The 56773-nt window shown below is 65.0% G+C and carries 53 protein-coding genes and 2 pseudogenes (2 of these 55 running past the window's edge); 19 read left to right on the top strand and 36 right to left on the bottom strand.

The genetic code is table 11. From position 1 onward, the window contains the following. Window positions 1-993 carry the 5' portion of a PLP-dependent aminotransferase family protein gene (locus HDG33_RS09975; protein ID WP_184025005.1) on the bottom strand. Its footprint begins 423 nt before the window's first position, so 993 of the gene's 1416 nt are visible here — the first part of the coding sequence; it begins with the start codon at window positions 991-993; its stop codon lies beyond the left edge, outside the window. 185 nt (window positions 994-1178) lie between these two features. Here HDG33_RS09975 and HDG33_RS09970 point away from each other — a divergent pair, with 185 nt between their 5' ends. Further along, window positions 1179-2507, top strand: coding sequence for an aspartate aminotransferase family protein (locus tag HDG33_RS09970; RefSeq protein WP_184025003.1), 1329 nt, complete (start codon window positions 1179-1181; stop codon window positions 2505-2507). 100 nt (window positions 2508-2607) lie between these two features. On the opposite strand, the gene HDG33_RS09965 is transcribed toward HDG33_RS09970, so the two are convergent. Further along, window positions 2608-3132 carry a DUF6496 domain-containing protein gene (locus HDG33_RS09965; protein ID WP_090807227.1) on the bottom strand — a complete coding sequence of 175 codons (525 nt, stop codon included), beginning with the start codon at window positions 3130-3132 and terminating at the stop codon, window positions 2608-2610. Window positions 3133-3327: 195 nt separating this feature from the next. Between HDG33_RS09965 and HDG33_RS09960 the strand changes: the two genes are divergently transcribed. Next, on the top strand, window positions 3328-3579 hold the full coding sequence (locus tag HDG33_RS09960; RefSeq protein ID WP_184024999.1) for a hypothetical protein: 252 nt from the start codon (window positions 3328-3330) through the stop codon (window positions 3577-3579). 128 nt (window positions 3580-3707) lie between these two features. Here the strand turns inward: HDG33_RS09960 and HDG33_RS09955 are convergent, their stop codons facing one another. The 11 genes from HDG33_RS09955 to HDG33_RS09905 form a co-directional block, all read right to left on the bottom strand. Next, entirely contained in the window at window positions 3708-4916 is a 1209-nt protein-coding gene (locus tag HDG33_RS09955; protein WP_184024996.1) for an ABC transporter substrate-binding protein, read from the bottom strand. Window positions 4917-5019: 103 nt separating this feature from the next. Next, window positions 5020-8664, bottom strand: coding sequence for a molybdopterin cofactor-binding domain-containing protein (locus HDG33_RS09950; protein ID WP_184024993.1), 3645 nt, complete (start codon window positions 8662-8664; stop codon window positions 5020-5022). Continuing rightward, entirely contained in the window at window positions 8661-9167 is a 507-nt protein-coding gene (locus HDG33_RS09945; protein WP_090807233.1) for a (2Fe-2S)-binding protein, read from the bottom strand. Before HDG33_RS09945 ends, HDG33_RS09950 begins: the two co-directional genes overlap by 4 nt. A 31-nt stretch (window positions 9168-9198) precedes the next feature. Then, window positions 9199-10398: an amidohydrolase family protein gene (locus HDG33_RS09940; protein ID WP_090807235.1), complete on the bottom strand. Its 1200-nt coding sequence runs from the start codon at window positions 10396-10398 to the stop codon at window positions 9199-9201. A 34-nt stretch (window positions 10399-10432) separates the two neighbouring features. Beyond that, entirely contained in the window at window positions 10433-11146 is a 714-nt protein-coding gene (locus tag HDG33_RS09935) for an ABC transporter ATP-binding protein (RefSeq protein ID WP_184024990.1), read from the bottom strand. After that, window positions 11143-11952: an ABC transporter ATP-binding protein gene (locus HDG33_RS09930; RefSeq protein WP_184024987.1), complete on the bottom strand. Its 810-nt coding sequence runs from the start codon at window positions 11950-11952 to the stop codon at window positions 11143-11145. Before HDG33_RS09930 ends, HDG33_RS09935 begins: the two co-directional genes overlap by 4 nt. Further along, complete coding sequence (locus HDG33_RS09925) at window positions 11949-13901, bottom strand: ABC transporter permease (protein WP_184024984.1); 1953 nt, start codon at window positions 13899-13901, stop codon at window positions 11949-11951. The genes HDG33_RS09930 and HDG33_RS09925 overlap by 4 nt, the downstream gene beginning before the upstream one ends. 173 nt (window positions 13902-14074) lie before the next feature. Continuing rightward, window positions 14075-14659: an amino acid synthesis family protein gene (locus HDG33_RS09920; RefSeq protein ID WP_184024981.1), complete on the bottom strand. Its 585-nt coding sequence runs from the start codon at window positions 14657-14659 to the stop codon at window positions 14075-14077. Window positions 14660-14709: 50 nt separating this feature from the next. Further along, a complete protein-coding gene (locus tag HDG33_RS09915) occupies window positions 14710-15300 on the bottom strand; it encodes an amino acid synthesis family protein (RefSeq protein ID WP_184024978.1) in 591 nt (196 codons plus the stop codon). After that, a complete protein-coding gene (locus HDG33_RS09910; RefSeq protein WP_184024975.1) occupies window positions 15276-16214 on the bottom strand; it encodes a UPF0280 family protein in 939 nt (312 codons plus the stop codon). The genes HDG33_RS09915 and HDG33_RS09910 overlap by 25 nt, the downstream gene beginning before the upstream one ends. Window positions 16215-16238: 24 nt before the next feature. Beyond that, window positions 16239-17828: a 6-hydroxynicotinate reductase gene (locus HDG33_RS09905; protein WP_184024972.1), complete on the bottom strand. Its 1590-nt coding sequence runs from the start codon at window positions 17826-17828 to the stop codon at window positions 16239-16241. A gap of 289 nt (window positions 17829-18117) precedes the next feature. On the opposite strand from HDG33_RS09905, the gene HDG33_RS09900 reads away from it, so the two are divergent. The 4 genes from HDG33_RS09900 (at window position 18118) to HDG33_RS09885 (ending at window position 20346) form a co-directional block, all read left to right on the top strand. Further along, a complete protein-coding gene (locus tag HDG33_RS09900; RefSeq protein ID WP_184024969.1) occupies window positions 18118-18810 on the top strand; it encodes a TetR/AcrR family transcriptional regulator in 693 nt (230 codons plus the stop codon). Window positions 18811-19181: 371 nt separating this feature from the next. Continuing rightward, a complete protein-coding gene (locus HDG33_RS09895; protein WP_184024966.1) occupies window positions 19182-19553 on the top strand; it encodes a tlde1 domain-containing protein in 372 nt (123 codons plus the stop codon). Beyond that, a complete protein-coding gene (locus HDG33_RS09890; protein ID WP_184024963.1) occupies window positions 19550-19939 on the top strand; it encodes a hypothetical protein in 390 nt (129 codons plus the stop codon). The genes HDG33_RS09895 and HDG33_RS09890 overlap by 4 nt, the downstream gene beginning before the upstream one ends. A 14-nt stretch (window positions 19940-19953) precedes the next feature. After that, complete coding sequence (locus HDG33_RS09885) at window positions 19954-20346, top strand: hypothetical protein (RefSeq protein ID WP_184024960.1); 393 nt, start codon at window positions 19954-19956, stop codon at window positions 20344-20346. 201 nt (window positions 20347-20547) lie between these two features. Here HDG33_RS09885 and pcaC read toward each other — a convergent pair whose 3' ends face one another. The 5 genes from pcaC to HDG33_RS09860 all read right to left on the bottom strand — a co-directional run bounded on the left by pcaC (window position 20548) and on the right by HDG33_RS09860 (window position 24787). Beyond that, window positions 20548-20949 (bottom strand): 4-carboxymuconolactone decarboxylase, encoded by a 402-nt coding sequence (pcaC, locus tag HDG33_RS09880; RefSeq protein WP_018423567.1) that lies wholly within the window; start codon window positions 20947-20949, stop codon window positions 20548-20550. Next, window positions 20946-21737, bottom strand: a complete 792-nt coding sequence (pcaD, locus tag HDG33_RS09875) for a 3-oxoadipate enol-lactonase (RefSeq protein WP_184024957.1) — start codon at window positions 21735-21737, stop codon at window positions 20946-20948. The genes pcaC and pcaD overlap by 4 nt, the downstream gene beginning before the upstream one ends. A 5-nt stretch (window positions 21738-21742) precedes the next feature. Further along, a complete protein-coding gene (locus tag HDG33_RS09870) occupies window positions 21743-23122 on the bottom strand; it encodes a 3-carboxy-cis,cis-muconate cycloisomerase (RefSeq protein WP_184024954.1) in 1380 nt (459 codons plus the stop codon). Window positions 23123-23406: 284 nt separating this feature from the next. After that, window positions 23407-24066 carry a 3-oxoacid CoA-transferase subunit B gene (locus tag HDG33_RS09865; protein ID WP_184024952.1) on the bottom strand — a complete coding sequence of 220 codons (660 nt, stop codon included), beginning with the start codon at window positions 24064-24066 and terminating at the stop codon, window positions 23407-23409. 13 nt (window positions 24067-24079) lie between these two features. Further along, window positions 24080-24787 (bottom strand): 3-oxoacid CoA-transferase subunit A, encoded by a 708-nt coding sequence (locus HDG33_RS09860; RefSeq protein WP_062131411.1) that lies wholly within the window; start codon window positions 24785-24787, stop codon window positions 24080-24082. A 419-nt stretch (window positions 24788-25206) separates the two neighbouring features. On the opposite strand from HDG33_RS09860, the gene HDG33_RS09855 reads away from it, so the two are divergent. The 3 genes from HDG33_RS09855 to HDG33_RS09845 all read left to right on the top strand — a co-directional run bounded on the left by HDG33_RS09855 (window position 25207) and on the right by HDG33_RS09845 (window position 28239). Continuing rightward, window positions 25207-26136, top strand: a complete 930-nt coding sequence (locus HDG33_RS09855) for a LysR family transcriptional regulator (protein WP_184024949.1) — start codon at window positions 25207-25209, stop codon at window positions 26134-26136. A gap of 136 nt (window positions 26137-26272) precedes the next feature. Then, on the top strand, window positions 26273-26911 hold the full coding sequence (gene folE, locus HDG33_RS09850) for a GTP cyclohydrolase I FolE (protein WP_184024946.1): 639 nt from the start codon (window positions 26273-26275) through the stop codon (window positions 26909-26911). Between the two features lie 215 nt (window positions 26912-27126). After that, window positions 27127-28239: a VTT domain-containing protein gene (locus HDG33_RS09845; RefSeq protein ID WP_184024943.1), complete on the top strand. Its 1113-nt coding sequence runs from the start codon at window positions 27127-27129 to the stop codon at window positions 28237-28239. Between the two features lie 66 nt (window positions 28240-28305). Here HDG33_RS09845 and HDG33_RS09840 read toward each other — a convergent pair. Together HDG33_RS09840 and HDG33_RS09835 are read right to left on the bottom strand one after the other, a co-directional pair. Next, window positions 28306-29871: pseudogene (locus HDG33_RS09840) on the bottom strand (diguanylate cyclase). A gap of 103 nt (window positions 29872-29974) precedes the next feature. Then, window positions 29975-30820, bottom strand: coding sequence for a CHAD domain-containing protein (locus HDG33_RS09835; protein ID WP_184024940.1), 846 nt, complete (start codon window positions 30818-30820; stop codon window positions 29975-29977). Between the two features lie 222 nt (window positions 30821-31042). Between HDG33_RS09835 and HDG33_RS09830 the strand changes: the two genes are divergently transcribed. After that, the gene (locus HDG33_RS09830) at window positions 31043-31636 is read left to right on the top strand and encodes a short chain dehydrogenase (RefSeq protein WP_184024937.1); all 594 of its coding nucleotides are present in this window, start codon (window positions 31043-31045) and stop codon (window positions 31634-31636) included. A gap of 235 nt (window positions 31637-31871) precedes the next feature. After that, on the top strand, window positions 31872-33458 hold the full coding sequence (locus HDG33_RS09825) for an inorganic phosphate transporter (RefSeq protein ID WP_184024934.1): 1587 nt from the start codon (window positions 31872-31874) through the stop codon (window positions 33456-33458). A gap of 98 nt (window positions 33459-33556) precedes the next feature. On the opposite strand, the gene ppk2 is transcribed toward HDG33_RS09825, so the two are convergent. Together ppk2 and HDG33_RS09815 are read right to left on the bottom strand one after the other, a co-directional pair. Next, window positions 33557-34483 carry a polyphosphate kinase 2 gene (gene ppk2 / locus HDG33_RS09820; protein ID WP_184024931.1) on the bottom strand — a complete coding sequence of 309 codons (927 nt, stop codon included), beginning with the start codon at window positions 34481-34483 and terminating at the stop codon, window positions 33557-33559. 162 nt (window positions 34484-34645) lie between these two features. Then, complete coding sequence (locus tag HDG33_RS09815) at window positions 34646-35044, bottom strand: VOC family protein (RefSeq protein WP_184024912.1); 399 nt, start codon at window positions 35042-35044, stop codon at window positions 34646-34648. Window positions 35045-35221: 177 nt separating this feature from the next. On the opposite strand from HDG33_RS09815, the gene HDG33_RS09810 reads away from it, so the two are divergent. Together HDG33_RS09810 and HDG33_RS09805 are read left to right on the top strand one after the other, a co-directional pair. Further along, on the top strand, window positions 35222-36271 hold the full coding sequence (locus tag HDG33_RS09810; protein ID WP_184024899.1) for a S1C family serine protease: 1050 nt from the start codon (window positions 35222-35224) through the stop codon (window positions 36269-36271). Window positions 36272-36480: 209 nt separating this feature from the next. Then, the gene (locus HDG33_RS09805) at window positions 36481-37635 is read left to right on the top strand and encodes a Fic family protein (RefSeq protein WP_260330385.1); all 1155 of its coding nucleotides are present in this window, start codon (window positions 36481-36483) and stop codon (window positions 37633-37635) included. Between the two features lie 40 nt (window positions 37636-37675). On the opposite strand, the gene ggt is transcribed toward HDG33_RS09805, so the two are convergent. From ggt to HDG33_RS09775, 6 genes are all read right to left on the bottom strand, one after another. Next, window positions 37676-39421 (bottom strand): gamma-glutamyltransferase, encoded by a 1746-nt coding sequence (gene ggt, locus HDG33_RS09800; protein WP_184024864.1) that lies wholly within the window; start codon window positions 39419-39421, stop codon window positions 37676-37678. 38 nt (window positions 39422-39459) lie between these two features. Further along, a complete protein-coding gene (locus HDG33_RS09795; protein ID WP_184025626.1) occupies window positions 39460-40863 on the bottom strand; it encodes an MFS transporter in 1404 nt (467 codons plus the stop codon). A gap of 139 nt (window positions 40864-41002) precedes the next feature. Next, entirely contained in the window at window positions 41003-41767 is a 765-nt protein-coding gene (locus tag HDG33_RS09790; RefSeq protein ID WP_184024855.1) for an NTP transferase domain-containing protein, read from the bottom strand. Window positions 41768-41795: 28 nt separating this feature from the next. Further along, entirely contained in the window at window positions 41796-42872 is a 1077-nt protein-coding gene (locus HDG33_RS09785; protein WP_184024852.1) for a lysylphosphatidylglycerol synthase domain-containing protein, read from the bottom strand. Further along, complete coding sequence (locus HDG33_RS09780) at window positions 42869-43684, bottom strand: 2OG-Fe(II) oxygenase (RefSeq protein WP_184024837.1); 816 nt, start codon at window positions 43682-43684, stop codon at window positions 42869-42871. The genes HDG33_RS09785 and HDG33_RS09780 overlap by 4 nt, the downstream gene beginning before the upstream one ends. Then, window positions 43681-44382, bottom strand: coding sequence for a CDP-alcohol phosphatidyltransferase family protein (locus tag HDG33_RS09775; protein ID WP_184024834.1), 702 nt, complete (start codon window positions 44380-44382; stop codon window positions 43681-43683). Before HDG33_RS09775 ends, HDG33_RS09780 begins: the two co-directional genes overlap by 4 nt. Window positions 44383-44622: 240 nt before the next feature. Here HDG33_RS09775 and HDG33_RS09770 point away from each other — a divergent pair, with 240 nt between their 5' ends. Beyond that, complete coding sequence (locus HDG33_RS09770; RefSeq protein WP_184024831.1) at window positions 44623-45054, top strand: hypothetical protein; 432 nt, start codon at window positions 44623-44625, stop codon at window positions 45052-45054. A gap of 176 nt (window positions 45055-45230) precedes the next feature. Here the strand turns inward: HDG33_RS09770 and HDG33_RS09765 are convergent, their stop codons facing one another. Further along, window positions 45231-45752 carry a hypothetical protein gene (locus HDG33_RS09765; protein ID WP_184024828.1) on the bottom strand — a complete coding sequence of 174 codons (522 nt, stop codon included), beginning with the start codon at window positions 45750-45752 and terminating at the stop codon, window positions 45231-45233. Between the two features lie 586 nt (window positions 45753-46338). Between HDG33_RS09765 and HDG33_RS09760 the strand changes: the two are divergent. The 3 genes and pseudogenes from HDG33_RS09760 to HDG33_RS09750 all read left to right on the top strand — a co-directional run. Then, a pseudogene (locus HDG33_RS09760) lies at window positions 46339-47188 on the top strand (porin); the annotation flags it as partial. A gap of 172 nt (window positions 47189-47360) precedes the next feature. Next, a complete protein-coding gene (locus HDG33_RS09755; RefSeq protein ID WP_184024825.1) occupies window positions 47361-47870 on the top strand; it encodes a hypothetical protein in 510 nt (169 codons plus the stop codon). A 149-nt stretch (window positions 47871-48019) separates the two neighbouring features. Continuing rightward, on the top strand, window positions 48020-48532 hold the full coding sequence (locus HDG33_RS09750; protein WP_184024822.1) for a metal-dependent hydrolase: 513 nt from the start codon (window positions 48020-48022) through the stop codon (window positions 48530-48532). 52 nt (window positions 48533-48584) lie between these two features. Here HDG33_RS09750 and epsC read toward each other — a convergent pair whose 3' ends face one another. After that, a complete protein-coding gene (gene epsC, locus HDG33_RS09745; protein ID WP_090807303.1) occupies window positions 48585-49511 on the bottom strand; it encodes a serine O-acetyltransferase EpsC in 927 nt (308 codons plus the stop codon). Window positions 49512-49658: 147 nt separating this feature from the next. After that, window positions 49659-49892 carry a hypothetical protein gene (locus HDG33_RS09740; protein ID WP_013092363.1) on the bottom strand — a complete coding sequence of 78 codons (234 nt, stop codon included), beginning with the start codon at window positions 49890-49892 and terminating at the stop codon, window positions 49659-49661. Window positions 49893-50221: 329 nt separating this feature from the next. Between HDG33_RS09740 and HDG33_RS09735 the strand changes: the two genes are divergently transcribed. Next, entirely contained in the window at window positions 50222-50674 is a 453-nt protein-coding gene (locus HDG33_RS09735) for a DUF3005 domain-containing protein (RefSeq protein WP_184024819.1), read from the top strand. Between the two features lie 143 nt (window positions 50675-50817). Beyond that, the gene (locus HDG33_RS09730; RefSeq protein ID WP_184024817.1) at window positions 50818-51423 is read left to right on the top strand and encodes a short chain dehydrogenase; all 606 of its coding nucleotides are present in this window, start codon (window positions 50818-50820) and stop codon (window positions 51421-51423) included. 3 nt (window positions 51424-51426) lie between these two features. On the opposite strand, the gene araD is transcribed toward HDG33_RS09730, so the two are convergent. The 5 genes from araD to HDG33_RS09705 all read right to left on the bottom strand — a co-directional run. Next, entirely contained in the window at window positions 51427-53163 is a 1737-nt protein-coding gene (gene araD / locus HDG33_RS09725) for an L-arabinonate dehydratase (RefSeq protein WP_184024813.1), read from the bottom strand. Window positions 53164-53194: 31 nt separating this feature from the next. Then, a complete protein-coding gene (locus HDG33_RS09720; RefSeq protein WP_184024810.1) occupies window positions 53195-54136 on the bottom strand; it encodes an ABC transporter permease in 942 nt (313 codons plus the stop codon). Further along, window positions 54136-55023 carry an ABC transporter permease gene (locus HDG33_RS09715; RefSeq protein WP_018423602.1) on the bottom strand — a complete coding sequence of 296 codons (888 nt, stop codon included), beginning with the start codon at window positions 55021-55023 and terminating at the stop codon, window positions 54136-54138. The genes HDG33_RS09720 and HDG33_RS09715 overlap by 1 nt, the downstream gene beginning before the upstream one ends. Next, window positions 55020-56099 (bottom strand): ABC transporter ATP-binding protein, encoded by a 1080-nt coding sequence (locus HDG33_RS09710; protein WP_184024807.1) that lies wholly within the window; start codon window positions 56097-56099, stop codon window positions 55020-55022. The genes HDG33_RS09715 and HDG33_RS09710 overlap by 4 nt, the downstream gene beginning before the upstream one ends. 170 nt (window positions 56100-56269) lie before the next feature. Further along, a protein-coding gene (locus HDG33_RS09705; RefSeq protein WP_184024804.1) for an extracellular solute-binding protein crosses the window boundary here: on the bottom strand, window positions 56270-56773 show its 3' end. The gene runs 666 nt beyond the window's last position; the window shows 504 of its 1170 coding nt (coding positions 667-1170); the start codon falls outside the window, past its right edge; the stop codon is at window positions 56270-56272.

Raw genomic sequence — 56773 nt, 5'->3', positions numbered from 1 at the left:
GGCCACCACATAGCCGCAGCGCAGCGACGGCGTCACGGTCTTCGAAAAGCCGCCGACGTGCAACACGCGCTGCAAGCCTTCCATCGCCGCCAGTAGCGGCGCGCCGGCCGGCGCGAGTTCGCGGCTCACGTCGTCCTCGATCACCCAGATGCGCTCGCGCTCGGCGATCTGCAGCAAGCGGAACGCGGCCGACATGCCGAAGGTCGCGCCGGTCGGATTCTGGAGCGTGGTGTTGACGAAGATCGCCTTCGGCTTGTGCCGCGCGACCAGCGTTGCGAGAACGTCCGTATCGACGCCGGCCGGCGTGCGCGGCACGCCATGCACGACCAGCCCGGCGAGCTTCAGGATCTGCAGCAGATTGCAGTAGCCGGGATCTTCGACGATCACCGCATCGCCCGCGCGCAGCAGCGTGCGCACGATCAGATCGAGCCCCTGCGTCGCGCCCTGCGTGAGCAGCACGTTCGCGACGTCGACGGGCAGCCCACGCCGGTCGAGTTGTTCGGCGATGCGCTCGCGCAGCGGCGCGAAGCCGTACGGATGGCCATAGTCGCCGAGCCGCGCGGCCGGCACCCGGCTCAGCGCGCGCAGCGAGTGCTGCAGGCCGCTCTCGTTGGTCCATTCGCTCGGCAGCCAGCCGCAGCCCGCCTTGATCGGCACCGAGTGATCGGCGAACACGTCGGATAGCAGCCACGTCGCGGTCAGGCTCGGCGGCGTCCAGTCGGCGACGGCCGCCCGCCTGGACGGCGAGCGCGCCGCCACCCGATAGCCGGAGCCGCGCCGCGCGACCACGAGCCCCATCGACACCAGCCGGTTGTACGCCTCGGTCACGGTGAAGGTGCTCAGCGCGTGGCTTTGGGCAAGCTGCCGCACCGACGGCAGCAGTGCGCCGGCGCGCAGCGATTGCGAGTCGATCGCGCGCGCGAAGCTCTGCACGACCTGTTCGACGAGCGTCGGCGCCGCGCGCCGGTCGCGTTGAAGGTCCAGTTCGATCATGTTTCGGGCGAAAAACGAGGGGCAAAAAGACGGACCGCGGACCGCCCGCCTACCTGAACAGTTCGCGCGAATCCACCAGCACAGTTGACACCGCACTTGGTCAACTGTTTATGCCGCCATTAAACCGCGAGGGCTACAGTTTGGCTACGCTTAAAGCCCTAACCGCGCCACTTCGAGGAGATGCCATGACTTCGCGCCCCGTCATCGACGATCTGTCGTCCTTCTGGATGCCCTTCACCGCCAACCGCCAGTTCAAGGCCGCGCCGCGCCTGCTGGAATCGGCGAAGGGCATGTACTACCGAAGCACCGACGGGCGCGAGATTCTCGACGGTTGCGCCGGGCTGTGGTGCGTGAACGCCGGCCATGGCCGCGATGAAATCATCGCCGCGATCACGCAGCAGCTGTCGACGCTCGACTTCGCGCCGACCTTCCAGATGGGCCACCCGCTTGCGTTCGAAGCGGCGAAGAAGGTTGCCGAGCTGATGCCGGAAGGGCTCGATCGCATCTTCTTCACGAACTCGGGCTCCGAATCGGTCGACACCGCGCTGAAAATCGCGCTGGCCTACCATCGCGCGCGCGGCGAAGGCCAGCGCACGCGTCTGATCGGCCGCGAGCGCGGCTATCACGGCGTCGGTTTCGGCGGGATTTCGGTCGGCGGTATCGCGCCGAATCGCAAGACGTTTTCGGGGGCGCTGTTGCCGGCGGTCGATCATCTGCCGCACACGCACAACCTCGAACACAACGCGTTCTCGAAGGGCCAGCCCGCATGGGGCGCGCATCTGGCCGAGGAGCTGGAGCGCATCGTCGCGCTGCACGACGCTTCGACGATCGCCGCGGTGATCGTCGAACCGGTGGCCGGCTCGACCGGCGTGCTGGTTCCGCCGCAAGGCTATCTGCAGAAGCTGCGCGAGATCTGCACGAAGCACGGCATCCTGCTGATCTTCGACGAGGTGATCACGGGCTTTGGTCGCCTCGGCAAGGCGACCGCGAGCGAACACTTCGGCGTCACGCCGGACCTGATCACGCTGGCGAAGGCGATCAACAACGCGTCGATTCCGATGGGCGCGGTCGCGGCGAGCCGCACGATCCACGACACGGTCGTGGGCAGCGGCGCGGCGGGCGCGATCGAGCTGTTCCACGGCTACACGTACTCGGCGCATCCGGCGGCTGCCGCGGCCGCGATCGCGACGCTCGATCTGTACCAGCGCGACCAGCTGTTCGAGCGCGCGGCCAGCCTCGCGCCGACGTTCGAAGCCGCCGCGCATGGGCTGCGCGACGCGAAGCACGTGAAGGACGTGCGCAATCTCGGCCTCGTCGCGGGCATCGAGCTCGAATCGCGCGACGGAGCGCCGGGCGCGCGCGCCTACGAGGCGTTCGTCAAATGCTTCGAGGCAGGCGTGCTGATCCGTTTCACCGGCGACATCCTCGCGTTCTCCCCGCCGCTGATCATCGACGAAGAGCAGATCGCGCGGCTCTTCCGCACCGTTGGCGAGGTGCTGGCGACGGTGCAGTAAGAAGGCGCGCAAGCGCGCCACCAGGCGACGACGAAAGAGCGGCGGCACGCGCATGCGTGCGCCGCTCTTTTCTATTGCTGCCGCTTTGCGAGCCGCAAGCTCAGTGATGCGCGCGCGACGCCCGCGTTTGCGCGGCCTTTTTCGCGGCAGCGGAGCGTCCAGCCGCGCCCTTCGTCGCAGCGGCCTTTTTGGCTGCGGCCGAGCGGCTCGCGGCTGGCCGCTTGGCCGCCGCGGACTTCGCCTGCTTCGACATCGCCGCCGACGACGCCCCGGCCTTGCTCTCGCGCTTGAGCACGCTCTCCGACACACGCGAGCGTTTCGCGCTCGACTCCTTGCTCGCACTCTTTTTCGCGGCGCCTTCGTGCTTGCCCGCCGCGCTGTCCTTCTGCGCTTTCTTGCGGGTCGCCTCGCTCGTGGCGCCCTTCTTCGGCGGCTTTAGGTCGACGCCCGCGCGCCGCGCCTCGGACAGCCCGATCGCGATCGCCTGCTTCGGCGAGCGCACGCCGTGCTTGCCGGCGCGGACCTTGTCCACCTGTTCCTTGACGAACTCTCCCGCTTGAGTACTCGCTGATTTGCCGGCGCGTTTATCGGCCGCAGCACGCTTCAAGGTTTTCTGCTCTGGCATGACGGTTCTCCGGTTGTGGGTGAGTCTCCATCATTGAGCAACGAGCGTGCCGGAGCGCCCATCCGCGCCATGGTCCGGCGGCGGTTGCGCGGCGGGACTCGCGTGCGTCGGCGGGACGGCGTATGGTGGTGGACATGGGACGGGAGTAAGCGCCGAAGCGCTGACTCAAATCGACCGCCTTGCATGGAGACAGCCATGAAGATAGTTACGGTTCGCGCTGGCACGCATATCGAGGGCGTGCACTGGATCGCCGAGTACGTCGAAGACGTCCACGAAATTCGCGTATTCCGCGAAGGGCAGGAAGTGGACGTGCACAACGCGCCGTCCACACTGTTCGGCGATGAAGAAAACGCGGGCTCGAAAAACACCGCCGATCATCGCGCGATGGAAGCGGCCGTGCTCGCTTATCTGAAGCGCTTCGTCATGGAGCACGACGCGGAAGAGTAGGTTTCGCCGACGGCAACCGCCGTTTTCAAAGCCGCCCGCTCGTGGCAAAAGCCGCTGCGAACTTGCATTCACCAACACTCGCGCGGCCATTGCGCGGCAGTCACGACGGACCGCCGCGCGCCACGTCCTCAATCCGCCGGGCGCAGTTTCTTCACCTCGGCGTCCGATGGCTGCACGCTCGCGCCATCCACATAGCGGTACGACGTCATCACACCCTTGCCGTCCTTCACGCCGGTCACGCCGACATACGCGCCCATCGTCGACTGATTGTCCTGCGCGCGGTACATGATCGGGCCGAATGGCGTCTGCACGTTGAGCCCCTTGAACGCGGCGGCGAGTTTGTCCGGATCGGTCGAACCCGCCTTCTTGATGCCGTCCGCGATCGACATCAGCGCTGAATAGCCGACCACCGAGCCCAGCCGCGGATAGTCGTGATATTTCGCCTGATACGTATCGACGAACTGCTTGTTCGCGGCCGTATCGATCGAATACCACGGGTAGCCGGTCACGATCCAGCCGGTCGGCGCTTCGGCGCCGAGCGGATCGAGGTAGTCGGGCTCGCCGGTCAGGAGCGACACCACCGCGCGATCCTTGAAGAGCCCGCGCGTATTGCCCTCGCGCACGAACTTGCCGAGGTCGGCGCCGAACAGCACGTTGAAGATCGCGTCGGGCTTCGCGTCGGCGATCGCCTGGGTCACGGCGCCCGCGTCGACGTTGCCGAGCGGCGTCGCCTGTTCGACGACGAACTGCACGTCCGGCTGCGCGGCCGTCAGCAGCTTCTTGAAGGTCGCCACCGCCGATTGCCCGTACTCGTAGTTCGGATACACGATCGCCCAGCGCTTCTTCTTCAGCTTCGCGGCCTCGGGCACCAGCATAGCGACCTGCATGTAGGTCGAAGGACGCAGACGGTACGTGTATTTGTTGCCATCGGCCCAGACGATCTTGTCGGTCAGCGGTTCGGCCGCGAGGAAGAAGATCTTCTTCTGCTTCGCGAAGTCGGCGAGCGCGAGGCCCGTGTTCGACAGGAAGCCGCCGAACAGCACCTGCACCTGCTCGCGCGCGATCAGCTCCTGGGCGACGCGGATCGTGTCGCCGGGGTTGCCGTTGTCGTCGCGCGAAATAACTTCGAGCGGCTTGCCGAGCACGCCGCCCGCCGCGTTCACCTGCTCGAGCGCGAGATTCCAGCCTTGCTTGTAAGGCCCGAGAAAGGCGGGTTGCGCCTTGTAGCTATTGATCTCACCGATCTTGATGGTCTGCTGTGCGCTCGCGCCGAGCGCGGCAAACGAGCACACGGTCGACACCATGAGGCGAGAGATCCATCCTGCGCGCGTGGTCATGCGTTTCTCCGTTATCAGAAGGAATGGTGGTTTTAGTCAGACATGCGAACGAGCGGACGTGCAAGCGCGTGGACCTGCGCACCTTCGGACGACGGCTGGCGGCTCATTGCTCGCGCGGTTCCGCGCGGATTCTGGCCACGTTCGCGGCGACGTCCTGCCATGCCGGCTTGCCGCCCGCGAACTGCCCGCGCAGGAACGACACGAGCTCGGCGACCTGGGCGTCGTTGAAACTGTCGCGGTAAGCCGGCATCGTACCGAGTTCGGGCCGCGCAGGCGAGTCGATGCCGTCGAGAATCACGCGAATCAGGTTGTCCGGCGTCGCGCCGTGCAGGTTCGTGTTCAGCGCCAGCGACGGATGTGCGCCGAACAACTGAGGTCCGCTGCCGGTGTGATGGCAAGCGGCGCACGCGCCGTCGAAAAGCCGCGCACCCGCCGTGACCGGCGCGCCCGTCATCGCGCTGGCCTGTTCGTATTCGCGCGCGGTCGCGGCCGGATCGGCGTTCGGCTCCAGCGGATTGAGCGACGCGAGATAGACGGCCATCGCGCGGATATCGCTGTCGGGCAGCGCCGCCAGATCGCCGATCACCGGCGCCATCGGCCCGGCCGCGACGCCGTGCAACGGCGCGTGACCGTCGCGCAGATAGCGGAACAGTTCGTCCTCGCTCCACGGTACCGGCGCATTCGACAACGCCGACAGCGCGGGCGATTCCCAGCCCTCGGCGCTGCCTCCGCCCATGAACGCCGCGCCGGTTTTCTCGGCGCCGAACGCGTTGCGCGGCGTGTGGCACGCGCTGCAATGGCCAAGGCCATTCACCAGATACGCGCCGCGATTCCATTGCGCGCTCTGCGCGGGGTTGGCGGTAAACGCGGTGCGGCCGAGAAACATGCCGTTCCATGCAGCCATCAGCGGACGCACGCTGAAAGGAAACGCGAGCTTCGTTTCGGGCGGCCGGCTGCGCACCGGCGTTTGCGACATCAGATACGCGTAGAGCGCGTGCAGATCGTCATCGGAGATGTTCTGGAACGACGTGTACGGAAACGCCGGATACAGCCGATGACCGTCGCGGCTGATGCCGTGCCGCATCGCGCGCACGAACGCTTCGAGCGACCAGTGGCCGATCCCGGTCTGGCCGTCGGGCGTGAGGTTGGTGCTGTAGACGATGCCGAACGGGGTCGCGAGCGGCTTGCCGCCGGCGTTCGGCACGCCGTTGTGGGCGGTATGGCAAACCGCGCAATTGCCGAGCGACGCGAGCAGCTTGCCGCGCGCGACCAGTTCCGGCGCGAACGCGCTTGCAAGCGGCGGCGTGATCGGCGCAAGCGGCGCGCTGGAAACCGAGGCGAACGACAGCGCGCCAAGCCAGCCGACCGCGCCCGCGGCCAACCAGCCGAAAAAGCCGCGCCGCCAGCGCTTTTTCCTGCGCGCCGCCGCGTCTTCCGCCTGCGCGTCGGCGAGCGCGGCGCGGATCTTTTCCGGCGTGAACGGCGGGCGACGGAAACGCACCCCCGTCGCGTCGTACAGCGCATTGGCGATGGCGGCCGCGCCGGGCAGCGACGCCGACTCGCCCGCGCCCATCGGCGGCTCGCCGTGGCGCGGCATCATCACGACGTCGATCACCGGCACTTCGCGGAACGTCAGGATCGGATACGCGCCCCACTCCTGGCTCGTCACCGCGTTGTCGCCGAACCTGACCTGCTCCTTCAGGGCGCGGCTCGTAGTCTGGATCACGTTGCCGTGAATCTGGTGACGCACGCCATCCGGATTGACCATCGTGCCGGTGTCCTGGCCGACCACGACGCGCGTGACCGCCAGTTCGCCGCTGTTGCGATCGACTTCGACGTCGGCGACCCACGCGGACCATGCGGCGCCGAACCCCGGGAATTTGCTGTGCACGTAGCGCGCGTACGCGATGCCGCGGCCGCGCGCGATGTTGCCGTCTTCGTCGTCCTCGCCGCGCGTTCTGAACGCGGGTTCGCGCGGTTCCCACCCGGCTTTCGCCGCGACCGCCTTGACGAGGTCGATCGCGCGCGGATCGGTCAGATGCCTGAGGCGGAATTCGACCGGATCGACGCCGGCCTGCTCGGCCAGTTCGTCGATGAACGACTCGTGCGCGAACGTGTTCGGCAACGCAGACACACCGCGCAGCCACGCGGCGCGCACGATCGGCGGCGTGTCGTCGCAGACGATGCGCATGCTGCGATAGTCGTACGGCGGCACGGCCGTGCGGTCGCCCATCTCGAACACCTGCGGCTGCGCGGGAATCGTGCCGGTCAGCAGCAGCGCGAGCGTGGGGGCGTCGTTCGACGGATAGCGCGTCGCAAAGTCGTAGGCGGCCAGTTCGCCTTCGGCGGTGAGCGCGCCGCGTACGTCCATCAGTTGCGCGGCGCCCTTCGGTTCCCACGCGTGTTCGTCCTCGCGCGATAGCTGCACGCGCACCGGCGCGCCGACCGCGCGCGACAGCAGCGCGGCGTCGGCGGCGACGTCGTCCGCGCAATTGCGTCCGTAGCAGCCCGCGGCATCCATCCGCACGATGTCGATGCGCGCTTCGTCGAGCGTCAGCAATAACGCGAGGTCGGCGCGCAGCGAATGCGGGTTCTGCGTGCCGGACCAGATTTTCAGCTGCGTGTCGTCGCCGTCTCCGTTGCGATAGTCCGCGACCGCGCACGACGGGCCGATCGATGCGTGCATCTGGAACGGCCACACGTAAGTGCGTTCCAACGTGCGCGACGGGTCTTGCGCGAGCGCCGCATCCACGTCGCCTTCGATCACCAGATCGCGCCGCGTCGCCGGATTCGCGCGCAACGCCGCTTCGACCTGCTCGCTCGTGTCGAGCGGCGGCAGGCCATCGACCGTTTTCCAGCGCACGTCGAGCCGCTGCGCCGCCTGTTGCGCAATCTCCTCACGCTCGGCGACGATACCGACGAAATCGCGAATCACGACCACCTTGACGATGCCAGGCAAATCGCGAATCGCCGCTTCGTTCACTTCCAGCAGGCTGTGCCCGATGAACTCACCCTGCGCGACGCCCGCATAAGGCGGCCGCACCACGCGTCCATGCAGCATGCCGGGCACGCGCACGTCGTGCACGAAGCTCAGCTCACCGGTCGCCTTCGCGGGAATGTCGACACGCGGCGCGCTTTTACCGACGACGCGATACGCGTGCGGCGGTTTCAACGGCGCATCGGCCGACAGCAGCAGTTCGACACGCTGGCCTTTGATCAGCTCGCCATAGTGAATGCCCTGCGCCGGGTCGCCATCGCGTGGAAACACGCGGCTGTCCTGCACGTCGAGATCGTTCGCGTCTACATTCAGGCGCGCGGCCGCTTGCGCGACCAGATACTGACGCGCTTGCGCCGCCGCCTGCCGCAGCGGCACCGCCGAAATCTGGATCGTCGCGCTGGCGATCGTCGGTCCCTGGTTCGGCGTTTCGCCGGTATGGCCGAGCACGATCGATACACGCGTCAACGGCACATCGAGTTCTTCCGCGACGATCTGCGCGAGCGCGGTGCCGATGCCGGTGCCCAGGTCCACGTGACCGTTGAACGCGACCACGCTGCCATCGTCTCGCACGACCAGAAACAGATCCGCCTCGCTCGGCACGAACGAAGAACGCGAACCCGGCTGGCCGCGCGCGGCCTTGACCGGTGCATGCGGCGGCCGCGCGACGATCAGCACGCTGTGCGCGTCGTACAACTGCTTGCGCGACGGCGTCGCGCCACGACGATCGACGCTGAAGTCCGGCCCGGTCATACGCGCGCTCCGTCGTCCACGTCCGTTTGCGCGTCGAGCAATTGCGCCGCGCGCTGCACCGCGCGCACGATCTCGACATGCGTGCCGCAGCGACACAGATTGCGCGACAGCTCGCGCTGGATCGTCGCGACGCTCGGATGCGGATCGCGATCGAGCAGCGCCTTCGCGGTCATGATCATGCCGTTCAGGCAGTAGCCGCATTGCGCGGCCTGTTCGTCGATGAACGCCTGCTGCACCGGATGCAACGCGGTGCGCGTGCCGAGCCCTTCGAGCGTCGTGATCTCGCGGCCCAGCGCAACTTCGGCGGTCGTCACGCAGGCGCGCGTCGGCATGCCGTCGAGCAGCACGGTGCAGGCGCCGCATTCGCCGAGACCGCAACCGAACTTCGGCCCGTTCAGCGCGAGATCATTGCGCAGCAAGTAGAGCAGCGGTGTCTGCGCCGCCGCGCTGACCACATGCGTCGCGCCGTTCACCTTCAGCACGAGCTGCGCGGCGCGGTTCATCATGATGCGAGCACCCTGTCGCGCCGCGCGTTCACAGCACCACCGGCACTTCGGTCGCGGGCGGCGTATTGCGGCTGCGCCGGCAGCGGATCAGACCATCGATCATCACCATCCCCACACCCGGAATATCGCCGAGCTGCACGCTTTCGAGCAGCGTGTCGGCGGCCGTATGCTGCGCGCGGTCCATGAACACGAGATCGGCGGGACGGCCCACCTCGATCAGCCCCTGGCGCAGGTGGCGCTGCCGCGCGGTATTGCCGGTCGCAAAGCAGAACGCGATTTCGGCGGGGACGTCGGCGAGGCTCGAGATCAGCGCGATCATGCGCAGAATGCCGAGCGGTTGCACGCCGGAGCCGGCTGGGCTATCGGTGCCGAGAATGATCCGATGCGGGCATTTCAGTTCGATCGCATGGCGCGCGGTCAGCAACGCGATCCGCTCGTTGCCGTTGTGGACGATTTCGAGCGCGCGGCTCGACTGCTCGCACAGATCGCACACGTGCCGGTACGACAGCGACGTATGGCCGCCATTGACGTGGCCGATCACATCGGCATCGGCGGCGAGCACCACGTCCCGATCGATCAGGCCAGAGCCCGGAATCGACGGACCGCCCGTGTGAATCGTGCTCTGGATACCGTACTTGCGCGCCCACGCGACCATCTGTTGCGCTTCCTCGCCGCCCTTCACGCTGCCGAGGCCGACTTCGCCGAGCAGCTTCACGCCGGCCTCGGACAGCTCCTTGAAGTCCTGCTCGACCATGCCCTTCTCGATCACCGGCGCGCCCGCCAGCACCTTGACGCCGCCGCCGACGCCGGCCGCGCGCATGCCGTCGAACGAGCGCTGCGCGGTGATCGCGAGCGCCTTCACGCCGAGCACGTCTTTCGGACGGCCAGGCAAATGCACTTCGCCGGCCGAGATCATCGTCGTCACACCGCCGTTCAGATTCGACTCGATCCAGCCGAGCTGATTCTGGCGCGGCGTCCAGTCGCCGAACACCGGATGCACGTGCGAGTCGATCAGGCCCGGCGCGACCGTCGTGCCCTTGCAGTCGACCGTCGTGCGCGCGCCTTCGAGATCGCAGTCTTTCTCGCGGCCGAGCGCGACGATCACGCCGTCGTCGATCACCAGCGTGTCCGCGTCGAGAATCGGCTGATCGATATCGCCCGACAGCAGCAGCCCGATATTCGTTACCGCGACCTTGCCCGACAAGCCTGTCAACGTCTCTGCCGCCATCTGCCTCTCCTTTCGCCGACACTACCCGATGAATTCACACGCTCAGATAAGCGCGCCTCACTGTTTCGTTCCGTGCGAGTTCGCCGATCTTGCCGCTGAAACGGATCTGCCCTTTCTCGAGCACATACGCGCGGTCGCTGACCAGTTCGGCGAAGTGCAGATTCTGTTCGGATAACAGAATGGATAGCCCTTCGCGTTTCAGTTCGAGAATCATGTTCGCCATCTGCTCGACGATCACCGGCGCGACGCCTTCGGACGGTTCGTCGAGCAGCACCAGATACGGATTGCCCATTAGCGTGCGCGACACGGTCAGCATCTGCTGCTCGCCGCCGCTCATCTGGCCGCCGGGGCGCTTCGGCATTTCGCCGAGATTCGGAAACAGGCGGAACAGCTTGTCGGGCGTCCATTGCGGCGCGCCTTCGCGCGGCGGCTGGCGGCCCGTGTCGAGGTTTTCCATCACCGTCAGGTCCGCGAACACGCGGCGGTCCTCGGGCACGAAACCGACGCCCATGCGCGCGATCCTGTACGGCGCGAGCGCGCTGATGTTCTGGCCGCGAAACGTCACTTCACCGTGGCGGCGCGGCAGCAGTCCCATCACCGCTTTCATCGTCGTCGATTTGCCGGCGCCGTTGCGGCCCATCAGCGCGACCACCTCGCCGCGGCCGACTTCGAGGCCGACGTCGAACAGGATGTGGGCGCGACCGTAGAACGCATTGAGGCCGGAGACTTTCAGCATCGGTTCGCTCATTGCAATGCTCCACGATCCTGCGCGCTGCCTGACGCGTCTTGCAGTGGCGCGTGCGGCCGGAACGTCTTGCCGGTGCCGAAATAGACCTCCTGCACGCGCGCGTCGTTGCGGATCGTGCCGGCGTCGCCCTCGGCGATCAGCTTGCCGCGCGCGAGCACGATCATCCGGTCGGCGTATGCGAATACGACGTCCATGCTGTGCTCGGTGAACAGCACGCCGATCTTGTGTTCGGTCACCAGCCGCCTGGTCAACGCCATCAATTCGTTGCGCTCCTTCGGCGCCATGCCGGCGGTCGGTTCGTCCATCAACAGCAGCTTTGGCCGGTTCGCGAGCGCGATCGCAAGCTCGACGCGCTTCACGTCGCCATACGCGAGCACGCCGCACGCGCGCTTCGCGTGCGCGCCCATGCCGACCTGTTCGAGCAGCGCGAACGCTTCGTCGGCATGGTGCGAGCCCGCTGGTTTCCAGAGGCCGAAGGTCTTTTTCTCGCGCGACACCAGCGCCATTTGCACGTTTTCGAGCACCGTCATCGAGTTGAACGTCGCGGCGATCTGGAACGTGCGGCCCACGCCGCGCCGCCAGATATCGCGCGGCCGCATGCCGACGAGTTCATGACCGTCGAGCAGAATCGAACCCGACGACGGCTGCAACTGGCCGTTGACCATGTTGAAACAAGTCGATTTGCCCGCGCCGTTGGGGCCGAGCAGCGCCAGCAGTTGACCCGCTTCGAGATCGAATGAAACGTTATCGACCGCCTTCAGTCCTCCGAACGATCTCGACAGACCGCTTACGCGCAGCAGGCTCATAGCCCCTCCTTGACCGCGGCGGCCCGTTGCGACGGCGACGCGGCGCCGCCGTTGGTCTTGTCGGCCTGATCGCCGTTCGCGTCGCCGAAACGCTCGCGAATGAAGCCGACGATACCCTGTGGAAACGCGATCACCAGCAGCAGGATCGCGAGGCCGAGCAGCGCCTGCCAGTAGTCGGTCTGGCGCGCGACCGTGTCCTGCAGCCACGTAAACACGGCCGCGCCGACGATCGGCCCGCTCAACGTCTGCAAGCCGCCGAGCAGCACCATCACGAGGCCATCGACCGAGCGGCTCACGCTGATCACTTCGGGCGAGATGTTGCCCTTCGAAAACGCGTACAGCGATCCGGCGAGTCCGCAGAACAGCGCCGCAATCACGAATGACGCCCATTGCACCCGCTTCACGTCGATGCCGATCGCCTCGGCGCGTAGCGCGGAATCGCGCGACGCGCGCATCGCATAGCCGAGCGGCGAGAACAGCATGCGGCGCAGCAGCCACACGCCGAGCACCGCGCACGCGAGCGTCAGGTAGTAGAACGCGACCGGCGAAGACAGCCAGTTCGACGGCCATAGACCGAGAATGCCGTTGCTGCCGCCCGTCACGTCGTCCCACTGGAACACGACCGACCAGACGATCTGCGCGAACGCGAGCGTCAGCATCGCCAGATAGACACCGGACAGGCGCACGCAGAACCAGCCGAACACGAGCGCGCCCACCACCGCGAGCAGCGGCCCGAGCAGCAACGCAGCTTCCATCGGCAGATTCAGCACCTTCAGAAACAGCGCCGCGCCGTAAGCGCCAAGTCCAAAGTACGCGGCATGGCCGAACGAATGCAGGCCGCCCGGACCCATGATGAAATGCAGGCTCGCCGCGAACAGCACCGCGATCAGGATTTCAACCAGCAGCACCGGCATATACGGAAACGCGTTGGCCGCGAGCGGTGCCAGAACCAGCACCAGCAACACGAAGGCGGCCAACCCCTTCAGACGCCTGCCCGCCGGACGCAATGGCGTTTCCGGCGTACCCATCGCGCGCACCGCGGCGCTCGCGCGGCCGAGCAGACCCCAAGGCCGCACCACCAGCACGACCGCCATCACGACGAATTCGGCCACCAGCGTGAAGCGGCTCAGCGATAAACCGATGCCGAAGATCGTCACGTGCCCGATACCGATGCACAGCGCCTTGATCTCGGCGATCAGCAACGCCGCGACGAATGCGCCCGGAATCGAACCCATGCCACCGACCACGACGACCACGAACGCATTGCCGATCGTCTCGAGGTCGAGCGACAGGTTCGCCGACATGCGCGGCCCTTGCAGCGCGCCGCCGAGTCCCGCGAGAAACGCGCCGACGAAGAACACGCCGGTAAACAGCCACGCCTGATTGATGCCGAGCGCGCCGAGCATCTCGCGATCCTGCGTCGCGGCGCGCACGAGCGTGCCCCAACGCGTGCGCGTCAACGCGTACCACAGCAGCAGCAAGACGACCGGACCGATCACGATCAGCGCGATGTCGTACGTGGGCAGCGGATGGCCGAGAAAGTCGACCGCGCCCGCGAGATGTGGCGCGCGCGGGCCGAACAGATCCTCCGGGCCCCAAAGCCATAGCGCGGCGTCGCGAAAGATCAGCACGAGCGCAAACGTGGCGAGCAGATGGAATAACTCCGGCGCCTGATAGATCCGCCGCAACACGACGATTTCGACGAGCGCGCCCAACACCGCGACCGCGAGCGCGGCGGCGAGCACCGACAGCCAGAAGCCGCCCGCCGTGTGGCCAAAGCGGCTCGCGATGCTATACGCGACGTAAATGCCGAACATATAGAACGAGCCGTGCGCAAAGTTGACGATGCGCGTCACGCCGAAGATCAACGACAAACCGGCGGCGACCAGAAACAGCGTCGACGCGTCGGCGAGTCCATTGACCAGTTGTACCAGCAGATTCGAAAGCATCGCGACCCTCGGCAGCTCGCCGAACGGCGCGCGCGCAACATGCGCAGCGGCCCGATCGGCGGACGTTGCAGCGCGGGCGGCACCATGCGCGCCCGCGTCAACGGCAGGACACTACCAGCGAAACAACCCGCAAAACAAGCGACGGCAAACAGGCGGCTGAAAAAAACGATCGCTCAGCGCAGGCCGTCCTCGCCTTTGATCTCGTTCGCCTGCAAGCCGCCGATGCGCGGCAGCGGCCGGCCCGACGCGGTCACCGCGACCGCCACGACGATTTCGTTCGCGCGCGGCGCATCGGCCACGCGCGCCTCGATCGCGTCGAAATGGCTGCGCACGTAGGCGGCGTCCTTGTGGCCGAGCGGCACGTCGATCGCGGTGCCCAGGGTGCCGATCTTCTTCGCCGACGGCACCAGCGCCGCGCCCTTTTCGACCGCCGCGCGCAGCGGCGCGCCGAGCTTCGGATGCAGGATCGCGGCCGCATGTTCGAGCTCGCCCGCCTCGCCGACGATCGCCGCCTTGCCGTAGCTTTGCGCCTCCCCGGGCGCGATGCCCAACGCCTCGACGCAGCGCTTGCCGAGCAGCGCGCCGAGTTCCTCGCCAGCTTCGATCAGCGCGTCGAGCTTCGCCTCATAGCGGCCCGCATACGGATTATCGATCACCGCGATCGCGACCGCGCGGCGCGCGGGCGGCTCGACGGTCTGGCCCATTTCGATGCGTGTTTCGTCGACCTGCACGACCAGCTTGCGAAGCCTGATTGCCATTTGCGCTCTCCGAGTTCCGTTGCCTTGCTGTATGGTTGCCGCGCGCCGCTTCAGCGCAAGCCATCCTTGCCGACGATCGCCTCTTTCGCGAGGCCGCCCACCCGCGCATGCACGCGCTGCCCCGTGCTCATCACGAGGATGTAGACGATCTCGTCGGCGGCGGGCGCGCCGGGCACGCGTACTTCGATCGCATCGAAGTGGCTGCGCACGTAGCTCGCGTTGACATGCGTGAGCGGCACGTCGAGCGCGGTGGACGGCGCGCCGACCTTCTTCGTCGACGGCACGATCGCGTGGGTCGGCACGCCGTGCTTTTCGAGCAGCTCGCGCATCGCGTAGCCGCCGGGCACATGCCATAGCGCGCCGTGCTCGAGTTCCCCGCGCGCGCCGACGATCGCGCCCTTCCCATAGCTTTCGATCGACGCATGCGGCACCGCCATCGCCGTCAGCAGCCGCTGCGCCATCTCGAAGCCGAGCGGTTTCAGCGCTTCCATCGCGGGTTCGATTTTCGGCTCGTAGCGGCCCGCGAACGGATTCGTCATCACCGCGGCGATCGCGCCTCGTCTGAGCGGCTGCGCGGGCGCGGGGCCGAACTCGTGGAAGATGTCTTCGACGTGCGTCAGCACGCGGCGTATTTCGAACACGGAGCCTCCGTTGTCAGTGAAGCGCGCGTGGCGGACAACGCGCGTGAATCGTCGATGCCGGTGACCCGCGCCCGCCCTTGCAGGAACAGCGCGGCGCCTTCGATCAAACCCTGGCCGCGCAACCGCTTCGCGACATCGACGCCGCGCGCGAGCGCGGAGTCGATCAGCGGCTGCGGCAGACGCGGCACGTCGACGGTCACCAGCAGATCGCCGAGATCGCTATCGTCCTTCAGCGACGACGCCGGACGCCGCACGATTCCCGCATGGTCGAGATCGACCGCGTTCGCGATCATCGTCGCGGCGGCGTCGGCGCTCGCGGCATCGCGCGCGAGCACGGTCACGCTGTCGGCGATGCCGAGACTGAAGCTGCGGCCGCGCCAGCCGCTCGTCGCGACGCCGCGAATCGGCTGCCGAGCGTCGAGCGTCAGATGCGCGTCGAGCGCAGGGTCGTGCGCGAAACGCGTGCCCGAAATTTGCGCGAGGTCCGCCAACACGCCCACCCGATACTGCTGCCCCGCCGCGAGGTGCAGGGCGATGTCGCCGCCGTTGTTGATGAACGCACGCGCGATGCCGTCGCGCGCGAACGCGGCGATCAGTTCGTCGGCGACGCTGCCCGCGACCGCCGCCATCGGCGTGATAAAGCTTGAACGATGCGGATGACACGCACGCCACATACGCGTCGCGACCGGCCCTCGAAGCGGGCAATCATGTCGTGCCGCCACAACCTGCACTGGTTGCCGAAGCACGTTCAGTTCGCGGACCAGCTCCTCCAGCACAGGACTGAAGCGCTCCCAGCATGCGTCATATGCGGCACGCACCGCGTCGGGCTCGCCGTCGGCGCCGAGGATCAGGTCGATCGGCCCGTGCTGCCAATGCCAGCGGTGTTCGTCGAGGCGGGTTCGGGTGGGGGTCATCGTGTGATTTTTTGGTCAGGGTGCTTAACCGGGCATTGCAGGCGGCCACGGATTGTCCGGATCGCGAGCCAGCGTCCGCCGCGCGAGCGGCGCGCCTTCCGTATGCGTCGGCCCGCTCGCGAGCACGCTCTGCAACGAGCGCACCGCCTCGACGTGGCCGCCGAGATCGCGGTACGTGTCGTACGTCATCGTGAATTCGATCGGCGCGACGAGCGCCGGTGTCGGCACCGTGCCGAACGAGCGGTCCGGCATGCGCGTCACGTCGACCATCACGGTGATGCCGCCGCCCGGCCACACATAAGCCGGCGCGCCGCCGCAGGTGACGTTGACGAGCTTGCGCTTGATCGCGCGCGTGAGCAGCACCGGATTCTCGGTCGCGCCGGCGCGCAGACTGCCGCCCGCGCCGCCGAGAAACAGCACCGTCGCGAGCGACGGCTCGCAGTTCTCGCCGATCCGCTCGACCGTGCGGCGCACCGCGTCGGGCATCGGCGCGATGCGCGGCACGAGCTGTGCGTCGAGTTCGTACCATTGCGCGTGTTCGCCGGTCGTCGAGACCATCAACACGCGCATGCCCGGCTTCGCGACCGACGGATCGAATCCTTCGACGATCGCGAGCGGGTCCTGAATGTCGGTGCCCCCCCAACCGATGCCAGGATTGGCAACCTGGAAATAGCGGCCCGGCGTCGATTTGCGGCCGCGTATCTTGAGTCCCGAGCGCGTCATGCCGAGGCAGCGGCCCGCCTGGTGCTCGGTCAGTACGCCCGTAATGTGATCGTCGACGACCACCACCTCATCGACGTGGCCGAACCATTGCTTCGCGAAGATACCGATCGTCGCGGAGCCGCAGCCGACGCGCATGCGCTGCTCCTCGACACCGTCGACGATCGGCGCGACGCCGGCGCGAATCACGAGACTCGCGCCGCCGTCGATACCAAGCTCGACCGTCTCCTTGTTGCCGAGCGCGAGCATCATGTCGCAGGTCACGCGGCCTTCTTTCTTGCTGCCGCCGGTCAGATGATGGACGCCGCCGAGGCTCAGCATCTGCGAGCCGTATTCGGCCGTGCTCACGTGACCGACGATCTCGCCGTCGCAGCGCACGTTGGCCTGTTCGGGGCCGAGAAAGCGGTCGGTGTCGATCTTCACCTTGAAGCTGCAATAGCTGAAGATGCCTTCGGTGACGACGGTGACCATGTCGACGTCGTCGAGCTTCGACGCGACGATGAACGGCGCGGGCTTGTAGTCGGGATAGGTCGAGGAGGCACCGACGCCGGTGACGAACAGCGCGGGTTCGGTGGTGCCTGGGTCCGCGGCGGGGGCTGTGCCGAATTCGATCGCCGCATTTGCCGCATCGGCGTCGGCATCATCCGCACGCGACAGAAACACCACCGGATCGACGCGAATCAACCGCCCATCCGCATTCGCATAACGGTCGCACGCGCCGGTGCGCCCTTCCGAGATCTGGCACAGCACCGGACACGCATTGCATTCGATCTTGTTCGCGGCCATGCGCTCGCTGCGCGGCGCCGACTTTGCGAGCACGGTCGGCCCCGGCGTCGATGCGGTATCGCGATCGACACTCTCTGCACCGAAATCGACCTTCGTATGTTCTGTCATCGTGGGGTTCCCTACGACATCACAGGCGCGACATGACTGGCGGTGCTGCGTGGTGCGCGAATCGTCCCGGTTTCAGGGCACTTCCGCGTGGGCCGCCCATTTTCATGTTGCGGTCACTCACCGTTCATGTAGTATCTTCTACACCAAACTCGATTGAAATCTACTCGATCAAAATCGACTGTGCAACGTGTTTTCCGTCACGCGGGATCATGGTGCAATGCGGCATCGGCGTGCCGAGTCTGTGCGCCCGCCGTTCAAACCTACGCTGACAAAGAGATCCGAGACCGTCATGAGCCCCACCGCCGCCCGCAAGCCGGGCGCCATCGGTATCCGCGCGAAACAGGCGCAGGACACGCGCGCCAAGATCCTGAAGGCGGCCATCAGGGTGTTCGCGAAGCAGGGTTATGCGAGCGGCCGCATCGAAAGTATTTCGAAGGCCGCGCGTTCGCACGACCGGATGATCTATTACTACTTCGGCAGCAAGGAGCAGTTGTTCATCGAAGTGCTGGAGACGATCTACACGCAGTTCAACGAAGCGGAAAGCAAACTCAATCTCGATCTGCGCGATCCGGTGCATGGCCTCGAACAGATGGTCGAGTTCGTCTGGCAGTACTACCTCGATCACCCGGAGTTCGTGACGCTGCTGTCGAGCGAAAATCTGCACCAGGGCAAGCATGCGAAAAAATCGCAGAAGCTCAAGGAGATTTCGGGCTACGCGATTTCGGTCGTGCAGAGGCTATTGGAGGCGGGCCGCGCGCAGCACGTGTTTCGCGCCGATATCGCGGCGCGCGACGTGTATCTGATGATCGCGTCGCTCGGCTATTTCTATAACGCCAATCAGTACACGCTCGGCGCGTTTCTCGGCGAGCCGCTGATGGACGAGGCGGCGCTCGCGCATTGGCGCGAGGTGATCAAGGAAACGGTACGGCGCGCGGTGTGCGTGCAGGTGCCGGCGAGCGTTGTGGCGGTGACTACTGCATAAATAATATCGGCGCGCTCCGAATTCGCGAAAGCCGTGGGGATTCCTTCGATACCGTTAATCGTAGCGGCGTGGCTCTGCTTCCCCACGAATATCCCACTTTTCCAGAACGAATTTGAATAATCACATCGTTTGATTCCGTGCGTTCGCCGCCCCCCTGATTGGACTGCGGGAGCCCCTGTGGGGGCGTCACAGGAGATATGGATAGTACGCGCAATCCGTACTCATATTTGCCGTGATCTTTCGCGACCCATGCGCTCGCCTCTGTCCGCTCGATACAGCATGCAGATGAAACTGACACCTATCTTAAAAATTGTGCGCGGCCGGATGGTCTGGTTTAATCGTTGGTTCGTACAACCAATGAGGAAAAGACGATGGTTTGGATTTACAAGCATGAGCGCCACTTGTTGTATCACAATCACAAATACATCACAGATACCGGATATTCCGGTAAGGGCGAGCACAAGGACAGACACAGTAGCCAGTATGTCCGCGACAAAGGACCAATCCCCGTTGGCCTGTATGAAATTACGGCACCGTTTCCGCACCCTAAAACTGGACGGCATTCGATGCGGCTCAACCCCGTTGCGGGAACGAGCCTCGGCGGGCGCGACGGCTTCATGATCCACGGCGACAGCATGCGAGAACCAGGCAACGCTTCAAATGGGTGTATCGTTCTGCGTTTGCCGTTCCGGGAGCAAATCTGGAACAGCGGCGACAGAATGCTTAGGGTGGAACATCCATGAACCGCGCTCTTGCAGTCCTGCTGCTATTCCTTCCCGCGCTATGCCTGGCGCAAGGCAGACCGAACCCGCCATGCGACAGGTGGCCGACCAACATAGCCGAGGGGAGACTAAAAAGCGCTGGCACCCTTGGCAGCATCGACTATACGAAAACCGAAGCCGTGCAACTCGCGTCCGAGAAAATAGGAAAATACGAGGATGGCGAACAAATGTGGCGTGAGGTCTATCACATCACCTTCCACGAAAAAAACGGAAACAAGGTCAAGGTGATTGCTGTGAACGAAGGGGCAGGCGAATTTGAATGCTCGATAGGCGGGATTGACGTCTTTATTGTTTCAGGTCATTTGCCATCACGCGACGCCGACAGAGTATTCAAGCAGATAGAGTGAGGTGCTTCGAATCCATGAAACACGCTCTCGCAGTCCTGCTGCTATCCTTTCCCGCGCTGTGCCTGGCGGAAGCCGGATCGTACCCGCCATGCGGCGACCGGTTTCCGGCCTATGTGGCCGAGATGGCGGTAAGAAAAACTGACATCCTCTCGCTGGATTTTGACCGTACGAAAACAAGGGCGGTGCGACTGGCGTCCGAGAAGATCGGTATATATGGGGATGGCGAACCGATGTGGCGCGGGGTCTATCAGATTACCTTTGAGGAGCGAAACGGAAATAAGATCAAGGTGGTTGCTGTGTACGAGATAGGCGAACTGGAGTGTACGATTCGTGACGAACAGTTTCTTATCGTTTCCAAACAGTTGCAGCTTGTCAGCGGGGACACTCGGTACAGGCAGATCGAGTGAGCCGCGCCAGTTCAGACCCGGACCGGCATCGCGCGGGTCATTTTTTGCCTGCGAGCGGCGCGTCGTAGGGCCCCTGCCTCGCTCTGCTTCAGTCGTTACACCCGTTGCTCGTGCGACACCATGTGCATCGGCAGTCTCAGCGCGACGAAGACGTCCGTCGCGCGTTTGCTGAATGAAGCGGAAAGCTACAGTGCTCAGTTTTTACGACTTCGCCGCGGCAGCCGCCGCATCGTCCTCGCGGAACAGCTTGTCGGCCAGATGGAATGCGGAGTTGGCCGCCGGCACGCCGCAGTAGATCGCGGTCTGCAGCAGCACTTCCTTGATCTGCTCGCGCGTGACGCCGTTGTTTTTGGCGGCACGCAGGTGCAGCGCGAGTTCTTCGCTGCGATTCAACGCCACCATCATCGCGATCGTCAGCAGGCTGCGCGTATGACGCGGCAGACCTTCACGCGTCCAGATCTCGCCCCATGCGTAACGCGTGATCAGGTTCTGGAACTCCTCGGTCAGCTCGGTGCGGTTCGCGAGCGAACGGTCGACGTGCGCGTTGCCCAGCACCGCGCGACGCACCCCCATTCCGGCTTCGTAACGGTCTTCGTCGTTCACTTTGCCTCCGTCAGGAAGTCGAGCACGGTCTTCGTGAACTCGTCGACCTTTTCGATGTTGGAGATATGCGAGGCATTGAGCTCGACGTAGCGCGCGCCCGGAATCGACTGCGCAAGTTCGCGGCCTTGCGCGGCCGTGGCGGCCAGATCGTGCGTGCCGCTGATCACGAGGGTCGGCAGCTTGATGCCCGGCGTTTCGGGCCGCAGGTCGGCCGCGTCGATTGCGTCGCAGTTCGATGCGTAGCCTTCCTTGTCGGTATGCACGAACACGTCGCGGATCATCGCCAGCACGACCGGCTCGCGCTCGATGAAGTCTGCCGTGAACCAGCGCGGCAGCACCGCGTCGGCGAGCGCGAACATGCCTTCGCTGCGCGCCTTCGCGGCACGCGGCACCCACACTTCCGGCGAGCCGATGCGCGCGGCCGTGTTGCACAACACGACGCGCTCGAAGCGGTCGCCGTGACGCGCGGCGAGTGCGACGCCAGTCAGGCCGCCCATCGATATGCCGCAGAAATTCGCGCGCGCGATCTTCAGCGTATCCATCAGGCCGAGCACGTCGCCGCTCAACTGCTCGATCGTGTACGGACCCTTCGGCGCTTCCGAATGACCGTGGCCGCGCGTGTCGTAGCGCAGCACGCGGAAATGCTTCGACAACGCCGCGACCTGCGGCGTCCACATGGACATATCGCAGCCGAGCGAATTCGACAGCACGAGCCACGGCGCGTGGCCGTGACGATCGCCGTCGATACGATAGTGAAGCTCGGTGCCGTTGACTGCGGCGTAGGGCATGCCGGTTACTCCTTGGAATGGGCGCGCTGCGCGCGCGTGGTGTGAAGCGTCAGGGCGGCGTCGACATATGCGTGCGCCTGGCCGACGTATTGAGCGGGATCGAGCAGCTGCTTCAGGCGCTCGAGCGAAAGATGTTCGGTGACGGCCGCGTCGGCGGCGAGCACGTCATACAGCGTCTTGCCGTCGCGGATCGCCACCTTCGACGCGCGCTCGACCAGATGATGCGCGTCGAGCCGGCCGATGGAATCGCCGAGCGCGAGCATCACCGCTTCGCCGAGGATCAGGCCGTGCGTGACGTCGAGATTCGCGGCGAGGCGCGGTATGTTCACGCTCAGGCCGGACGCGATCTGTTCGATGTTCGCGAGCGCGCCGCCCGCGAGGCGCGCGAGATCCGGCAGCGCGTCCCATTCGGCCTGCCAGCCGCCAAGCGCGCGTTCGTGCTCCTGCACCATGCCGGCGAACACGGTCGCCACGAGGCCGGGCGCGCGCGTCGCGGCCGTCAGTACCGCCGCGCAACCGACCGGGTTGCGCTTGTGCGGCATCGTCGACGATCCGCCCTTGCCGGCCGCGGCCGGTTCGGCGAGTTCGTCGATTTCGGTTTGCATCTGCAGCGACACGTCGCGCGCGATCTTGCCGAGCGTGCCGATCAGCATGCCGAACAGCGACGCCGTCTCGGCGATGCGATCGCGTTGCGTGTGCCACGGCAAGGTCGGTACCGCGAGGCCGAGTTCCTTGGCGAGCGACTGCGTGACCTGCGGCGCCGCCTCGCGCAGACTCGCGAGGGTGCCGGCCGCGCCGCCGAATTGCAGCACCAGCACACGTTCGCGCAACGCATCGAGCCGCTCGCGATGACGCAACAGCGCGTCGAGCCATTGCGCGAACTTCAGACCCAGCGTGATCGGCAGCGCCTGTTGCAGCCACGTGCGGCCGATCATCGGTGTCGCGCGATGGGTGGCCGCGAGTTTCGCGACCGCGTCGCAGGTGGCTTGCAGGCCGCTGTCGAGCAGGTCGAAAGTGTCGCGCAGTTGCAGCACCGTCGCGGTGTCGATGATGTCCTGGCTCGTCGCGCCCCAATGCACGTATTTGCCAGCTTCGGCATCGGCGGCTTTGACGCGTGCAGTCAGTTGCTTGACGAGCGGAATCGCGAGGTTGCCGCCGAGCGCGGCGTCGCGTGCGAGCGCGTCGGCGTCGAGCTGGTCGGCCTGGCAGGCCGCTTCGATCGCGGGGACGGCGGATTCGGGAATGACTTTGTGCGCGGCAGAGGCACGCGCGAGCGCGGCTTCGACGTCGAGCATCCGCTGCAGCGTGGCACGCGGCGCCCAGATGTCGTTCATCGGCTGTGTGCCGCAAAGAAGGCCAGTCAGACGGGCGCTGGAGTCGAGCATGGTGACGACGATGTTTGAGGGAATCGGAAGCGAAGAAGCGGCACGGCGCGCGGCGGTTCGAAGCAGACGCCGTGGCGGAGCAAGCGCTCGTGCCGTGCGTATGCCGCGGTATGTGCTGCGTATTGTGCGCCAAACGCGGTCAGCCCGTCGCTGAAGTTGCCAGGCCAGCGCTGACGAGCAGTTCGCCCCGTCAGCGCTGGCCCGTTCGCGCAATGCCGCTTTCAGACGAGACGCCATCGACGCGGCCGCAAAGCAGACCGCCGCCGCGACGCCTCAGCCAGCCATCAGGCCGCGCGCGCGGCCTGCGTGCCGTCGGTCATCGGCACACCGGTCAGCTTCAGCAGTTCGTCGAAGCCGATGTCCGTGAAAATCTCGCGCACGACGAGGCCTTCCTTCGTGACGTCGATCATTGCGAGGTCCGTATAGATACGGGTCACGCAACCGATACCGGTGACCGGGTACGAGCACTCGGCGGCGATCTTGCTCTCGCCCTGCTTGGTCAGATGCTCCATCATCACGTAGACCTGCTTCGCGCCGATCGCGAGGTCCATCGCGCCGCCGACCGCCGGAATCGCGTCGGGTGCGCCGGTGTGCCAGTTCGCGAGATCGCCCTTCGCCGACACCTGGAACGCACCGAGCACGCAGAAGTCAAGATGGCCGCCCCGCATCATCGCGAACGAATCCGCGTGATGGAAGTAGGCGCCGCCCGTCAGCAGCGTGACGTGCTGCTTGCCGGCGTTGATCAGTTCGTCGTCTTCCTGACCCTTCGCCGGTGCCGGGCCCATGCCGAGCAGACCGTTTTCGCTGTGCAGGAAGATTTCCTTGTCTGCGGCGAGGTGGTTCGCCACCAGCGTCGGCACGCCGATGCCGAGGTTCACGTAAGCGCCTTCAGGGATGTCCTGGGCAACGCGCCTGGCCATTTCATCGCGAGTCAGTTTCTTCATGTCGGTCTCCGGGTCAGGCAGCAGCGTCGTGAGGATTGGGCGTGGGGGCATGCGCCGCTTGCGGCACCGCGATCACGCGTTGCACGAAAATGCCGGGCGTGACGATTTCTTCCGGATCGAGGCCGCCGAGCGGCACCACTTCCGACACCTGCACGATCGCGGTCTTCGCGGCGCTCGCCATGATCGGTCCGAAGTTACGCGCGGTCTTGCGATAGATCAGGTTGCCCCAGCGATCGCCCTTGTACGCCTTGATCAGCGCGAAGTCCGCGTGCAGCGGCGCTTCGAGAACGTAGTGACGGCCGTCGATCAGGCGGGTTTCCTTGCCTTCGGCGAGCTTGGTGCCGTACGCGGTCGGCGTGAAGAAGCCGCCGATGCCCGCCCCCGCGGCGCGGATGCGCTCGGCGAGGTTGCCTTGCGGCACGAGTTCGAGTTCGATTTCGCCGGCGCGATAGAGCGCGTCGAACACATACGAGTCGGTCTGGCGCGGGAACGAGCAGATGATCTTGCGCACGCGCTTGGCCTTCAGCAGCGCCGCGAGGCCGATATCGCCGTTACCTGCGTTGTTGTTGACGATGGTGAGATTGCGCGCGCCCTGCTCGATCAGCGCGTCGATCAACTCGGACGGCATGCCGGCCGTGCCGAAGCCGCCGATCATGACGGTCGCGCCGTCGTGGACATCGGCGACCGCCGATTGAAGTGTCTCGAAAATCTTGTTGATCATGTCGAATTTCCTTTGGGGGCGCTACGTGCCGCTGGGCTGACAGCCGTAACCGGCAAGGCTCGCGCGGAAACAGTCTCCGGGCATGCTGGCGACGGCTCGCGAGGGGGAGAGCGGGCTGGCGCCTTCGATTGCTTCGCCGCTGAATTGTTCGTTGCGTGAACAGTGATTCGTTTAGCGAACGCTTCGGCGATTATGGTTGTCCTGTGGGCGGGTTGTCAAGGCAGGGAAACCCCCTTCATCATAGGTCGCCGCGCGCGGCGGCGAAGGTCCGGGATGCCCTCGTCCGGCGCTCGCCCTGCGCGCGAAAATGCCGGCCGCGCAAAATCCCACTATGCTTACGGGCGATTTTTCAACTAGGCTCTATAGCGATACGGCATAAGCATTCCCTTGCACCGCCCGCCCCGCGAGCCATAACAAGCATGTCCGAGACACATCTGGATCTGAACCTGATCCCCTATCTGGTCGCGATGGAAGACACGCGTAACGTGAGCCGCGCCGCCGAGCAACTCGGTGTGAGCCAGCCGCGCGTGAGCACTGCGCTTGGGCGCCTGCGCGAATACTTCGACGATCCGCTGTTCGTGCGCACATCGAAAGGCATGGAGCCGACACCGCGCGCGCTCGCGATCCTGCCCGCCGCGCGCGACGCGTTGCTGCGCATCGAGAAAGGCATGCTCGACGTGCAGGATTTCGATCCGGCGACGAGCACGCACACGTTTTCGATCGCGCTGTCCGACGTCGGCGAAATCGTGTTTCTGCCGCGTCTTTTGCAGCTGTTCGCCGAGTGCGCGCCGTCCGCGAATCTGCGCTCGGTCACGCTGTCGCCGTCGCAAGTGGAACGCGGGCTCGAATCGGGCGATGTCGATCTCGCCGTCGGCTATTTTCCGGACCTGGCGGGCAATAACTTCTTTCAGCAGCGGCTCTTCACGCACCGCTTCATCTGCCTGATGCGCAGCGGACATCCGCTGTCGAAGGGGCCGCTCACGCTCGAGCAATACGTGGCGTCCGGCCATGCGGTCGTGCGCGCCGAGGGACGCAGCCAGGAAGTGCTCGAGCAGTACCTCGAAAAGAAGCGCATCAAGCGACGCGCGGTGCTCGAAACGCCGCACTTCATGAGCCTGCCTTTCATCCTCGCGCGCACCGACCTGCTCGCGACCGTGCCGCACGCGATCGGCTTCGCGTACGTGTCGGAGCATGCGTCGATCATGCTCGTCGAGCCGCCGCTGCCGCTGCCGCGCTTCGACCTGCGGCAGCACTGGCATCGCAAGTTTCATAACGATCCGCGCGGCAGCTGGCTGCGCGGCGTGGTCGCTGAGCTGTTCAACGATGCAATGGACGAATGGCCGAAGTAGCCGTGCGCAGCACGCCCGCGACTGCCCCGGCCGCGAAAGGGGCATCGGCACCTTCAGCGCAAAACATGGAACAATGACCTCAGTTACTGACCCCGCGCGCCGCGCAGCGTCGACGCGCGATCCAGGAGAGCGACGCATGACCAGCAGCAAGGCAAAGAAGACCAAACCCTTAGCAGCCACCGAACGCCCGAGCCGCGAAGAAGCCGAGGCAGCCGTGCGCGTGCTGCTGCGCTGGGCCGGTGACGATCCGCAGCGCGAAGGCCTGATCGACACGCCGGCACGCGTGACGCGCGCTTACGACGAGTTTTTCGTCGGCTACAAGGTCGATCCGCGCGACATCCTCGCGCGTACCTTCTCCGAAGTGGACGGCTACGACGAAATGATCGTGCTGAAGGATATCCGCTTCGAAAGCTACTGCGAGCACCATATGGTGCCGATCATCGGACGCGCGCACGTGGCGTATCTGCCGAACCATCGCGTGGTCGGCATTTCGAAGCTCGCGCGCCTCGTCGATGCGTTCGCGAAACGGCTGCAGATCCAGGAAAAGATGACGGTGCAGATCGCCGATACGCTGAACGAGGTGCTGCAGCCGGCCGGCGTGGGCGTGATTCTCGAAGCCGCGCATCAGTGCATGTCGACGCGTGGCGTACACAAGGCGGGCGTCACGATGGTCACGTCGCGCATGCTCGGTACGTTCCGCACCGATCCGTCGACACGGCGGGAGTTTCTGGCGATCGTCGGGAATCCGGGCGTGGTGGCGATGCCGAATGCCTGATGAGGTGGATCCGGGGGCCGCTTGTGGTTCGTTGACGATGCAGCCCCCGCCCCTGCGAATCCAGCGTGCGCGCCCGCGCGCACTCTCTTCAGCCGCGCCGGCCACCTTGCGGTGGGCACGCGGGGTTGACAGTTAGTTGCGTATTGACGATTGAGGCCGATGGTCGACACCGGCCGTCCACGCATGGCAGCCCAACAGCAGCAGGAGCGCCTCAATTGGTCGAGTTTCCGTTGTCGGCGGTTTCAACCTGGGGCAGCGCAATCGTGTTCGTCAACGTCCTGCTGACGCGCCTCGGCGTACCGATTCCGGCCGTGCCGATGCTGCTGTTCGCGGGCTCGGCGATCGCTGCGGGCACCCTGGCGTTCTGGCCGACCCTCGGCGCGGCGGTGCTGGGCGCATTGATCGGCGACGGCACCTGGTTCGCGGCGGGCCGTCTGTATGGACGCAAACTGCTCGCGTGGCTCGGCCGCTTGTCGCCCGCCGTCGATACGAGGCTGGAAACCGCGCGCGCGCTATTCGAACGCTATGGCGTGCCGCTCGTGTCGATTTCGAAGTTCGTGCCCGGCCTCGGCCTGATCACGCCGCCGCTGATGGGTACGACCGCCGTCGACATCCGCATCTACGCACTATGGGATCTGGCGAGCGTGATCGCGTGGGCGACGTTCTGGCTGCTCGGCGGCGCGGCCGTGGAACGCGAGGTGCATATGCTGCGCACGTTCGTCGAGCAGCGCGGCGGCACGATCGCCGACATTCTTCTTGCGGTGGCGCTCGTCTATCTGCTCTACCGGCTGTATCTGCGATATTACGAACGGCGCCGGTTCACGCGAGCCACGTCGGCCCAAGCCGCGCCGATACTGGCCGCGCCGACGCAGGCCTCATCGGCGAGTGCCGCCGCGTCGAGCATGCCGTCGCGCTGGCGGCGCTCCGGCCGCCTGAGCCGCATGGCGCCGTCCCGCGTGCTCGATGCGCGGCCCGGCGCTCCGCTGCTCGATCTGCGACGCCAGATTCCCGACGCGCGCGCGCTCGATCCGCATTCGCCTGAGCAGATCGACGGCGCGCTACGCACATACGACCTGGTCATCTATTGCATCTGCCCGGACAGCGCGACCGCGCACGAAGTCTCGCAACATATGCGCAGCAATGGCTACACGCGGATTCGCGCACTGCCCGGCGGGCTCGATGCATGGCAGCGGCGCGGCTTTCCGGTGGGCTTGCTGGCTCACGCGGATGGTTCGGCCGCCGATCGGCCGCGCTCGGCGTTGCTGGACGAAACACCAGCGGCGGTGACGTTGCGCGGCTTCGCGCCGCGCAGTGCGGAGCGCGCCTGAATTGCGTTGCGTCGCGACAATCTGGGCCGGGAAGGCGCTCACGCTCACGCGAACGAACGCCTGGCGTTAAGGCGCCGCCCCCGTGCGCGAGCCCCCCTGCGTTGCCGAATACTCGTCCCACTGCGCCGACCGGGTGCGATTGCGCCCTTCGTTCTTCGCCACATACAACTGTCCATCAGCGGCCGCCATCAGCTCGAGTCCGTTCGCGACATCCGTGGCGCTCGGCAGCGCCGTTGCGCAGCCGACGCTCACCGTCACCGCCTGCGGCGCATCGTGTCCGCGCACGATGACCTGGTTTTCCACCTTGCGACGAATCTGCTCCGCGACCGCGAACGCGCCCTGCGCGGTCGTATCCGGCAGCACCACCGCGAACTCTTCGCCGCCGTAGCGCCGCGACCAGATCGGCCGAGCGCCGCGCCACGGACGCGATGCAATCGGCCACCGCGACCAATACCTCGTCGCCGCTCTCATGGCCGTAGGTATCGTTGAAACGTTTGAAGTGATCGATATCGATGAACAGCACCGACAGCGGCTTGTTCTCGCGTCGCGCCCGCTTCCATTCGTCGTCGAGCCGCTTGTCGAGCACGGGGCGATTGCTGAGCCCGGTCAGCGGATCGGTCGCGGCAAGACGCAGCAGCGCGGCCTGCGCGCGCTGTTTGTCGCGCAGCGCGAACGCGAGCAGCCACGACACGAGCACGAACACCGAGCCGAACGAGATGGTCAGCGCGGCGGCCACGCGGCTGCGACGCTGCCACGGCGCGAGCACGTCATCGACAGCGGGCGCGATCGCCACGTGAAGATGCGACGCACACCGTCGACCCGCGAGACCGATACGTAGCTGCCGGAGTCGTGCACCGTCATCGGTGCGAAGGTCGGCGACTTTGCGACGCTGGTGCCGATAGCGCGCGCGTCGAACGGCTTGCGCGCGAGCAGCGTGCCGTCCGCCATCACGATGAAAACCGAGCCTTGCTCGCCGGTGTCGATCCGGTCCAGCAGGTGCTGGAAATACTCGATGCGGATCGCGAGCAGCGCGATGCCGGCAAAGCGGCCTTGCGCATCGTCGATGCGCCGCGTCAGCGCGATCGACAGCTTGCCGCCACGCAGCCGCGACATGAATGGATGCGAGAAATACAGGCCCGCCGCCGGATTGCGCTGATGCACCTGAAAGTATTCGCGATCGTCGAGATGGACGGTGGTGTTGGCGTCGGCGTACTGCGCGGCGGCCACTTCACCGTCGGCGCCGACTATATACGCGCCGCCGAGAAACGCGGCGGTGGTCGCGCGATCGAACAGCATCGCCTGACGCACCGGGACCGGCAGCGTCCAGGTGCGCGGATCGCCCGCGGCATCCACCATCGATTGCAGCGACAGACTATAAACTTCGACGTTGCGCGCGAGATCGGCGGAAATGATCGACACGAGGTTTTGCGACGTCTGGCGCGCATGATCGAGCATTTCGCGGCGGCCTTCGCCGACCTCCACCGCCGTCAGGATCGACATCGCCAACGCGACGAGCGTGCCGGCGACGCCGGCCACCCACGGGCGGTTGCCCACATAGCGGGTCATCCCGGCTCGAACGGCGCGCAACGTCAGGCGCAGCCGATGACGCAGCGAAAGCCCATGCGGTGCCACGCTCCTCGCCTCCTTCGCGGACTATTCTTTCGGACCGCAGCGCGGTGCGCCGTGCATTTTGGGCTGCGGATCCTCCGCGCTAGCGAGGACCGAACGCGCTCTCTCAGCCCAGTAGCTCCGACGCCGCGCGCAAGCGGCGTTTGCGTTTCCTGTCGAGCCAACCCAACGCGGCTTCGATGTGGTCCGCGTCGGCAAGCGACGCGGCATTGTCGCGCAACAGCGTTTCGCTCGCGACGGTATCGTTGAGCATGCCGAAGCGCTTCTGGATTTTTTTCAGGCGCTTGAGCGTGCGCTTATGGCTGGTTTTAAGCACCGGCCCGAAAAACTCGAACAGATAGCGCAGTTTCTTGCCCGCTTTTCTGACATCGTGAAAGGCTGCGTAATTCGAGCGTTTCGCATGGCGCGCGCGTTTGATGCGCTTTTTCAATGAGCGCTCCGACGCCCCTATGCGTCGAGCGGCAAATTTGCGCAGCGCAATAGCCGAATCGTGCGTGGCGTGCAGTTGCGCGGAAGTGGTGGCCAACGCATCGCGCAGCAGGTGTTTGACGTCGGCGTTCAACAACGTCTCGCGGCTGGTCGCCAGTGTGTCGCGGCGCGCCTGCTCGAGCTTCGGCATCAATGCTTGCGCGCCGCCGTCTTGCTGCCTGAGCAACGCGATCAGGATGTCCCAATCGCGCGTTTTACCCGCCGCGGTGGCGAGAAACTTGTAGACCGCGCGTTGCCAGGAATTTTCGCCCTTGTCGAGCAGCGGTGCGAAAGCCCACCATAACGAACGCAAACGCCGCAGTGAAACGCGCAGTTTGTGCAGCGCCTCGGGTGACGCGTCGCCGTGCACCCCGTTGGCGAGCCGGATTGCCTCATCGACGAGCGGCGCGGCATAGGAAGTGAAGGCACGCTGTGCCGGTTCGTCCTCTACCGGCTCGTTGACTGTCGCGCTGTCTTGCTTCATCGACGCTCTCCGGAAACATGACCTCACTTCCAGCGTAGCAAAAATGATGCTCAGGAGGATCGCGGCGCGTATCAGCCGGCTCTTCCCTCGCGCGTTGGCGCGTCGCGCCGGCAGCGTCTATCCTCGACCGATAGGATCGCGCGTTGCACGGTTCGGCGAGTGCTCCGGCGACGATGCAGTGTGCAGTGCGGCAAATGCCGCAAACAGACCTTAGGAGGATGTATGCGAATACTCGTTGTCGGTGCGACCGGCCTGCTCGGTTCGCACATCGTGAGGCTGCTCGCCACCGAGCATGACGTGGTCGGCGCGAGCCGCAAAGGCTCCGAACTGCACGTCGACCTGTCGGACAAACGCAGCATCGAAGCGATGTATGCGCAAGCCGGCAGCTTCGACGCGATCATCTGCGCGGCCGGCTCCGCGAAATTCGCGCCGCTCGCGGCGCTTGGCGACGAAGACTTTTCTTTTAGTCTTGCCAACAAACTGATGGGGCAGGTCAATCTGGTGCGCTGCGGCGTGGACCATGTGTCGCAAGGCGGCTCGTTCACACTGACGAGCGGCGTGCTCGCGCAACAGCCGATGGAAGGCAGCGCCGCGGTCAGCATCGTCAATGCGGGCGTCGAAGCGTTCGCGCGCTCGGCCGCGCTCGAGTTGCGGGGCAAGGCCCGCGTCAATGTGGTGAGCCCGGGGTGGGTCGCCGAAACGCTCGAATCGATGGGCCGCGATCCATCGCAAGGGGTACCGGCGGAAATCGTCGCGCAAGCTTATAAACGCACCCTCGGTGGCAGCGCAAGCGGCGAAGTAATCAGCGCATCGTAAGCGCAACCGAAGCCCGCTCGCCGCTCGTGCTATTCATCACTTGCCTAGTCCGGTTCGGACATCTTACTATTCCCGTCCGCCAGCCTGCGTAGTATTTACCGGCGTGAGCGGCGTAGCATAGGCCGCGCCGCGCCCGCTTTTCCCGCACCCCAATGCCGTCACGTAGTTGTCATCGTTGCGACACACAGCGAAAGCAGCATCAAGAACTCTGCGACCACTTTTTGGGGCTCACGTCATGCCGGAACTTTCGTATCCGCAACCAGGCGCCGCCAGCGGCAAAGGCCGTAGCGCGGGCCTGGTTATTTTCGTTGCCCTGCTCATCGCGGGCGTCGTGTACTGCGGCGTTCATCTGATAGACGATCTGCAGCCCGTACGCGAAAGCTCGGTACTGCCGTATCTGCTGCTCGGTGTCGCGCTGCTGATCGCGCTCGGCTTCGAGTTCGTCAATGGCTTTCACGATACGGCCAACGCGGTCGCCACCGTCATCTATACCCACTCGCTGACGCCGAATATCGCGGTCGTCTGGTCCGGCGCGTGGAATTTTCTGGGCGTGCTGACGTCGAGCGGAGCGGTCGCCTTCGGCGTTCTGCAACTGCTGCCCGTCGAGTTGATTCTGCAGGTTGGCAGCGCCGCCGGCTTCGCGATGGTATTCGCGTTGCTGATCGCCGCGATCATCTGGAATCTGGGCACGTGGTCTTTGGGCCTGCCGTCTTCGAGTTCGCACACGCTGATCGGCTCGATCATCGGCGTAGGTCTGATGAATCAGATGCTGCATGGTGCGAACGGCACCAGTGGCGTGGACTGGAATCAGGCGCTCGGCGTCGGCAAGTCGCTGCTGTTTTCGCCGATCGTGGGCTTTCTGCTTGCGGGCCTGCTGCTGCTGATCCTGAAGGCCGTCGTGCGCGTGCCCGCGCTGTATGCCGAGCCGAAGGGCAAGGAGCCGCCGCCGTTCTGGATTCGCTGCCTGCTGATTCTGACCTGCACGGGCGTGTCGTTCGCGCATGGCTCGAACGACGGCCAGAAAGGCATGGGGCTGATCATGCTGATCCTGATCGGTACCGTGCCCACCGCCTACGCGCTGAACAAGGCGGTCACGCCGGCGCAAACGCAGAACTTCGTCGCGGTCGCGCATCAAACCGCGGCGACGCTGTCGCGCTACACGCAGGGCGCGGTGCCTTCCGCGGATCCGCGCGCCGACGTCGAGGCCTTCGTGCGCACCCGTCAGCTGACGCCCGCCACGCTGCCGGCGCTGCAGCAGCTGACCGAGCAGATCGGTCGCCAGGTCGGCGAGTCGGGCTCGATGGCCGCGGTGCCGCAAGGCATCGTCGATAACGTGCGCAACAACATGTATGTCGCCTCCGAGGCGATCCGTCTGATGCAGAAGGCCAATCAGCCGCAGTTCTCGCCCGAGGACGCGAAGATCATCGCCAACTTCAGAACGCAGATCGACCACGCGACCAAGTTCATTCCGCCGTGGGTCAAGGTGGCGGTCGCGATCGCGCTGGGTCTCGGCACGATGGTCGGCTGGAAGCGCATCGTCGTTACGGTGGGCGAGAAGATCGGCAAACAGCATCTGACGTACGGCCAGGGCGCGTCGGCTGAACTCGTCGCGATGGTCACGATCGGTGCCGCCGACGTCTACGGTCTGCCGGTGTCGACGACCCATGTGCTCTCTTCCGGCGTGGCCGGCACGATGGCAGCCAACGGCTCGGGTCTGCAATGGGCCACGGTGCGCAGTCTGATCCTCGCATGGGTGCTGACGTTGCCCGCGTCGATCGCGCTCGCGGGCGGGCTGTTCTGGGTGTTCCGTTCGGTGTTCTGAGTTCGCCGATCTGGCGGGGCGAAGCACGAAGAAAAGCGCGGTACGCTGATATACGTACCGCGCTTTTTCGTTGGCCAGCTATTTCATACGATCCGCTTTTAATACACCTCGGGCACGATCATCGACTGAGGCACCGGCTGACGGCTATAGTCTTCGTGATAGACACGCGACGGCAAGTCGATCTGCGGATGCTCGATCTCGTGATACGGCACCTGGCTCAGCAGATGCTGAATACAGTTCAGGCGCGCGCGTTTCTTGTCGACGGCCTGCACGACCCACCACGGCGCCTCGGGGATATGCGAGCGCTGCAGCATCACCTCCTTCGCCAGCGTATAGGCTTCCCAGCGGCGCCGGCTTTCCAGATCCATCGGACTCAGCTTCCACTGCTTGAGCGGATCGTGAATGCGGTTCTGGAAGCGGATTTCCTGCTCTTCGTCGGTGATCGAAAACCAGTACTTGAGGATCTGCACGCCGCTGCGCGCCAGCATCTTTTCGAACTCCGGCACCGAGCGGAAAAACTCTTCGTATTCCTCGTCGGTGCAGAAGTTCATCACGCGCTCGACGCCCGCGCGGTTGTACCAGCTGCGATCGAATAGCACCATCTCGCCGCCCGCCGGCAGATGCGATACATAGCGCTGGAAATACCATTGCGTGCGCTCGCGATTGTTCGGCGCGGGCAATGCGGCCACGCGGCACACGCGCGGATTGAGGCGCTGTGTGATGCGCTTGATCGCGCCGCCCTTGCCGGCCGCGTCGCGCCCCTCGAAGATCACGACGAGCCGGTGCCCGGTCGCGACGATCCAGTCCTGCAGCTTGACCAGTTCTCCCTGCAGCCGGAACAGTTCGCGGAAGTACTGCTTGCGCGCCTCGCGATGCTCGGGCGTAAGGCCGGCCGGGCCGTCGATGATGCGGTCGTCGACCTCCATTTCGAGTTCTTCGTCGTAGGCGTCGATGAGGTCTTCCTCGAAACGACGTTGCCGCTCCGCCATCAGTTCGATATCGGGTCTCGGGTCCGGCTCTTTCATTGCGGCTCTCCTCGCAACAGGAATGGGATGGCGCGCGGCGGCTAGCGCGACGCGGTCGCGTTCGATTATCGAAGCGCGAGGTGTCAGCCGTGTTACCGCGTGGGCGGCCGCTGCACATGCGTGGTAACCCCATGATAGCGAGTTTTGCCCCGACTTCCGCCGCTAGGGCAGCGGCCGCGCGAAGCTCAGTTCGTGGCCGTCCGGATCGGTAATATGAAAATAGCGCTCGCCCCACGGCGCATCCGACGGCGCGAACGTCGGCTGCAAGCCTGCCGCCACCGCCCTGGCATAGAACGCGTCGACGTCCGACACGTAGATGATCACGCGCCCCCACCAGTTGACCGGCGCGCGCGCATCGGCGATCAGGTTCAAATACGAACTGCCGAACGCGAACGACGTGAAGGCCTCGCGCGGACCGCCGAACTTGATCGGGAAGCCGAGCGCTTCGTAGAACGCAACGGCGCGCTGCATGTCGCTGGTGGCGAGCGTGATCGCGCTGAGCGACTCGATGCGTGGACCCGGCTGCGGGGATTGCGGCGCTGAAGCGTTAGATGCGGACATGAACAGGGTCTCCGTGGCGCGAGCGAGCGGCGAGCGACGGCCCGCCCGGGAAAGTGTCTCACGGGCAGTGGCCACCGGTCTGGCGGCGCGGCCGGGGCATCGCCCACGCCCCCGGGATGCACTTGAAAACTCGCGCAGCGCCCCGCATCTCGGAGCCCGTCTATCCGGAGCATCGCTATGGGAAGCCGCCCACGCTTCATCGATGACCTGTCGAGCGCCGCATCCGACGCCCCCGGGCCCCAATCCACCGACCTTTTGACCCACGACGACGACGCGCTGCTCGACGCCTACTCCCGCACCGTGATCGGTGCACTGGAGCGCGTGCAGCAGGCGGTCGCGTTTATCGCCGTCGAACGCCGGCTGCCCGGCGACGCGGCCGCGCATGGGCGCGGCGCGCGCGGCGGCACCGGCTCGGGCTTCCTGTTCACGCCCGACGGCTACCTGCTGACCAATAGCCACGTCGTGCATGGCGCGACGCATATCCAGGTGACGCTGGCCGACGGCGCGAAGTTCGACGCCGATCTGGTCGGCGACGATCCCGGCAGCGATCTCGCGGTGCTGCGCATCGGTTCGCCGGAACCGCTGCCGCATGTCGAACTCGGCGAATCATCGAAGCTGCGCGTCGGGCAGATCGCCATTGCGGTCGGCAACCCGCTCGGGCTGCAACAGACCGTGACGACCGGCGTCGTTTCGGCGCTCGGCCGGTCGCTGCGCTCGAACTCCGGCCGCATGATCTACGACGTGATCCAGACCGACGCGGCGTTGAATCCGGGCAACTCGGGCGGACCGCTGATCAATTCAGCGGGTCAGGTGATCGGCGTGAATACCGCGATCATTCCTGGCGCACAGGCCATCTGTTTTGCGACCGCGATCGATACCGCGAAGTGGGTCATCATGCAGATCTTCGCGCACGGTCGCGTGCGACGCGCGTATATCGGCGTGGCCGGCACGACGACGCCGCTGTCGCGGCGCGTGCAGCGCTACTTCGGGCTCGGCACGCAAAGCGGCGTGCGCGTGATGGAGATCGTCAAAGGCAGTCCGGCGGCGCTCGGCGGCTTGCGCACCGACGACACGATCGTCGCGATCGACGCGCAGCCGGTGCAGGATGTGGATGCACTGCAACGCACGCTCGATGCTTCGCGTATCGACAAGCCGGTCAACGTGACGGTGTTGCGCGGCGCGCAGCGGGTGGAGTTGACGGTGACGCCGGTGGAGCAGGCAGGGTGAAGGGGGGATTGCCGGGGGGACTGCGGGGTGGACAGTCAGGCGCCATCCTACCGCAAACCCTACATTAGACTCTACAAGAAATAATTAAAATCCTTATAAATCAATTTATTGAACGATATAATCAACAACATCTAACTCTACATTAAACCCTACACGCCGCCATGACGACCGTCGTATCGTTCGAACCCTTGTTTCCTGAGGACCGTGTATTGGATCCGCTGATCGAGCGCACGACCGAACTCGTCGACTCATCGCAAAAGCTCCTTGCCGTAAGCGGGACGCCATTTGCCGCGGCGCTCGTCCCGCAATTGCGTGCGATGAATTCGTACTACACAAATAAGATCGAAGGCCAGCACACCACACCCGCCAGGATCGAGGCCGCTCTCAAGCGCGACTATTCAGCTGACGTCGCCGAGCGCAAAAAGCAGCGCCTTGCGATGGCGCATATTGAAACGGAATCCTCGCTCGAAGAAGAGTGGGATTTGCTTGCGACGCCCGCCCTGTTCGAGCCCGCACGACTTACGGCCATTCATGAGCGATTTTTTTCCTATTTGCCGGTCGCTGAGAGATTTACCAGCGAGGGCGAACCAATCGTGCCGGGCGAACTTCGCAAATCGGACGTCACCGTGGGCCGGCATCTCGCGCCAGAACCTGAAATGATCGCGCCATTGCTCGATGCATGGGCCAAGCGATATGCGCGCCTACGGATCAAGGACCATCAGTTGATCGGCATCGCCTGCTCGCATCATCGGTTGGCATGGACTCACCCGTTCGCAGACGGCAATGGCCGGGTGGCACGTCTGCATTCACATCTCGCTTTACGATCCGCCGACTTGACGCATGGCCTATGGTCTCCGCTTCGCGGTCTCGCACGCGAACATGAGCTGTACTACGCAAGATTGAGCGAAGCCGACCAGACGCGCCGCAATGACCTCGATGGCCGAGGCAATCTATCCCAGGAAGGCCTGGTGCGTTTCGCGCGGTTCTTTCTCGATTGCTGCCTGGACCAGGTAAGCTTTATGGTTCGCATGACCGAGTTCGATGGTATTGCAGATCGCCTGCTCGATCTATTGCGTTACCTCGATTCGAATCCGTGGATGATCGGCTCCGAAAAATCGGTGATCAAACCGGAGGCCTCGGCACTGGCGATGGAGTTTGTGGCGACGCGGCGTGCAGTCAGCCGCGCCGAATTCAATCAGATACTTGGCGTTACTGATGTTCTGGCTCGCCGGATTACGCGCTCTCTACTTGATATTGGACTGCTCGACTCGCCTTCCCATCGCGGCAATCTCTCGTTCGGACTCCCATTGAAAAGTCTTCGATTTCTATTCCCGAGACTATGGCCCGAAGTCGATCAGGACTAGGCTTATCGTCGAAGAGAATGGCTGCAACCGCCTCTCCTCCCTACCGAACGACCCGCGTCACTCCTCGCCCGCGCGGATCGGCCGCCGCCTCCGGCTCGTTCCCATCGATCCTGATCACCTGAACATCGCCGGTGAATTGCTGCCCCTCCAGCTTGTAGCCCTTCGCCTCGAGTTGCTGTGCGAGTTCGCCCTCGATCGGCTTGTACGGCTCCGAATAGATCGTATTCGGCGGCAATAGCTGGTGATGGAAACGCATCGCGGCGAGCGCATCCGGCAACGGCATGTCGAAGTCGTAGATGTCGTTGATCACCTGGAAGATCGTCGTGAAGATGCGCGATCCGCCCGGCGTGCCGATCACGAGCGCGACCTTGCCGTCCTTGGTCAGAATCGTCGGCGCCATCGACGACAACGGGCGCTTCTTCGGCTCGATCGCATTCACGTCGCTGCCGACCACACCGAACATGTTGGCGGCGCCCGGCTTCGCGGAGAAGTCGTCCATCTCGTCGTTCAGCGCGATGCCTGCCCGATCCACCACGACGCCCGAGCCGAACGCGCCGTTCAGCGTATACGTGTTCGACACCGCGTTGCCCCATTTATCGACCACCGAAAAATGCGTGGTCTCCGCCTTCTCCGGCATCGAGGTCCCGAGCCCCGGCTGAATGCTCTTCGTGTCCGACGGCATATTCGGATCGACCTCGGCCGCGCGCTTGGCCAGATACGGATCGTCGATCAGTTGCGCGACCGGCACCTTGTAGAAATCCGGGTCGCCGAGGTACTGCGCGCGGTCCGCGAACACGCGCTTCTCGAGCTCCGCGATCAGATGCACGTATTGCACGGAATTGAGCGGCACGTTCTTGAACTCGGGCGCGATATCGGCCTTCATCTTCAGCAGTTGCACGAGCCCGACGCCGCCCGAACTCGGCGGCGGCGCGGTGATCACGCGATAGCCGTTCCAGTTCGCCTGCACCGGCTCGCGCCAAACCGCCTTGTACTGCGCGAGATCGGCCTTCGTAATCAGGCCGTGGCCGCGCATCGAAGCGGCGATCAGATCCGCAGTCTTGCCCGTGTAGAAATCTTTCGGGCCCTGATCGGAAATACGCTGCAGGACCGCGGCAAGGTCAGGCTGCCTGAAGATGACGCCCTGCTTCAGATTGCCGAAGTAAGTGTCGAAATTGGTCTTGCCCGCGAAGTTCTTCGCCGCATCGTCGCGCAGCTTCTGCAGTTGCGGGGCGACCATGAAGCCGTCGCGCGCATAGTGAATAGCCGGCGCGAGCACCTGCTGCCATTTCAGCTTGCCGAAACGGCGCTGCGCTTGCCACATGCCGTCGACGGTGCCTGGCACGCCCACCGCGCGATAGCCGACGAGGCTCATGCCTTTGATGATCTCGCCCTTGTCGTCGAGATACATGTTCTTCGTCGCGGCGAGCGGCGCGCGCTCGCGATAGTCGAGGAAATACGGCTTGTTGTCGACGTACAGCGTCATGAACCCGCCCCCGCCGATGTTGCCCGCATCCGGGAACGTGACCGCAAGGGTGAAGGCGATCGCGGCGGCCGCATCGACCGCATTGCCGCCTTCGTTGAAGATCTGCTCGGCGGCATCGGCGCTGTATGAGTCCGGCACCGCAATCGCCGAACCGGCAAGCACGGCCGGTTGCGTCTTCGCGGGCGCTTTCGCGACAGCAGGCGCCGCCTCGAGAAACCCGGTTGAAACGCAGAGGATTGCGATCAGGGCAAGACCGCTGATCGAAGCACTGGTTGAAGCTTTGACGTTGCGAAACAAGTTCATGACCTCCTCATCGACGACGACGACATCCGCATGATGGCTTACGCGCGCCCGCGACGGCCGCGCGAGATCTCATCGCCCGCGTCTCGCGGCAGCCGCCGCGTAATCGGAATCGACAGGCACGAGAACAGACCGACGACGAGAAACGCCGGCCAGAAATCGGAGAACACGATGTTCGGATGCCCTTGCACACGATGCGAAATCTGCAGCACGATGCCCGAGATCGTCACGCCGAGGCCGAGCGACATCTGCTGGATGACGCTCGCGACACTCGTCGCGCGGCCGACGTCGCTGCCCGGAATATCCGCATAGGCCAGCGTATTGAGCGACGTGAATTGCAGAGAAGGAAAGAAGCCGCCCACCAGCACGATGCACCAGATCACCCAATGCGGCGTGCCGGGAAAGAACAACCCGTACACGGCGATCGCGAGACCCGCGCACGCGGCGTTGACCATCAGCACGGTACGAAAGCCGAAGCGTTCGAGAATGCGCGACGCGACCGTCTTCATGAAAATCGAACCGAACGCGGACGCGCACGTGATCGCGCCGGCTCTGAACGCGGTCATGCCGAGCCCTTCCTGCAACGCGAGCGGCAACAGGAACGGCACGGCGCCAAGACCGATCCGAAACAGCGAACCGCCGATCACGCTCGCATGAAAACTTGGAATGCGCAGCAAACGCAGATCGAGCACCGGCAGCGCGACGCGGCTCGCGTACAGCGCATAAAGCAGCAGCAACACGATGCCGGTCACGCACATGCCGACCGATTGTCCCGTCGACACCAGTTCGCCGCCGACCAGCGAGAGCCCGAGCATGAACAGCGAAGCCCCGCTCGCCGACAGCACGAAGCCGAGCCAGTCGAGCCGGCCCGGATGCGGCTCGCGCGTATTGGCGATGTACTTGTTGGTGAGCCAGATGCCGAGCAGGCCGATCGGCACGTTGATCACGAAGATCAGACGCCAGTGCAGATAGGTGGTGATAAAGCCGCCGAGCGGCGGCCCGACCACCGGACCGAGCAACGCCGGCACCGTCAGATAGTTCATCGCGCGAATGAACTCCGACTTCGGCAGCGACCGGAAGATGATGATGCGGCCCACCGGCACCATCAGCGCGCCGCCGATGCCCTGCACGAAGCGCGCGAGCACGAAGGTAACCAGCGAAGTGGAGGCCGCGCACAGCAGCGAGCCCGCCATGAAGATGCCGATCGCGGTGCGGAACACGGTGCGCGAACCGAAGCGGTCGGCGACCCAGCCGCAGATCGGGATAAAAACGCCAAGGCCGATCACATACGCGGTGACCGCAAGCTTCAGCGTGATCGGATCATGACCGAGGTCGCGTGCCAGAACCGGCAGCGACGTCACGATGACCGTGCCGTCCACGTTTTCCATGAACATCGCGCACGCGACGATCAGCGGAACGATGAAAGCGCCTAAAGCGAGCAGCATTGTCATGGCGACGGGTGGCCAGCCATCAATGGAAAGCGTCGATTATGGCATCGCGGCGACAACAAATGTTGTCGCGCGAAGGGATTTTGCCGTATGCCATCGCGCGCTGCCGTGCATCTTCGCGCGCGGCACGGACGCCTCAGCGCGATGCGCTGACGAGCGGCTGCAACTGCGGCAGGATCTCGTTGGCGGCGCGCGCGACGTCGTTCGGAAAGTCGATTTCGATCCACGGCGCACCGCTCACCTCGGCCGTGTCGAACACCTGGCTGCGCTCGAGCAGCAGGTCACGCACCGCCTCTTCGTGCGGCATGTTCGCGCGGCCGCTGTCGATATAGCCCGCGACGATCTGCGTGAAGCGTCGCGCGGTTTCCTCGCGGAAGCGGAAGAAGCCGACCGACTCGCCGATCGTGTCGTACTCCAGATTGACCGCGAGCTGCTTGCGCAACTCGACCGGCACGCCGTCCTTCAGGCACAGCTTGACGGGCTCGTCGCCCGCTTCGAAATCGCGGTCGATCAGCAGACGGTTGACCGACTCGCCCGCCACCAGCGCGCTCAGGATGCGCTCGTCGTACAGCACGTCGGCGTCCATCAGCAGCACGTCGCCGCCGCGCGTCAACGCGTCGGCAACGGTATGCACGGTCAGCACGCTGCCAAGATCGAAGCGCGGATTGAGCACGGTCTCGACCTTGTGCGGCCAGTCGATGCGCGCGAGTTCCGCCTGCACGGATTCCGGCTGGAAACCGAGCGCCAGCACGACGTCGGTCACGCCGGCTGTTTCGAGCATCTGCAGATGCCGTTCGAGCAGGCTCATGCCGTCGAACTGCAACAGGCATTTCGGAAACTGGGCTTGCGGCGGCTGCTGGAGACGCAGGCCGAGGCCCGCTGCGAGAATGATTGCGCGCATGCGCGGTCCTTTGAAAAAAGTACGGAGGTCAATCGGCAACCGGCACGCGCCGTGGAGCGCGCCGCCGTTGCCAGCTTCGTTCGCTGAAGTGCAATACAAGCAGGCCCGGCAGGCCCAGCAGGAGTTCACGCGCACGCTTGGCGAGCGACAACGCCAGCGCCGCGTCGGGCGGCAAACCCACCAGCGGCGCGAGCAGCAGATAGCCGCCCTCCTGCACGCCGAGCGAGCCCGGGATCATGAAGGCCGCGCCGCGAATCGCCTGGCCGATGCTTTCCAGCAGCAGCGCGTCGATCCAGCCGACCGGATGACCGAGAAAACGCAGCGCGAGCCATACCTCGGCCGTGCCGACGACCCATCCCACGAGGCTCAGCGCAAAGCTCGCCGCCACGCGGCCGCGCTCACGGTACAGCGACTGCACGGCGGCATCGACGGCTTCCGCGCGCGTCATCAGCGACGACCAGTCGCGCTTGCCGAACACCTTCGACACCACGCCCAGCAGCCGGCCGAACAGACCGCGCCGCTGCGCGAAGTAGAACGCGGCGATCAGCGCGCCGAGCACGCCGGTCGCAATCAGCGTTGCGGTGCGCAGGTCGTGCAGCGTGCCGTGCGCGGCGTACGCGCCGAACATCGCGAGGCCACCGAGCGCGAACACGATTTGCGCGAGCGCCTGCCAGGTCGTGCTGACGGTGATCGCGGCGGCCGCGTCGCGCAGCAGCATGCCGCGCTGCGACAGTTGACGCACCATCACCACCGGGCCGCCGATCTGCCCAGCGGGCAGCAGGCTATTCACCGACTCGCCGATCCAGCGCGCGGACAACGCATCGCGCAGCGAGGGTTCGGCTCGCGCGGCGCTCGTCGCGCCGCTGGTTGCACCGCTTGCAGGACCTTCATGCGCGCCGTCACGCGAGCGGTGGTCGCGCTTGAACAGCACGGCGATCGCAGCCGCATCGAGCACGAGCGGCACTACGTGGAACGCGGCGACGACCGCGAGCCCCCAGCCGGCTGCGAGCAAGCTCGACGCCACCGAGCCGAAGCCCTGCCAGGCGAGCAGGCCGACGAACAGCGCCGAGCCGATCGACAGCAGAAGCAGGGCCGCCCGACTCACGCGGCGTCCTTGCCGCGCGAGGCCATCTGACGGAACACCTGGCGGAAACCGAAGTACGCGATCGCGTCCTTCATGTTGGAAACGAAGCGGCGCCACGGCCGCATGCTGGGATCGGTGACGTATTCGAACGTCAGCGACACACGCATCTCGTTCGGCCCGGCCGGCGTGATGCGATGACGCAGCTTGTCGCCATCGAAAAACACGAGGCCGCCCGGCGGAATCTGCACCGAGCCCGGCTGGTCCGGCACCTCCGGATTGCGCGTATGCAGTTCGTAGTCGAGCCGGCACGACGATTCGTCGATCACGCCGAGCAGCAGCGTGTAGCGGCGTCCGTCGTAATACGAAGTATCGTAGTGCCAGCCGATATGGTCGCCGGGGCGCGTGTAGTAGTAGAGCGCGTAGGCGTGCGGATCGTCGGCGGGCGACACCTGCAACTGGTCGCCGCTCAGCTGCTCGAGCCAGCCGATCAACTCCTTCGAGCGATACAGCTCGGCGATGAACGGCGCGAGACGGTCGATCGTATGGCGGCTGACACTGCCGCCCTGCTTGTGACCCGGCAGATAGTTGCGGTTCACTTCGTCGAGCAGCGCGCGCGCGCTGTGTACCAGCTGCGCGGTCACTTCCGGCGCGAGGAAATCGTCCAGATACAGAAATGCGTCCTGCGCGGCGAAGTCTTTACGCAGACGCGCGTTGTCGAACGTGCGGGTACGGCTCGCGACCGCGCGGTCGGCATCGGGCGCGGGCGTGAGCGCCGCCACGGGCGTGCCTGACGACACGGGCGCCATCACGTCGTCTTCGGCGTGCAGATTCATTTGCTGGCCCACTGTTGACGGGATTCAGACGCGCTGGCGGCCTTGGCCGTCCGGCGAGCGCTACGGCGCGCGACGCGCCAGTAGTCGATCACCACCCATACGGCGAACAGCGGCGCGCCGATCGACGCGACCACCACGAACGGCGCGATGACATTCGTCAGCGTGACGATGGGCAGCAGGTACAGCACGTCCTCGGTTTCGAAGCCCCCCATCGACGCCTGCTTCGTGCCGGCCTTGCCGACCATTTCCTCGATCCGCATGCGCAAAAAGAAGATCAGGGCGACCGCGACGCCAGCCACCGCGCCGAGCACGCCGGGCGCGAGCTTCAAAGCGTCGATCTGCGCGCCGCCGACACCGATACCCATGCCGACGAACAGCATCACGGTCACGAGCGCATCACAGGCGAGGTCGTAAAAATGACCGATGCGGCTCGACTTGCCGCCCACTCGCGCGAGTTCGCCGTCCGTGTGATCGACGAAATTCGACAGGACGATCAGCAGTGCGCCCGCATTGGCCCACGCGAAGCCCCCGTGCGCAAGGCACAGCGCGCCTGCGACGCCGATCAGCAGGCGCAGCGTGGTCAAATGGTTCGGGGTGACCCAGGTGTCGACTAGCGGTGTCACGAGCCGGCGGGCGAGCCGGGCGTCCCACGTACGTGGCGGCGGAACGTTGATTGGAGGTCGGGGTTGCGAAGTCATAAGGCGGAAATATATACGGGATTCTGAAAGCTTGCTGTTATGTCATACGTTTCTCTGCAATTTGCAGATGCCGTTCGTGTGTCCGTCACAAAGCGGAATTCACCGAATCGCTGTACAGTGCGAATCCAGTTGTGCCAGTCACGCGGAATCTGTTCGATGTGCAGCACCGCTCGTGCCCTCCGGGGTATGGCGCAGTGGTTGCTAATCCACGACATCGACTGTTGACGCCCGCCTACGCTCATGAACCGTCTCCTTGTCCCTCTGCTGTTTGCCGCCGCCGCCGCGCTGCCCCTTTCCTCGTTCGCCGTGGAGCTCGACGCGCCGCTGACATGCAATGAGAGCGGCCACCAGTTCATTGCCGATCTGATGCAGCAGCAGCTGATCAAACCGAAGCCAAGTCACGTCGAAAGCAACTCGATCAACGCGTTCTCGCCGATGCCCGATGCGCATCTGACCGCGTTCGGTTTCCGCGTATTCGCGGTGGTGGGCTTCGAAAAGGACGACCCGATGTTCCGGGTCGGCGACGGCGAACCGGTCGCGCAGTCCGCGTATGGCGCGGTCGTGTTCGGCAGCGACGACAAGGTTAAAAGCGCGCTTGAAAACGCCGGCAGCACGGCGATCGTGCATCACGTCGCGCCGCTCATCACCGCGATTTTCTGCAAGCGCAGCTAGGGTTTGGCGAGACGTCGTATTCGACCGTTTCGCCACGATCGTCGATATCTTCGACCACGAGCCAGTTCGAGTGGCCAGTGAAATAGCAGCGCCGCTCTGCCAGCTGCGCCATGATCGCCGGCAGTGTCAGCGACCAGCGGATCCGATCACAACGCAACCGCGCCTACAACCGCCACTTACCCCGGCCGACGAAACTCGTTTGCCACCCACGCCGCGGCGCTCGCCTTGCTGAGCTTGAACGTCGGCGCAACCTGCACTTGCGCGATCTGCTCGCCGAAAATATCGAGCGCGCTCAACAGTGCGTACGGCTCGTCTTCGTCGGGGACGATGTCGAGCGTGATGTCGAGTTCGTCGTTGCCGTCCGCGCTCGGCACGCGCACCGTCTTGTGGAGTTGCGCGCGCAGCTGCTGCTCGTGACGACGCAGCACTTCCGCCGCGGTTTTCACGAGCGTGTTGAACGCCGATACGTCGAGCGGCTTGGGATCCTTCTTGTTGCGGCCCATCGTCCACGGTCCGACGAGCGCAGGCTCCGCCTCGCCGTCCTTGATCATTTCGACGGCCCAGCCTTCGTCGTCTTCGTTCTTGATGATGCGCGCGGTCCAGCCGTTGTCGCGCCACAGACGTTCTTCATGCACGCTGTCGTCCGGTCCGAGGAACTCGGCATTCGTGTCGGTCGAGGGAAAAGGCGTGTCGGTCATCACAGGTTCACTCACTTCGCGGGGCGCACAAACAGATTTCGAACCCGCGATTCTACCTGCCCAGCCCGCTTGGCCCTGCTCGCTCTGACGAACGGACAAGGCGCGTTCGGAACGGCGCCGCCGCTCAACGCGCAAAAAGTTATATTTACCTACGCGACGATTTATAAATCCACTTTAAATGTCAGATAAAAAAACGCGGCCCGAAAGCCGCGTGTAAAAATGAAAAAGACACCCTTTGGTCGAAGGGGTCTATCAAAATTATAAGTGGCATCCCCCCTCGATTTAAGGCTTTCTTCGAAAGACTGCATTGCGCAAAACCGTGGGAATCAGCGCACAGGCCTCGTCCGCTTTCCCCTTGTGCTCGCCGCGAGGCCTTGAGCCGTTACCGCCCGACAACAGCCCCTGACTTGACAGCGCGTCCCGCCATTCATCGTTAAAAATAATTTCCTTTTGCGGACCTGCACTTACGCGATTAATTCACATAATCCCGGATTCGAAAATAAACCGTTGTAAGGCGCGCAATTAAATATCCGCATAGCGGCAATTACACTTCGCTGCGAATCGACAGTCAACGGGGCGCAAGCAGCAGCTCGGTCACAGCAACTGGCAGCAGGGCAGCGGCTCGCTGTCGAACACCTACTTTGGTCTGTGCGGCAGCGAGGACCTCGGCGGCGGTCTGCATGCGAAACAATCTAGCGGCCCACCCGTTTGATAACGACAACCTGGCCAGCACCTTCTCGATCAAGAACGCCGTCAAGTACTCGAGCGCGAACTACGCGGGCCTGACGTTCGGCGGCCTGTACGGTTTCAGCAACGCGGCCGGCCAGTTCGCGAACAATCGCGCATGGAACGCGGGCGCTTCGTACGACAACGGTCCGTTGAGCTTCGCCACCGCTTATCTGCAGTTGAACAACTCGGGCAGCTCCAACCTGAACGGCGCCGTGTCGCAAGGCGACGGCACCGCGGCGATCGCGGCCGGTCTGCAACCCACGTTCGGCGCAGGCATCAACTATTCGTACGGGCCGGCTACCGCGGGCTTCGTCTACACGCACACGCAACTTGACGGCATCATCGGCGTGAACGTCGGCGGCGCGATGCTGCCGGGCCTCGCGGGCACCAACCTGCATCTGGACAACTACGACGTGAACGGCCGTTATGCGCTGACGCCGGCATTGAGCGTCGCCTCGTCGTACACGTTCACCGACGGCAAGATGAGTGGTTCGAACGGCTCGGGCGATCCGAACTGGCACACCGCGTCGCTGCAGGGCGATGACTCACTGAGCAAGCGCACCGACGTGTACCTCGAAGGCGTGTACCAGCATGCATCGGGCGAACTCGGCGAGTTCGGCGCGAACGTCGCGGCGATCAATACGCTGGCGCCGTCGTCGACCGGCAACCAGGTCGCCGCGGCAGTCGGTCTGCGCCATCGCTTCTGACGGCGCTTCTCACCACGCTTTTCATGCAGGCATTGCGCCGCGCGGCCATCCCCGCGTGGCGCGGTCGAACCCACGCGACACGATCACGTTCGGGTATTTTCATGGGCCTTACGGTTTGCCGTCAGACCAATAAACGCATGGCCGCGCTAGTGGCTAGTGACTACGTCGACACATGCTCGGTATACTGCCCCGGCCGCCGTGCGACGCCGCGAAACCGCGCCGCCTGCGCGGCAGCTTCGTCGCGAAGCATCGCGCTGTACGTCAGCGCATCGCGCTTCGCCCGTGCCTCACCTTCCCATGCATGACCGGGAATGCCGACGATCGGATCATGAAAAGACTTCTCCTGCTTGCCCCAGCTGTCGCCCTCACCGCCACCCTCGCCGCTTGCGGTTCGTCGGGCGGCCCCGCGCGCGATGCGTCCGCACCGCTCGTGTACGTGTCGTCGTCACGCACGCCTGCGTCCATCGCCGCCTGCCTCGAAGAACGTCTGCCGCGCGTGCGCACCTCGCACGCCGGCGCGGCGACCGAACTTGCGGTCGGTGCCGATTCGCACAACTCGTACTTCGTCACGCTGACCCCGCTCAACGGCAACACGGTCATCAAGGTCGTGCATCCGGCCAATGCGCCCGACGATCCGCCCGAAGAGGAGATGCGCTTCGATATCGCGCGCTGCGCGACCTGAGCAGCGCGGCGCGCCTGGACGCCGACCGCGTCATGCACGGAAGGCCGATGCGCGAATTTTTATCTCGCACATCGGCTATTTTTTTACGCGCTCATCTGCGAACATAGCCGCCCTTTGTTTTTCGCGCGGCACGTGTGCCGCGAGGTTCGATGGCATCCAGCAAAGCGCATCATGCGACCGGTTTCGCAGCCGGCATCATCGCGGCGGCGATCGTCGCGCGCAGCGGCGGCGGTCCGTTTCATGCTGGCGTGCTGCTGAGCTTCATCGCCGGCGTGGCCGGCAGCACCGCGCCGGACTGGCTCGAAGTCGCATGGTGGTCGCGCGCGCGGCGGCTGTGGATCACGCATCGCACGTTGACGCATTGGGGCATCGGCTGGCTCGCGCTGCTCGCGGTGTCGTATCACACGCTCGGACATTCGATCTTCGCGGCGCCCGCGTTCGGCTTCGCGTGCGGCGGCCTGATGCATCTGCTCGCCGACTGGCCGAATCCGCTCGGCGTGCCGTGGATCGCCGGGCGACATTCGTTGAATCTATGGAATAGCGGGCACTGCGATCTGATCGTCGTCGCGGCGTCCTGGGCGGCCGCGTGGCTTATCGGCGAGCACGTGTGGCTGCATGGCATGCATGCGTTGCCGTGGTTGCGCCATTGGCCGATCGGCTAGGCGCAGCGCGATGCTATCGGCCCGGCGTGCGGGCGCGGCGGCTAGCCGTGCATCATTGCCGTCCGTTGTCGGTGCGCTCTCCTTCGCGGACCTTGCCTTGCGATACGCTGCTGCCCGGCGGCACGCTATGCGTGAGCCACACGTTGCCGCCGATCACCGACCCGCGCCCGATCGTCACGCGTCCGAGAATCGTCGCGCCCGCGTAGATCACGACATCGTCCTCGACGATCGGATGCCGGGCGTTGCCCTTGATCAGCGTACCGTCCTCATCGGCCGCGAAGCTCTTCGCGCCGAGCGTGACCGCCTGGTACACGCGCACGCGCTCGCCGATGATCGCTGTCTCGCCGATCACCACGCCGGTGCCGTGATCGATGAAGAAGCTCGGCCCGATCGTCGCGCCCGGGTGAATGTCGATGCCGGTCGCCGAGTGCGCGATCTCGTTGATGAAGCGCGCGAGCAGCGGCACGCCGAGCCGATGCAGCGCATGCGCGAGCCGATGATGCGTCATCGCCCACACGCCCGGATAGCACAGCAGGATTTCGGTGATGTGCTGCGCGGCGGGGTCGCCGGTGTACGCAGCCTGGATGTCGCTGACGAGCAGCGCGCGTATGCCCGCCAGCTGCGTCGCGAACTCGCGCGCCACCGCGAACGCGCGCTCCCGCAACTCGGCGTCCGGCGTCTCGCCGAACTCGGGCAGGAAGCGCAGCGCGCGGCGAATCTGTTCGGCGAGCAGCCGCAACGTGCTTTCGAGCGTGTGGCCGACGTAGTAGTCGACCGTTTCGTCGGTTAGATCGGGCGCGCCGTAATGCGTCGGAAACATCGCGGCGCGCAGACCGGCCACGATATTGACCACCGCTTCGCGCGATGGCAATTCGCGAATGCCGAGCGGATGCCGCGTGCGATGCAATTGCTCGCGCGAGGCGCGCAGGTCGGCGACGATCTGTTCAAGGCCCCAGTTATGGGAAGGCTCATTGGGCATAAGGGACGGCGCCGTGCGGCGTGCACGGTTCGAAGTGGTTATCGAGCAGAGATTACCGCGTTTTAACGGTGCCCGCCCGGCAGCGTGCAGGTCGGCTCGGATTCATTGCGTCGACGTGCACTGGCACGCACGCATCGTTTCCTGACTTCAGATAGTCAGACTGCTCGCGTCGATCCAGCGCACTGCCCAATCGCGCGCGTGCGCGATGGCGGCGGCTTCGTCGGAGAAGCGCAGTTCCGTGGGAAAGAAACGGTTAGCGACCAGTTCGCCGTCGCTCGAGCGCGAGATCACCACATACGGTTGCCAGGAGCCGTCGCCCGAGCGCGCCGGTTCGCAATTCAGAAGATAGCCGCGATGTGTGAATGCAGCATCGAAGTGCATGAGTCACCCGCCCCTGAAGCCCCGTAACATTTTCTCAGTCGCGCGGCCATTTGTTTGTTAGTTTTTCCGACCATGCTGGAACAGCCGGAGCATGCCGCCAATTTATCCGCGCGTCGGTCGCAGGAGTAAGATGATACTCTGTAGAAAATACGCGTCCATTAAAAAAAACGAAATGAATCGCGGACGTCATCGCCATTCAATCGCGAGGCAACGCCACTCGCATCGAAGGATGGCGGACAACGCATCGCGACTCTCGCGCACCGCGGCGCCGTGTCAGTCGGAACGGCTTTTGCTCTTTTCTTCGAATGTCCGCTTCAGGAGAATGCACGATGAACAGCGCGATCAGCAAACCCGAAAACGCCGGTACGAAACCGGACCCGAAGGACCCACGAAGCACGGACCTGCACAACGACCGCACGCACGACAGCACGGTCGACACCGACGGCAAGAACCGCGAAGCGGCCCGTCTGGCGGGCCACGGCGCGATCTCACCCGACGCGGTCACGACCAGCAATGCGACGCTCGACAACAGCGTGCCCGAGTCGCTCGATGGCATGGCCGGCTTCGACAGCAGGGTCGGCGGCAACCACCTGCTGCTCGCGCTCGAGCCGGGCTACTCGGTGATCGACAAGGGCATGGCCGAGCCGCTCGACGTCTACTCGGCCGACCATCAGTACGACGACCCGCGTCCGGTCGGACAGCGCCACGATCGTGGCCGCATTCACTATGCGCTCAATCATTTGCGGCCTGCGCGCGTAATCGAATTACATCGGGTGAAATAGGCGCGCGCGTATCATCCCTTTATACGCGCGCGTTTGAATTACCGGGTTTATTCCGATTTATCAGGCAATCACGCAGCACGCACTGTTTTATTCTGGTGCGTGCTTTGCTTGGTTTAACGTGGGTTCGTTTAACGGAGTTGCGGATGAAAAGAATCGTCGTCATCGGTGCCACGGGCACGCTGGGCCAGGCGATCCGCGCGGAGCTGAAGGCGCGTCACGAAGTGATCGAGGTGGGCGCGACGCGCGGGCAATATCACGTCGATAGCACGGACCCGGCGAGCGTCGAGCGGCTGTTTCGCGACATCGGCAAGGTGGACGGCGTCGTCACCGCGACCGGCAAGGTGCATTTCGGTCCGCTGGAGCAGATGAGCATCGAGCAGTTCCGGGTCGGGCTCCGCGACAAGCTGATGGGCCAGATCAACGTCGTATTCGCGGCGCTGCCGTATGTGAACGACGGCGGATCGTTCACGTTGACGAGCGGCATTCTGGGCGACGAGCCGATCCCGCAGGGAGCGAGCGCGACGACCGTCAATCTCGCGCTCGAGGGCTTCGTGCGCGGCGCCGCGATCGAACTGCCGCGCGGGCTGCGCATCAACGTGGTGAGTCCGACCGTGCTGACCGAGTCGATGGAAGCTTACGCGCCGTTCTTTCGCGGCTTCGAGCCCGTCAGCGCGCAACGCGCGGCGCTTGCTTATCTGCGCAGTGTGGAAGGGGCGCAGACGGGGCGCGTGTATCGCGTGGGGTATTGAACCTCAGTGAATCTCCGGCTCGCCCGAGCTATCGGGACTTACGCCGCCGCGCTGCAGGAAGTCGAAATCGCAGCCTTGATCCGCCTGCATCACGTGCGCCTGATGCAGGGCGCCATAGCCGCGCTCGAAGCGCGCAGCGGGTTTGACCCACGCGGCCTTGCGGCGCGCGAGTTCTTCGTCCGATACCAGCAGATTCAGCCTGCGGCGCGGCACATCGAGCTCGATCAGATCGCCGCTTCGCACCAACGCCAGCGGCCCACCGACGAATGCCTCGGGCGCCGCGTGCAGCACGCACGCGCCATAGCTCGTGCCGCTCATCCGCGCGTCAGAGATGCGCACCATGTCGCGCACGCCTTTTTGCAGCAGCTTGCGCGGAATCGGCAGTTGACCCCATTCGGGCATGCCCGCGCCGACCGGCCCCGCGTGCTGCAGCACGAGCACGCAGCTTTCGTCGATGTCGAGCGCGTCGTCGTCGATGCGCGCGGCCATGTCGTCGTAGTCGCTGAACACGACCGCACGGCCCGTATGCACGAGCAGATGCGGCTCGGCCGCGCCCGGCTTGATCACGGCGCCGTCGGGCGCGAGATTGCCGCGCAGCACCGCGAGGCTGCTGTCGCGCAGTAGCGGATTCGTGCGGCGGCGGATCACGTCGTCGTTGAAAATGCGCGCGCCGGCAAGGTTCTCGCCGAGCGTGCGGCCGTTCACGGTTTTCTGCGAGCCGTCGATCAGTTCGCCCAGTTCCGCGAGCAGCCCGCGCAAACCGCCCGCGTAGAAAAAGTCCTCCATCAGATAGGCGCCGGTCGGTCTGATGTTCGCGAGCACGGGCGTGCGGCGCGCGATCTCGTCGAAGCGGTCGAGCGTCAACTCGATGCCCGCGCGCCGTGCAAGCGCGATCATATGCACGACCGAATTGGTCGACCCGGACAGCGCGACACAAGTCGTCACCGCGTTATCGACCGATGCCGCCGTGATCAGGTCCGACGGCTTCAGATCCTCCCACACCATCTCGACGATACGCATGCCGGTTTTCGCGGCCATCTGCGCATGCCGCGAATCGGGCGCGGGAATCGACGCGAAGCCGGGCAGCGTGAAGCCCAGCGCTTCGGCCGCGCTCGTCATCGTCGATGCGGTGCCCATCGTCATGCAGTGACCGGGCGAGCGCGCGATGCCACCCTCGACGCCCTGCCAGTCGTCCGGCGTCAGCGTGCCCGCGCGCAGTTCGGCCCAGTAGCGCCACGAATCGGAACCCGAGCCGAGCGTCACGCCGTTCCAGTTGCCGCGCAGCATCGGGCCGGCAGGCAGAAAGATGGCGGGCAGATCCATCGAGATCGCGCCCATCAACAAAGCGGGCGTGGTCTTGTCGCAGCCGCCCATCAACACGACGCCGTCGGCGGGATACGAGCGCAGCATCTCCTCGGCTTCCATCGCGAGGAAATTGCGGTACAGCATCGTGGTGGGCTTCTGGAACGGCTCGGACAGCGTCTGCACAGGCAGCTCGATCGGAAAGCCGCCGGCCTGCCAGATGCCGCGTTTCACTTCCTCGACGCGCTGCTTGAAATGCGTGTGGCACGGATTGATCTCGCTCCACGTGTTCAGAATCGCGATGACCGGCTTGCCCGCGTATTCGTCGCGGTTGTAGCCCATCTGCGCGGTGCGCGAGCGGTGGCCGAACGAACGCAGATCGTTCGCGCCGTACCAGCGATGACTACGCAATTCCTCGGGGGTCTTTCTCTTCGTCAACGTCTACTCCACGATTGGCGCTGACCATGCGTCAGCGCCTCTGTTCTTTCACGCGGGACACGATCTGCGTCGGGCTCACGAATTGTAGTGCGATCAGCACCCAGATCAACGTGATCGCCATATAGATCATCGCCATCGCATCGATCGATTGCGGCGCGCGCACGCCGGTCGAAAACACAGCGTAGTACAACGCGACCACCAGCGTTTGCGTGGCCGGACCGGCCGTAAAAAACGTCAGCTCGAACATGCCGATCGTGCGCACCAGCACGAGCAGCCCCGCCGCCAGCATGCCCGGCACGAGCAGCGGCAGCAGCACGTAACGGAAATAGCGGAACGTGTTCGCGCCGAAAATGCGCGCGGCCGCTTCGAGATTCGGATCGATCTGCTCGATGAACGGCGTCATCACCAGAATCACGAACGGCAGCGCCGGTACCAGATTCGCAAGAATCACGCCCCATAGCGTCCCGGCGAGTCCGACCTTGTACATCGCGGTCGCCATCGGAATGCCGTAGGTGACGGGCGGCACCATCAACGGCAGCAGAAAGATCAGCATCGCAAGGCGCTTGCCGCGGAATTGCACGCGCGCGAGCGCATACGCAGCCGGCACGCCGAGCAGCACCGACAGCAACACGACCGCGCCGACCACCTGCACGGTCACCCACAGCACGCTCGCGAGCTGGAAGTCGCTCCACGCCTGCGCATACCAGTGCAACGTGAAGCCTTGCGGCAACGCGGTGCCGAACCAGCGCGTCGCGATCGAATTCACCGCGACGGTCGCAATCAGCAGCACGACGTTGATCAGGAAGAACGCCATCACGGCCCACACCAGCACCTGCCAGATGCGGCCCGGCAGATTCGCGCGCTGACGCGCACGTTGCGCTGGCTCGCGGGCGCCGTCGCCCGGCTGAGGCGCCGCGGAAGCGGAGGTGGACGCGGACCAGTCGGGCCGCGTCGCGCGACGATCGGTCGTCATCAGCCTTTGCCTCCCGTTACGGGACCACGATAGAACCAGCGGCGCGCGCCGAGCAGCGCGGCGACCACCAGCAGTTGCACGAAGCCCATCACCATCGCGATCGCCGATGCGAGCGAATAGTCGTAGCTCTCGAACGCGGCTTCGGCCGCGGCAATCGACATCACGCGCGTCGGACCCGCGGGCGCGCCGAGCAGCACCGCCGACGGAAACACCGAGAACGCCTGCACGAACGACAGACACGCGGCCATCGTGAGCCCCGGCACGAGCAGCGGCAGATAGATGCGGCGAAACTGCTGCCACGGACTCGCGCCGAGCGTCGCGGCCGCGCTTGCGAGCGTCGGGTCGATGCCGGTCACGTACGACAGCGTCAGCAGAAACGCGAACGGAAAGCCCGACACGATCAGCGACAGCAACACGCCCGTGAAGTTGTGCGTGAGCCGCACCTCTTGGGTGTACAGATGCAGCGCCTGCAACGCCTGCGGCAGCCAGCCGTGCGGACCGAAGTACGTGAGCATGCCGTCGGCGATCAGCACGGTGCCGAGCGTCACCGGGATCACCAACAGCGTCGTGACGATCTTCTGATACCGCGAGTAGCGGCGCAGCGCGAACGCGACTGGCACCGACACGCCGACGTTGATCAGCGTGGCCGGCACCGACAGCTTCAGCGTAACGAGAATCGTCGGCCACATCGACGTGTCGGTGAAGAACGTCAGATAGTTGGCCCACACGCCGCCGCCGTTCATCGGCCGGAACGACAGCGCGAGACCATACGCGAACGGATAGATGAACAGCGCGACGATAAAGAGCAGCGCGGGCGCGACGAGCCAGGCCTTGGCATCGCGCGGCGCGCGAGACGTAAGCGGGGGGACAAGCGTCGGCGTGTTCATGCGGCCTCGGCGTCGTAGACGAGCACGCACGACGGCCGCACGCGCAGCGTGATGCGCTCGCCCTCCGCGCATTCACCGGTCACGCGCGCCCACACGTCGCCGAACGCGGTCTTCACGCGCAGCAGCGAATCGTGGCCGCCATACTCGACCGCGTCGATCAGCGCCTCGAACGCGTTGTCGGCGCCGGGCTCGGCGCGCTCCATGTCTTCGGGGCGCAGCGCGACACTCACGCGTTTGCCGTCGAAGCCGGCCATCGGCGTGCCGATGAGCCGCACGCCGTTAGCGCTGACCACGACGCCATCGCCTTGCATGCCCTCCAGCGTGAACTCGGCGACATTGCGATAACCCATGAAGCGCGCGACATGCAGATTGCGCGGCCGCGTATAGACCTCCTTCGGCCTCGCGACCTGCTGCACGACGCCCTCCCTCATCACGACGATGCGATCGGCCATCGACAGCGCTTCGTCCTGATCATGCGTCACGTACAGCGTCGCGCGTTCGAGCTGCGTATGGATGCGGCGAATTTCCGCGCGCATTTCGATGCGCAGCTTCGTATCGAGATTCGACAGCGGCTCGTCCATCAGGATCAGCGGCGGCTCGATCACGATCGCACGCGCGATCGCGACACGCTGCTGCTGGCCACCGGACAATTGGCCGGGCAGCTTGTGCTCATGACCGGTCAGTTGCACCAGTTTCAAGGCCTCGCGTGCACGGCGCGCGATCTCGCTTCTGCCGACGCCGCGCATTTTCAGCCCGAAGCCGACGTTCTCCAGCACGCTCATATGCGGAAACAGCGCGTAGTTCTGGAACACCATGCCGAAGCCGCGCTTTTCCGGCGGCAGCACGTCGATGCGCCGCTCGTCGAGCCAGATGCCGCCGCCGGTGAGCGGCTGCAATCCGGCGATGCAGTTCAGCGCCGTCGATTTGCCACAACCCGACGGCCCCAGCAGCGCGATGAACTCGCCGCGCCGGATCGTCAGATCGAGACCCTGCAGCGCGGCGATCGCGTGGCCTTGCGCGTTGGTGAAACTGCGGCTCACCGAATCGAGCCGCAACTGCTCAAAGTGATGCTTCATGGCGGTTTCCTGATCCGCGTGAGGCGACGGATATCGCGAGTGCCGCGCGTGCGGTGGGCGCGGCGCATCAGGCAGTTAAGCCGAGGCGCGTGATCGCTGAAAACATGCAGCGCGGCGGTGCCTCACGCCGCGCTGCGTTTCGCCTCGTTTTCCGTCGCAATGGAGAAGGCCTAACGGGTCTTCTGCGCGCCGATGTCGCTATCCCACTTCCTGAAGGCGGCGACCATCGCTGCTGCATTCAGCGGCAAAGCATGCGGACGATCGGCCAACAACTTCGCGTATTCGGGCCGGCCATACTTTTGCAGTACCTCCTGGCTATGCGCGGGCGCCTGCTCGACGGAGACGCCCTTGATCGCGGGGCCAGGATAGAAGTAGCCGTCGTCGTAGGTCAGCGCCTGCTGCGCGGGCTCCAGCATGAAGTTCATCATCTTGTACAGCACGTCGAGCTTTTCCTTCGGCACGCCCTTCGGGACCACCATGTAGTGCGCGTCGTTGACCCACGTCATGTTGTCGAACGGCTGTACGCGGAATTCGGCCGGCACGATGCCGAGCGCGCGCGGATTGATATCCCAGCCGGTCACGGTCACGGTCATGTCGCGCGTGCCTTCGCCCAGTTCCTTCATCACCGCCGAGGTACCGCCCGGATAGTACGGTATGCAGTCGTTCAACTGCTT

The organism is Paraburkholderia sp. Cpub6, from assembly GCF_014201065.1.
GTDB classification, from domain to species: Bacteria; Pseudomonadota; Gammaproteobacteria; order Burkholderiales; family Burkholderiaceae; genus Paraburkholderia; species Paraburkholderia tuberum.
The sequence above is the reverse complement of the archived record's forward strand: the minus strand, read 5'-3'. Positions and strand labels throughout refer to the sequence as shown.

Coding starts and splice junctions, on each gene's coding strand:
- HDG33_RS09740 (WP_013092363.1), bottom strand. CDS start 49,892: ATGCACTTCGATGCTGCATTCACACATCGCGGCTATCTTCTGAATTGC.
- HDG33_RS09810 (WP_184024899.1), top strand. CDS start 35,222: ATGGGAAGCCGCCCACGCTTCATCGATGACCTGTCGAGCGCCGCATCC.
- HDG33_RS09720 (WP_184024810.1), bottom strand. CDS start 54,136: ATGACGACCGATCGTCGCGCGACGCGGCCCGACTGGTCCGCGTCCACC.
- HDG33_RS09750 (WP_184024822.1), top strand. CDS start 48,020: ATGGCATCCAGCAAAGCGCATCATGCGACCGGTTTCGCAGCCGGCATC.
- HDG33_RS09955 (WP_184024996.1), bottom strand. CDS start 4,916: ATGACCACGCGCGCAGGATGGATCTCTCGCCTCATGGTGTCGACCGTG.
- ppk2 (WP_184024931.1), bottom strand. CDS start 34,483: ATGAAAGAGCCGGACCCGAGACCCGATATCGAACTGATGGCGGAGCGG.
- HDG33_RS09970 (WP_184025003.1), top strand. CDS start 1,179: ATGACTTCGCGCCCCGTCATCGACGATCTGTCGTCCTTCTGGATGCCC.
- HDG33_RS09905 (WP_184024972.1), bottom strand. CDS start 17,828: ATGACAGAACATACGAAGGTCGATTTCGGTGCAGAGAGTGTCGATCGC.
- HDG33_RS09835 (WP_184024940.1), bottom strand. CDS start 30,820: ATGAAGCAAGACAGCGCGACAGTCAACGAGCCGGTAGAGGACGAACCG.
- HDG33_RS09870 (WP_184024954.1), bottom strand. CDS start 23,122: ATGCTCGACTCCAGCGCCCGTCTGACTGGCCTTCTTTGCGGCACACAG.
- HDG33_RS09940 (WP_090807235.1), bottom strand. CDS start 10,398: ATGGCGGCAGAGACGTTGACAGGCTTGTCGGGCAAGGTCGCGGTAACG.
- HDG33_RS09945 (WP_090807233.1), bottom strand. CDS start 9,167: ATGAACCGCGCCGCGCAGCTCGTGCTGAAGGTGAACGGCGCGACGCAT.
- HDG33_RS09885 (WP_184024960.1), top strand. CDS start 19,954: ATGAAACACGCTCTCGCAGTCCTGCTGCTATCCTTTCCCGCGCTGTGC.
- HDG33_RS09715 (WP_018423602.1), bottom strand. CDS start 55,023: ATGAACACGCCGACGCTTGTCCCCCCGCTTACGTCTCGCGCGCCGCGC.
- HDG33_RS09770 (WP_184024831.1), top strand. CDS start 44,623: ATGAACCGTCTCCTTGTCCCTCTGCTGTTTGCCGCCGCCGCCGCGCTG.
- HDG33_RS09780 (WP_184024837.1), bottom strand. CDS start 43,684: ATGAATCTGCACGCCGAAGACGACGTGATGGCGCCCGTGTCGTCAGGC.
- HDG33_RS09960 (WP_184024999.1), top strand. CDS start 3,328: ATGAAGATAGTTACGGTTCGCGCTGGCACGCATATCGAGGGCGTGCAC.
- HDG33_RS09730 (WP_184024817.1), top strand. CDS start 50,818: ATGAAAAGAATCGTCGTCATCGGTGCCACGGGCACGCTGGGCCAGGCG.
- HDG33_RS09930 (WP_184024987.1), bottom strand. CDS start 11,952: ATGAGCCTGCTGCGCGTAAGCGGTCTGTCGAGATCGTTCGGAGGACTG.
- HDG33_RS09825 (WP_184024934.1), top strand. CDS start 31,872: ATGCCGGAACTTTCGTATCCGCAACCAGGCGCCGCCAGCGGCAAAGGC.
- pcaD (WP_184024957.1), bottom strand. CDS start 21,737: ATGCCCTACGCCGCAGTCAACGGCACCGAGCTTCACTATCGTATCGAC.
- HDG33_RS09855 (WP_184024949.1), top strand. CDS start 25,207: ATGTCCGAGACACATCTGGATCTGAACCTGATCCCCTATCTGGTCGCG.
- HDG33_RS09765 (WP_184024828.1), bottom strand. CDS start 45,752: ATGACCGACACGCCTTTTCCCTCGACCGACACGAATGCCGAGTTCCTC.
- ggt (WP_184024864.1), bottom strand. CDS start 39,421: ATGAACTTGTTTCGCAACGTCAAAGCTTCAACCAGTGCTTCGATCAGC.
- HDG33_RS09925 (WP_184024984.1), bottom strand. CDS start 13,901: ATGCTTTCGAATCTGCTGGTACAACTGGTCAATGGACTCGCCGACGCG.
- HDG33_RS09795 (WP_184025626.1), bottom strand. CDS start 40,863: ATGCTGCTCGCTTTAGGCGCTTTCATCGTTCCGCTGATCGTCGCGTGC.
- HDG33_RS09900 (WP_184024969.1), top strand. CDS start 18,118: ATGAGCCCCACCGCCGCCCGCAAGCCGGGCGCCATCGGTATCCGCGCG.
- HDG33_RS09735 (WP_184024819.1), top strand. CDS start 50,222: ATGAACAGCGCGATCAGCAAACCCGAAAACGCCGGTACGAAACCGGAC.
- HDG33_RS09890 (WP_184024963.1), top strand. CDS start 19,550: ATGAACCGCGCTCTTGCAGTCCTGCTGCTATTCCTTCCCGCGCTATGC.
- HDG33_RS09860 (WP_062131411.1), bottom strand. CDS start 24,787: ATGATCAACAAGATTTTCGAGACACTTCAATCGGCGGTCGCCGATGTC.
- HDG33_RS09710 (WP_184024807.1), bottom strand. CDS start 56,099: ATGAAGCATCACTTTGAGCAGTTGCGGCTCGATTCGGTGAGCCGCAGT.
- folE (WP_184024946.1), top strand. CDS start 26,273: ATGACCAGCAGCAAGGCAAAGAAGACCAAACCCTTAGCAGCCACCGAA.
- HDG33_RS09950 (WP_184024993.1), bottom strand. CDS start 8,664: ATGACCGGGCCGGACTTCAGCGTCGATCGTCGTGGCGCGACGCCGTCG.
- HDG33_RS09790 (WP_184024855.1), bottom strand. CDS start 41,767: ATGCGCGCAATCATTCTCGCAGCGGGCCTCGGCCTGCGTCTCCAGCAG.
- HDG33_RS09830 (WP_184024937.1), top strand. CDS start 31,043: ATGCGAATACTCGTTGTCGGTGCGACCGGCCTGCTCGGTTCGCACATC.
- HDG33_RS09935 (WP_184024990.1), bottom strand. CDS start 11,146: ATGAGCGAACCGATGCTGAAAGTCTCCGGCCTCAATGCGTTCTACGGT.
- HDG33_RS09815 (WP_184024912.1), bottom strand. CDS start 35,044: ATGTCCGCATCTAACGCTTCAGCGCCGCAATCCCCGCAGCCGGGTCCA.
- HDG33_RS09965 (WP_090807227.1), bottom strand. CDS start 3,132: ATGCCAGAGCAGAAAACCTTGAAGCGTGCTGCGGCCGATAAACGCGCC.
- HDG33_RS09755 (WP_184024825.1), top strand. CDS start 47,361: ATGCTCGGTATACTGCCCCGGCCGCCGTGCGACGCCGCGAAACCGCGC.
- HDG33_RS09920 (WP_184024981.1), bottom strand. CDS start 14,659: ATGGCAATCAGGCTTCGCAAGCTGGTCGTGCAGGTCGACGAAACACGC.
- HDG33_RS09895 (WP_184024966.1), top strand. CDS start 19,182: ATGGTTTGGATTTACAAGCATGAGCGCCACTTGTTGTATCACAATCAC.
- HDG33_RS09865 (WP_184024952.1), bottom strand. CDS start 24,066: ATGAAGAAACTGACTCGCGATGAAATGGCCAGGCGCGTTGCCCAGGAC.
- epsC (WP_090807303.1), bottom strand. CDS start 49,511: ATGCCCAATGAGCCTTCCCATAACTGGGGCCTTGAACAGATCGTCGCC.
- HDG33_RS09775 (WP_184024834.1), bottom strand. CDS start 44,382: ATGACTTCGCAACCCCGACCTCCAATCAACGTTCCGCCGCCACGTACG.
- HDG33_RS09910 (WP_184024975.1), bottom strand. CDS start 16,214: ATGACCCCCACCCGAACCCGCCTCGACGAACACCGCTGGCATTGGCAG.